This window comes from Janthinobacterium sp. GW823-FHT06H09 (genome assembly GCF_058794735.1).
Genome location: NZ_JBXAHC010000004.1, coordinates 226,226 through 279,617, shown reverse-complemented (window position 1 = coordinate 279,617; position 53,392 = coordinate 226,226). Strand labels below are relative to the sequence as shown.

At 64.2% G+C, this 53,392-nt stretch carries 59 protein-coding genes (2 of these 59 cut by a window edge); 31 read left to right on the top strand and 28 right to left on the bottom strand.

Features of this window, described 5'->3' with window-relative positions; translation table 11 throughout:
- Positions 1-464, top strand: partial view of an acyltransferase family protein gene (locus AC1Q6X_RS08385; RefSeq protein WP_492496364.1) — the 3' portion only. It extends 658 nt beyond the left edge of the window; 464 of the gene's 1,122 nt are visible here — the last part of the coding sequence; its start codon lies beyond the left edge, outside the window; its stop codon occupies positions 462-464.
- On the opposite strand, the gene AC1Q6X_RS08380 is transcribed toward AC1Q6X_RS08385, so the two are convergent.
- The 11 genes from AC1Q6X_RS08380 to AC1Q6X_RS08330 form a co-directional block, all read right to left on the bottom strand.
- Positions 461-1,654 carry a DUF5009 domain-containing protein gene (locus tag AC1Q6X_RS08380; RefSeq protein ID WP_492496362.1) on the bottom strand — a complete coding sequence of 398 codons (1,194 nt, stop codon included), beginning with the start codon at positions 1,652-1,654 and terminating at the stop codon, positions 461-463. The genes AC1Q6X_RS08385 and AC1Q6X_RS08380 overlap by 4 nt on opposite strands.
- A gap of 83 nt (positions 1,655-1,737) precedes the next feature.
- Positions 1,738-3,042 (bottom strand): tetratricopeptide repeat protein, encoded by a 1,305-nt coding sequence (locus AC1Q6X_RS08375; RefSeq protein ID WP_070221842.1) that lies wholly within the window; start codon positions 3,040-3,042, stop codon positions 1,738-1,740.
- Between the two features lie 159 nt (positions 3,043-3,201).
- A complete protein-coding gene (locus AC1Q6X_RS08370; protein WP_492496359.1) occupies positions 3,202-4,335 on the bottom strand; it encodes an ABC transporter ATP-binding protein in 1,134 nt (377 codons plus the stop codon).
- Between the two features lie 14 nt (positions 4,336-4,349).
- Positions 4,350-5,672: an MFS transporter gene (locus AC1Q6X_RS08365; RefSeq protein ID WP_492405159.1), complete on the bottom strand. Its 1,323-nt coding sequence runs from the start codon at positions 5,670-5,672 to the stop codon at positions 4,350-4,352.
- 26 nt (positions 5,673-5,698) lie between these two features.
- The gene (locus AC1Q6X_RS08360; RefSeq protein WP_492496357.1) at positions 5,699-6,535 is read right to left on the bottom strand and encodes a carbohydrate ABC transporter permease; all 837 of its coding nucleotides are present in this window, start codon (positions 6,533-6,535) and stop codon (positions 5,699-5,701) included.
- 13 nt (positions 6,536-6,548) lie between these two features.
- On the bottom strand, positions 6,549-7,418 hold the full coding sequence (locus AC1Q6X_RS08355; RefSeq protein WP_492496355.1) for a carbohydrate ABC transporter permease: 870 nt from the start codon (positions 7,416-7,418) through the stop codon (positions 6,549-6,551).
- A 7-nt stretch (positions 7,419-7,425) separates the two neighbouring features.
- Positions 7,426-8,682: an ABC transporter substrate-binding protein gene (locus AC1Q6X_RS08350; RefSeq protein ID WP_070292154.1), complete on the bottom strand. Its 1,257-nt coding sequence runs from the start codon at positions 8,680-8,682 to the stop codon at positions 7,426-7,428.
- A gap of 88 nt (positions 8,683-8,770) precedes the next feature.
- Positions 8,771-9,784 (bottom strand): SIS domain-containing protein, encoded by a 1,014-nt coding sequence (locus AC1Q6X_RS08345; RefSeq protein ID WP_070221837.1) that lies wholly within the window; start codon positions 9,782-9,784, stop codon positions 8,771-8,773.
- On the bottom strand, positions 9,774-10,886 hold the full coding sequence (nagA, locus tag AC1Q6X_RS08340) for an N-acetylglucosamine-6-phosphate deacetylase (RefSeq protein ID WP_070221836.1): 1,113 nt from the start codon (positions 10,884-10,886) through the stop codon (positions 9,774-9,776). The genes AC1Q6X_RS08345 and nagA overlap by 11 nt, the downstream gene beginning before the upstream one ends.
- A complete protein-coding gene (locus AC1Q6X_RS08335) occupies positions 10,883-11,617 on the bottom strand; it encodes a GntR family transcriptional regulator (protein ID WP_070221876.1) in 735 nt (244 codons plus the stop codon). Before AC1Q6X_RS08335 ends, nagA begins: the two co-directional genes overlap by 4 nt.
- A gap of 2 nt (positions 11,618-11,619) precedes the next feature.
- Positions 11,620-12,492, bottom strand: coding sequence for a glucosamine kinase nucleotide-binding domain-containing protein (locus AC1Q6X_RS08330; protein ID WP_492496352.1), 873 nt, complete (start codon positions 12,490-12,492; stop codon positions 11,620-11,622).
- Positions 12,493-12,840: 348 nt separating this feature from the next.
- On the opposite strand from AC1Q6X_RS08330, the gene AC1Q6X_RS08325 reads away from it, so the two are divergent.
- Positions 12,841-13,128: a hypothetical protein gene (locus tag AC1Q6X_RS08325; RefSeq protein WP_034759823.1), complete on the top strand. Its 288-nt coding sequence runs from the start codon at positions 12,841-12,843 to the stop codon at positions 13,126-13,128.
- Positions 13,129-13,179: 51 nt separating this feature from the next.
- On the opposite strand, the gene AC1Q6X_RS08320 is transcribed toward AC1Q6X_RS08325, so the two are convergent.
- Positions 13,180-13,458 carry a hypothetical protein gene (locus AC1Q6X_RS08320; protein ID WP_139143662.1) on the bottom strand — a complete coding sequence of 93 codons (279 nt, stop codon included), beginning with the start codon at positions 13,456-13,458 and terminating at the stop codon, positions 13,180-13,182.
- Positions 13,459-13,875: 417 nt separating this feature from the next.
- Between AC1Q6X_RS08320 and AC1Q6X_RS08315 the strand changes: the two genes are divergently transcribed.
- From AC1Q6X_RS08315 to bufB, 8 genes are all read left to right on the top strand, one after another.
- Positions 13,876-14,400: a hypothetical protein gene (locus tag AC1Q6X_RS08315; protein WP_070313696.1), complete on the top strand. Its 525-nt coding sequence runs from the start codon at positions 13,876-13,878 to the stop codon at positions 14,398-14,400.
- Positions 14,401-14,451: 51 nt separating this feature from the next.
- Positions 14,452-16,083 (top strand): ExeA family protein, encoded by a 1,632-nt coding sequence (locus AC1Q6X_RS08310; RefSeq protein WP_070221832.1) that lies wholly within the window; start codon positions 14,452-14,454, stop codon positions 16,081-16,083.
- Position 16,084: 1 nt separating this feature from the next.
- Positions 16,085-16,783: a general secretion pathway protein GspB gene (locus tag AC1Q6X_RS08305; protein WP_492496348.1), complete on the top strand. Its 699-nt coding sequence runs from the start codon at positions 16,085-16,087 to the stop codon at positions 16,781-16,783.
- 100 nt (positions 16,784-16,883) lie between these two features.
- The gene (locus tag AC1Q6X_RS08300; protein WP_492496346.1) at positions 16,884-18,392 is read left to right on the top strand and encodes an alkaline phosphatase family protein; all 1,509 of its coding nucleotides are present in this window, start codon (positions 16,884-16,886) and stop codon (positions 18,390-18,392) included.
- A 94-nt stretch (positions 18,393-18,486) separates the two neighbouring features.
- Positions 18,487-19,011 (top strand): molybdopterin-guanine dinucleotide biosynthesis protein B, encoded by a 525-nt coding sequence (mobB, locus tag AC1Q6X_RS08295; protein WP_070292141.1) that lies wholly within the window; start codon positions 18,487-18,489, stop codon positions 19,009-19,011.
- A 57-nt stretch (positions 19,012-19,068) separates the two neighbouring features.
- Positions 19,069-19,269: a YjfB family protein gene (locus AC1Q6X_RS08290; protein ID WP_034781856.1), complete on the top strand. Its 201-nt coding sequence runs from the start codon at positions 19,069-19,071 to the stop codon at positions 19,267-19,269.
- 233 nt (positions 19,270-19,502) lie between these two features.
- Entirely contained in the window at positions 19,503-19,805 is a 303-nt protein-coding gene (locus AC1Q6X_RS08285) for a BufA1 family periplasmic bufferin-type metallophore (RefSeq protein ID WP_492419020.1), read from the top strand.
- A gap of 17 nt (positions 19,806-19,822) precedes the next feature.
- Complete coding sequence (gene bufB, locus AC1Q6X_RS08280; protein WP_492496343.1) at positions 19,823-21,448, top strand: MNIO family bufferin maturase; 1,626 nt, start codon at positions 19,823-19,825, stop codon at positions 21,446-21,448.
- Positions 21,449-21,452: 4 nt separating this feature from the next.
- On the opposite strand, the gene AC1Q6X_RS08275 is transcribed toward bufB, so the two are convergent.
- From AC1Q6X_RS08275 to fumC, 3 genes are all read right to left on the bottom strand, one after another.
- Complete coding sequence (locus AC1Q6X_RS08275) at positions 21,453-21,737, bottom strand: hypothetical protein (RefSeq protein ID WP_070221826.1); 285 nt, start codon at positions 21,735-21,737, stop codon at positions 21,453-21,455.
- Between the two features lie 125 nt (positions 21,738-21,862).
- Entirely contained in the window at positions 21,863-22,084 is a 222-nt protein-coding gene (locus AC1Q6X_RS08270) for an RNA-binding S4 domain-containing protein (protein WP_035825476.1), read from the bottom strand.
- A 95-nt stretch (positions 22,085-22,179) separates the two neighbouring features.
- Positions 22,180-23,574, bottom strand: coding sequence for a class II fumarate hydratase (gene fumC / locus AC1Q6X_RS08265; protein WP_492496340.1), 1,395 nt, complete (start codon positions 23,572-23,574; stop codon positions 22,180-22,182).
- 172 nt (positions 23,575-23,746) lie between these two features.
- Between fumC and AC1Q6X_RS08260 the strand changes: the two genes are divergently transcribed.
- A complete protein-coding gene (locus AC1Q6X_RS08260) occupies positions 23,747-24,865 on the top strand; it encodes a type IV pilus assembly protein FimV (RefSeq protein ID WP_492496338.1) in 1,119 nt (372 codons plus the stop codon).
- Positions 24,866-25,282: 417 nt separating this feature from the next.
- Here AC1Q6X_RS08260 and AC1Q6X_RS08255 read toward each other — a convergent pair whose 3' ends face one another.
- On the bottom strand, positions 25,283-25,579 hold the full coding sequence (locus AC1Q6X_RS08255) for a flagellar protein FliT (protein WP_070221823.1): 297 nt from the start codon (positions 25,577-25,579) through the stop codon (positions 25,283-25,285).
- A 177-nt stretch (positions 25,580-25,756) separates the two neighbouring features.
- Positions 25,757-26,584, bottom strand: a complete 828-nt coding sequence (locus tag AC1Q6X_RS08250) for an HDOD domain-containing protein (RefSeq protein ID WP_070292133.1) — start codon at positions 26,582-26,584, stop codon at positions 25,757-25,759.
- Between the two features lie 155 nt (positions 26,585-26,739).
- Between AC1Q6X_RS08250 and AC1Q6X_RS08245 the strand changes: the two genes are divergently transcribed.
- From AC1Q6X_RS08245 to AC1Q6X_RS08235, 3 genes are all read left to right on the top strand, one after another.
- A complete protein-coding gene (locus tag AC1Q6X_RS08245; protein WP_492496336.1) occupies positions 26,740-28,809 on the top strand; it encodes a M13 family metallopeptidase in 2,070 nt (689 codons plus the stop codon).
- Between the two features lie 66 nt (positions 28,810-28,875).
- On the top strand, positions 28,876-29,511 hold the full coding sequence (locus AC1Q6X_RS08240) for a class I SAM-dependent methyltransferase (protein ID WP_121668664.1): 636 nt from the start codon (positions 28,876-28,878) through the stop codon (positions 29,509-29,511).
- A 174-nt stretch (positions 29,512-29,685) separates the two neighbouring features.
- The gene (locus AC1Q6X_RS08235) at positions 29,686-29,871 is read left to right on the top strand and encodes a CsbD family protein (protein ID WP_034759763.1); all 186 of its coding nucleotides are present in this window, start codon (positions 29,686-29,688) and stop codon (positions 29,869-29,871) included.
- Positions 29,872-30,090: 219 nt separating this feature from the next.
- On the opposite strand, the gene AC1Q6X_RS08230 is transcribed toward AC1Q6X_RS08235, so the two are convergent.
- From AC1Q6X_RS08230 to AC1Q6X_RS08220, 3 genes are all read right to left on the bottom strand, one after another.
- Positions 30,091-32,301, bottom strand: a complete 2,211-nt coding sequence (locus tag AC1Q6X_RS08230; RefSeq protein ID WP_492496334.1) for a S9 family peptidase — start codon at positions 32,299-32,301, stop codon at positions 30,091-30,093.
- Between the two features lie 190 nt (positions 32,302-32,491).
- On the bottom strand, positions 32,492-33,331 hold the full coding sequence (locus AC1Q6X_RS08225) for a PhzF family phenazine biosynthesis protein (RefSeq protein WP_492496332.1): 840 nt from the start codon (positions 33,329-33,331) through the stop codon (positions 32,492-32,494).
- 15 nt (positions 33,332-33,346) lie between these two features.
- The gene (locus AC1Q6X_RS08220; RefSeq protein WP_492496330.1) at positions 33,347-34,738 is read right to left on the bottom strand and encodes an MATE family efflux transporter; all 1,392 of its coding nucleotides are present in this window, start codon (positions 34,736-34,738) and stop codon (positions 33,347-33,349) included.
- A 192-nt stretch (positions 34,739-34,930) separates the two neighbouring features.
- On the opposite strand from AC1Q6X_RS08220, the gene AC1Q6X_RS08215 reads away from it, so the two are divergent.
- The 6 genes from AC1Q6X_RS08215 to AC1Q6X_RS08190 all read left to right on the top strand — a co-directional run bounded on the left by AC1Q6X_RS08215 (position 34,931) and on the right by AC1Q6X_RS08190 (position 39,912).
- On the top strand, positions 34,931-35,608 hold the full coding sequence (locus AC1Q6X_RS08215) for a beta/gamma-crystallin (RefSeq protein ID WP_083293754.1): 678 nt from the start codon (positions 34,931-34,933) through the stop codon (positions 35,606-35,608).
- Between the two features lie 178 nt (positions 35,609-35,786).
- Entirely contained in the window at positions 35,787-36,659 is an 873-nt protein-coding gene (locus AC1Q6X_RS08210; protein WP_121668667.1) for a beta/gamma crystallin family protein, read from the top strand.
- A 102-nt stretch (positions 36,660-36,761) separates the two neighbouring features.
- Positions 36,762-37,754, top strand: coding sequence for a beta/gamma crystallin family protein (locus AC1Q6X_RS08205; RefSeq protein ID WP_070221817.1), 993 nt, complete (start codon positions 36,762-36,764; stop codon positions 37,752-37,754).
- Positions 37,755-37,914: 160 nt separating this feature from the next.
- Positions 37,915-38,580: a beta/gamma crystallin-related protein gene (locus AC1Q6X_RS08200; protein ID WP_492496327.1), complete on the top strand. Its 666-nt coding sequence runs from the start codon at positions 37,915-37,917 to the stop codon at positions 38,578-38,580.
- Positions 38,581-38,676: 96 nt separating this feature from the next.
- The gene (locus tag AC1Q6X_RS08195; RefSeq protein ID WP_492496325.1) at positions 38,677-39,597 is read left to right on the top strand and encodes a DnaJ C-terminal domain-containing protein; all 921 of its coding nucleotides are present in this window, start codon (positions 38,677-38,679) and stop codon (positions 39,595-39,597) included.
- A 3-nt stretch (positions 39,598-39,600) separates the two neighbouring features.
- Complete coding sequence (locus AC1Q6X_RS08190) at positions 39,601-39,912, top strand: chaperone modulator CbpM (RefSeq protein WP_070292118.1); 312 nt, start codon at positions 39,601-39,603, stop codon at positions 39,910-39,912.
- 7 nt (positions 39,913-39,919) lie between these two features.
- Here AC1Q6X_RS08190 and AC1Q6X_RS08185 read toward each other — a convergent pair whose 3' ends face one another.
- On the bottom strand, positions 39,920-40,147 hold the full coding sequence (locus tag AC1Q6X_RS08185; protein ID WP_070221813.1) for a hypothetical protein: 228 nt from the start codon (positions 40,145-40,147) through the stop codon (positions 39,920-39,922).
- 143 nt (positions 40,148-40,290) lie between these two features.
- The gene (locus AC1Q6X_RS08180) at positions 40,291-41,205 is read right to left on the bottom strand and encodes a LysR family transcriptional regulator (RefSeq protein ID WP_230503724.1); all 915 of its coding nucleotides are present in this window, start codon (positions 41,203-41,205) and stop codon (positions 40,291-40,293) included.
- A gap of 134 nt (positions 41,206-41,339) precedes the next feature.
- Between AC1Q6X_RS08180 and AC1Q6X_RS08175 the strand changes: the two genes are divergently transcribed.
- Positions 41,340-41,945 carry an FMN-dependent NADH-azoreductase gene (locus AC1Q6X_RS08175; protein ID WP_230503726.1) on the top strand — a complete coding sequence of 202 codons (606 nt, stop codon included), beginning with the start codon at positions 41,340-41,342 and terminating at the stop codon, positions 41,943-41,945.
- 114 nt (positions 41,946-42,059) lie between these two features.
- Positions 42,060-42,614, top strand: a complete 555-nt coding sequence (locus AC1Q6X_RS08170) for a nuclear transport factor 2 family protein (protein ID WP_492403738.1) — start codon at positions 42,060-42,062, stop codon at positions 42,612-42,614.
- 17 nt (positions 42,615-42,631) lie between these two features.
- On the opposite strand, the gene AC1Q6X_RS08165 is transcribed toward AC1Q6X_RS08170, so the two are convergent.
- Positions 42,632-42,931, bottom strand: a complete 300-nt coding sequence (locus AC1Q6X_RS08165) for a hypothetical protein (RefSeq protein WP_492496321.1) — start codon at positions 42,929-42,931, stop codon at positions 42,632-42,634.
- A gap of 167 nt (positions 42,932-43,098) precedes the next feature.
- Here AC1Q6X_RS08165 and AC1Q6X_RS08160 point away from each other — a divergent pair, with 167 nt between their 5' ends.
- On the top strand, positions 43,099-43,323 hold the full coding sequence (locus AC1Q6X_RS08160) for a hypothetical protein (RefSeq protein WP_257218104.1): 225 nt from the start codon (positions 43,099-43,101) through the stop codon (positions 43,321-43,323).
- Here the strand turns inward: AC1Q6X_RS08160 and AC1Q6X_RS08155 are convergent.
- Positions 43,305-43,544, bottom strand: coding sequence for a TIGR02450 family Trp-rich protein (locus tag AC1Q6X_RS08155; protein WP_070221807.1), 240 nt, complete (start codon positions 43,542-43,544; stop codon positions 43,305-43,307). The genes AC1Q6X_RS08160 and AC1Q6X_RS08155 overlap by 19 nt on opposite strands.
- Before the next feature lie 72 nt (positions 43,545-43,616).
- Between AC1Q6X_RS08155 and AC1Q6X_RS08150 the strand changes: the two genes are divergently transcribed.
- Both AC1Q6X_RS08150 and pncB read left to right on the top strand, forming a co-directional pair.
- Complete coding sequence (locus AC1Q6X_RS08150; protein ID WP_070221806.1) at positions 43,617-44,480, top strand: cysteine hydrolase family protein; 864 nt, start codon at positions 43,617-43,619, stop codon at positions 44,478-44,480.
- A 78-nt stretch (positions 44,481-44,558) separates the two neighbouring features.
- Positions 44,559-45,749, top strand: a complete 1,191-nt coding sequence (pncB, locus tag AC1Q6X_RS08145) for a nicotinate phosphoribosyltransferase (protein ID WP_070221805.1) — start codon at positions 44,559-44,561, stop codon at positions 45,747-45,749.
- A 181-nt stretch (positions 45,750-45,930) separates the two neighbouring features.
- Here pncB and AC1Q6X_RS08140 read toward each other — a convergent pair whose 3' ends face one another.
- Positions 45,931-46,230 carry an antibiotic biosynthesis monooxygenase family protein gene (locus tag AC1Q6X_RS08140; RefSeq protein WP_070221804.1) on the bottom strand — a complete coding sequence of 100 codons (300 nt, stop codon included), beginning with the start codon at positions 46,228-46,230 and terminating at the stop codon, positions 45,931-45,933.
- A gap of 66 nt (positions 46,231-46,296) precedes the next feature.
- The gene (locus AC1Q6X_RS08135) at positions 46,297-46,731 is read right to left on the bottom strand and encodes a hypothetical protein (protein WP_070221803.1); all 435 of its coding nucleotides are present in this window, start codon (positions 46,729-46,731) and stop codon (positions 46,297-46,299) included.
- A 171-nt stretch (positions 46,732-46,902) separates the two neighbouring features.
- Here AC1Q6X_RS08135 and AC1Q6X_RS08130 point away from each other — a divergent pair, with 171 nt between their 5' ends.
- From AC1Q6X_RS08130 to AC1Q6X_RS08115, 4 genes are all read left to right on the top strand, one after another.
- Positions 46,903-47,484, top strand: coding sequence for a DJ-1/PfpI family protein (locus AC1Q6X_RS08130; protein ID WP_070292103.1), 582 nt, complete (start codon positions 46,903-46,905; stop codon positions 47,482-47,484).
- A gap of 64 nt (positions 47,485-47,548) precedes the next feature.
- The gene (locus AC1Q6X_RS08125; RefSeq protein ID WP_070221801.1) at positions 47,549-48,781 is read left to right on the top strand and encodes a GAF domain-containing sensor histidine kinase; all 1,233 of its coding nucleotides are present in this window, start codon (positions 47,549-47,551) and stop codon (positions 48,779-48,781) included.
- A gap of 3 nt (positions 48,782-48,784) precedes the next feature.
- Complete coding sequence (locus AC1Q6X_RS08120; protein WP_436542611.1) at positions 48,785-49,462, top strand: response regulator; 678 nt, start codon at positions 48,785-48,787, stop codon at positions 49,460-49,462.
- Positions 49,463-49,628: 166 nt separating this feature from the next.
- Positions 49,629-50,327, top strand: a complete 699-nt coding sequence (locus AC1Q6X_RS08115) for a Crp/Fnr family transcriptional regulator (protein WP_070313712.1) — start codon at positions 49,629-49,631, stop codon at positions 50,325-50,327.
- On the opposite strand, the gene AC1Q6X_RS08110 is transcribed toward AC1Q6X_RS08115, so the two are convergent.
- The gene (locus AC1Q6X_RS08110; RefSeq protein WP_492496316.1) at positions 50,324-51,514 is read right to left on the bottom strand and encodes an MFS transporter; all 1,191 of its coding nucleotides are present in this window, start codon (positions 51,512-51,514) and stop codon (positions 50,324-50,326) included. The two genes, AC1Q6X_RS08115 and AC1Q6X_RS08110, sit on opposite strands and share 4 nt — an antisense overlap.
- 91 nt (positions 51,515-51,605) lie before the next feature.
- Here AC1Q6X_RS08110 and AC1Q6X_RS08105 point away from each other — a divergent pair, with 91 nt between their 5' ends.
- A complete protein-coding gene (locus AC1Q6X_RS08105) occupies positions 51,606-52,058 on the top strand; it encodes a winged helix-turn-helix transcriptional regulator (RefSeq protein WP_492496314.1) in 453 nt (150 codons plus the stop codon).
- Complete coding sequence (locus AC1Q6X_RS08100) at positions 52,055-53,278, top strand: D-amino acid dehydrogenase (RefSeq protein WP_492496312.1); 1,224 nt, start codon at positions 52,055-52,057, stop codon at positions 53,276-53,278. The genes AC1Q6X_RS08105 and AC1Q6X_RS08100 overlap by 4 nt, the downstream gene beginning before the upstream one ends.
- Here AC1Q6X_RS08100 and AC1Q6X_RS08095 read toward each other — a convergent pair.
- On the bottom strand, positions 53,253-53,392 hold the 3' end of the coding sequence (locus AC1Q6X_RS08095; RefSeq protein ID WP_070221796.1) for a hypothetical protein. It continues 940 nt past the right edge of the window; 140 of the gene's 1,080 nt are visible here — the last part of the coding sequence; its start codon lies off the right edge, out of view; its stop codon occupies positions 53,253-53,255. The two genes, AC1Q6X_RS08100 and AC1Q6X_RS08095, sit on opposite strands and share 26 nt — an antisense overlap.

The window sequence follows — 53,392 nt, the reverse complement described above, 5'->3', positions numbered from 1 at the left end:
TCGTGCGCCAGGCGGCGCCGGCGCAATGGCGTTCCAGCCTGGTTCGGCTGGCCGTGACCGGCGTCATCTGCGTGGCCGTGGCCCTGTGCTGGAACGAAGTTTTTCCGATCAATAAGAAGCTGTGGACCAGCTCTTATGTGATGCTCGGTATCGGTCTGGACTTGCTGCTGCTGGCGCTGCTGATGTTCGTCATCGACGTGCGCAAGAGCACGGGCTGGACGTATTTTTTTGAAGTCTTCGGCAAGAACACCCTGTTCATCTACCTGGTGTCGGAAGTGCTGGTGATCATCGCGTTTACCGTGCGCATCGGCGGCGGCAACCTGTACCAGTGGCTGTACCAGCACTGGTTTACGGGCTGGGCGCCGGCGCGCGTGGGCTCGCTGCTGTTTGCCGTCAGCTTCATGCTGCTGTGCTGGCTGATCGCCTATGCGATGGACAAGCGCAAGATCTACATCAAGGTCTAAAATTTCAATTTCAGCCCGTAACGCGTGGCCAGGGCAGTGAAGAACAGCATCAGGGCGGTGACGGCGGCGGCATTCCACAGGCCGGCTGCGCCGCCCGTTTCCCAATACGGCCACCAGAAGCGCGGCAGGTGCAGCACGGCCGCCAGCTGCTGCCACAGGTCGGGCACGATGTAGGCGAACAGGGCATTGGTGCCGGCCGGCACGAGCACCACGGCCCAGGCGCGCCAGCGCCACACGTCGATGACGATGTAAAACACGAGGAACAAGGCCAGGATGAGGGCGCTGCACACGAGCGTGTAGGACTCCGTCGCCGCGATCTTGTTGATGTGGTGATACGGCCGCAGCAGCATGCCGGCCGCGAACATGCCCAGCGCGAACCACGCCATGAAGCGGATGCGCTGCCCATGGCGCAGGGCGGCGCCGCGCAGGAACAGCTGGCCCACCAGGGTGCCGGCCAGTACATTGGCGGCCGTCGAGCCGAGCACCTGCGGCACGTTGACGAAGGCGTTGACGCCTGCCGGCAGGAAATCGAGGCTGCCCGCCATGCCGCCCATGTACAGCACGAGCAGCAGGGCAAACATGCCCATCAGGGCCGTGCCGCTGCCCCGGCACGCCAGGTACAGCAGGCTGCACAGCAGGTAGGACCAGCCTATCATGCCGAGGATACCCCACCACGACGGCTGCAGCCAGGTGCTGGAAAATTCGCTGTTCAGCTCTCCGCGGAACGTCGCCAGCAGGAACAGCATCAGCGCGCCGCCCACGGCCAGCGCCAGCTTGCCCGCGCCCTGGCGCCACAGCAGCATCATGGCCACATAAAACAGCAGGAAGTAGACGGCGTGCGGCAGCGGCGCCGCCTGCGCATCGTAGCGGTAGGCATTGGCCAGCACCACGCCGGCCAGCATCAGGCTGCCGGAGCGCCACAGCAGGCGCCCCAGCAGGGCGGGCGTGACGTGGCCGCAATGGCGCTGCAAGGCCAGCGGTATGGCCATGCCGACCATGAACAGGAAGCCGGGAAAGACCAGGTCGGGCAAGGTGATGCCGTCGGCGCGAGGACCCGCATGCTCGAGCCACCAGGCGATGCCGGGCATGCCGGCCAGATAGTTGACCCAGATCATGACGACGATCACGCAGCCGCGGAACGCGTCCAGGCTGGTCAATCGTTCAGGTGCGGGAGCGGTGGCTGGCGGCATGGGTGTGAATGAAAAAAGGTCGAAAAAAAAGCAGCCCCGGCGTGAGCCGGGAACTGCCTTGCGCATGCTGGCGGGAACAGGAATTACTGTGCCGCTGCTGCCGGTGCCGCCGCTGCCGTGGCAGGACGGTTCAGCCACAGGATCCAGTAGCGGGCCAGATCGCCCACGCCGTCGCCGCCCTTGACCGTTTCCAGGACCTTGATGGCGTCATCTTTCTTGCCAGCCATGGCGTAGGAATAACCGAGGCGCAGCTTGGCGTCTTCAGGACGCTTCAGGCCGCCCTTGGCGATGCCTTTCTGGATCAGGTCGATACCTTTGTCGAACTGGTCCATCGTCACGAAGGCGTAGCCGAGGTTGATCAAGCCCGTGCCATCCTTGCTCTTCATGGCCGACGCTTCGCCGCTGGCGATGTTCTTCGCATCGTCGGCGGCAGCCTTGTTGGCCTGGTCGCGCAGTTTCTTGTGCTTGGCGGCATTTGCTCCCGTGCCCAGTACGCCTTTGGCAAAGCCGGCGTCCAGCACTTTTTTCGCTTCCGTCGGGAAGGCGTTCTGCAGAGCGATTTCAGCCATGTCGCTGTAATCTTGCGGCGGCATGGTGCCCACGGCCTTGAATTGCAGGCGCAGCACGTCGAGCGCGAAGCGGTCGGAATAGCCGGCCTTGCCTTGCGTGCGGCTCAGCAGATCGCTCCAGTAGTCATCCGACGGGTAGTAGCGCACCAGGTTTTCCATGGCGACCAGGTAGGTGGCCGGGTCCTTGCTTTTCGAACCCGTGTTGGCCAGCAATTGCAATTCTTCGATGGTCGGCGTCTTGCCCGCTTGCTGCTTGGCTGTCAGGTCGGCCATCAGTTCCTGTTTCGCGCGCGCGAAATCATTGCTGAAGTAGTAGGCGCGGATGATGTACGGGCGCATGGTGGTCACGTCGCCTGTTTCCGTTTGGTAACGGGTGAACCACTTGATGGCGTTCGGATAATCCTTGGCGTTGTAGTGGTAGTTGGCCAGCGCCTGGATGAAGTCGCCCTGGGCTTTCTTGTCCAGCTTGCCTGATTCGATGACCGCTTCCAGCGCCGTCATGGCCATCGGTGCATTGTTGGTGGTCGACGCCAGCGCCACGCGCAGGCGGTTCAGCACGAACGTTTCATACGGCGTCAGGGCGGGAATGGCGGCAGCCTGGTCGATGCGGCTTTGTACGTCGGCGTAGTTTTTCGCATCCATCGATGCCTTCACGGCAACCGGATCGAGCAGCTTGAACACTTCGGGACGTACCGAATCGGCTGGCGCGGCAGCGGCGGCGGCTGGCTTGGCATCCTGCGCGTGCGACAGGGCTGGCAGGACATTGAGGCCGATTGCGGCCAGGAGCAAGCTAAGACGGGCAAGACGGAATTGGGACATGGGTTATCCTTCAATCAATAACAAAAATACGCTCCGGTACTGGTTGCCGCAACAGGGTGCGGCGGCATTTGCCGGGGGCAGGGAATCTAAAAAAACACGTATTCTGCCATCCTGACCGCACAAGTCAAAGGGCGGCAGCATGGTAAACAACGGCTATTGTCACATAAACGGCTGGGCTGGAGCGCCAAACGTGCGCGCCAGGGCTTGCCCTTTGGCATCGAACAGCAGGCAGCGCTGCGGCGGCAGATGCAGGCGCATGGCGTCGCCCGCCTGGCGCAAGCCTTCCTCGGCCGGCAGCTTGACGGCCAGCATCTCGGTCACGCCCCGCATGCTGGCGTAAACGATGGCCACGTCGCCCAGGTATTCGACATGGCTGACGGTGGCGTCGACGACGTTGTTGTTCGCCATTGCCCCATCCTGCAGGCTGACATGCTCGGCCCGCACGCCCAGGGTCAGCTGGTCGCCCGGCGCCACGCTCTCGCCGTGCGCTTCGACGTCGATCACGGCGCCGCCAGGCAGGCGCACGGCCACCGAGCCGGGGCCGCAGGCGACGGCCTCGCAGGCGATGAAGTTCATCTTCGGCGCGCCGAGGAAGCCGGCGACGAACAGGTTGCCGGGATTGTTATACAACTCGTGCGGACTGCCCACCTGTTCGATGCGCCCGCCGTTGAAGACGACGATGCGCTCGCCCAGGGTCATGGCTTCGACCTGGTCGTGCGTGACGTAGATCATGGTCGTCTTCAATTCCTGGTGCAGGCGCGAAATTTCCACGCGCATCTGCACGCGCAGCGAGGCATCGAGGTTCGACAGCGGTTCGTCGAACAGGAATACCTTGGGCTTGCGCACGATGGCGCGGCCGATGGCCACGCGCTGGCGCTGGCCGCCCGACAGGTCCTTCGGCTTGCGTTTCAACAGTGGCGTGATCTGCAGGATGTCGGCCGCGCGCTCGACGGCGGCGCGCACCTCGGCCTTTTTATGTCCGGCCAGGGAGAGGGCGAAGGCCATATTCTCGTACACCGTCATGTGCGGATACAGGGCGTAGCTCTGGAACACCATGGCCAGGCCCCGCTCGGCCGGCGCGATATCGTTGGCCAGCTGGCCGCCGATATGCAGCTCGCCGTCCGTGATGTCTTCCAGCCCGGCGATCATGCGCAGCAGGGTCGATTTGCCGCAGCCGGACGGCCCCACGAAGACGACGAATTCGCCGTCGCGGATATCGAGGTCGATGCCGTGGATGACGGGGTGCTTGTCGTCGTACAGCTTGACGATATTCTTTAAAGCGATGTGTGCCATGGGTTGTGCGATTCCTAGCTGGCGCTGGCCGGCGCGGAAGTGGCGCCGGCGTCAGACGGGTCGGAGGTATCCTTCGGGCCGATGCGCATGAAGCGCGACAGGATCAATACGGGCACGGCCGACACCAGCACCCACAGGAAAAAGGTCTTGTAGCCAAGCGCCGTCTGGATGTCGCCGCTGATCATCTTGAACAGCACGAAGCCCAGCTGCATCACGCCGGTGGCGAACGCATAGTGGGCCGTCTGGTACTTGCCGACAGAAACCACCTGCATCATGAACAGGATCAGGCCGACGAAGCCGAAGCCATAGCCGAACATTTCCACGCTGAGCGCGGCCGTGATCAGGGTCAGGTCGGTCGGCATGCTGTGGCTCAGGTAGTAGAACACCAGGTTCGGCAAGTTCATGGCCAGGATCAGGAAAAACATGGCGCGCTTGAGGCCCAGCCACGACGTGAAGTAGCCGCCGCCTATGCTGCCCAGCAAAAAGGCCACGGTGCCGGCCGTGCCGTACACGGCGCCCACTTCCGTCGTCGACAGGCCCAGGCCGCCCAGCTCGCGCGCTTCACGCAGGAACAGCGGGCCGATGGTCTGCACTTGCGCCTCGCCCGCGCGGAACAGGATGATGAAGGCGATCATGCCCCAGATGCCGGGCTTTTTCAGGAAGTCCACCAGCACGTCCCACAAGGTGCGGCTGATGCCGGCCACGCTCTTGTCGGCCACGGCCGCGTTGCGCACCTGCGGCAGCGCCCACAGGTGATAGGCTGCCAGCGACAGCATCATGGCGCCGATGATCAGGAAGATGACCGACCATGCCGGCTGGATGCCGATTTTTTTCTCCAGGTAGCCGGCCAGGATCACCAGGCCGCCCAGCGAGATGAATTTGCCCGCGTTGAAGAAGGCGCCTTGCCAGCCCGCGTAGGCCGCCTGCTGCTTGTCCGACAGGCTGGCGATATACAGGCCGTCGCAGACGATGTCGTGCGTGGACGAGGCCAGCGCTGCGACGAACAGCACGGCGATGCAGGCGGCAAACCACATCGGCGTCTGCAGCGCCAGCGCGATCAGGCCCAGGCTCAGGCCGCCGAGGAACTGGAACAGCACCACCATGGTCTTCTTGCTCGACGCCAGTTCCAGGAAGGGGCTCCACAGCGACTTGAAGACCCAGGCAAAGCCGATCAGGCCAGTCCAGCGGGCGATCTGGTCGTTCGGCACGCCCATGCTCTTGAACATCAGGCCGGCCACCAGGGCCACGGCGTAGAACGGCAAGCCCTGGGCGAAGTACAAGGTCGGCACCCAGGAAATCGGGCTGCGTTTGCCAATGTTGGTGCGCTTGTCGTGCATGGAGGCTTCCTTATCGAGAGATGTTTTCATTTGACTGCGCCGTCCATGCCGCGCATGAAGAAGCGTTGGGTAAACAGGAAGGCGAGCAGGGTCGGCACGATGGTGATCAAGGTGCCGGCCGCGATCACGCGCGTGCTGCTGCCGAAGGTGCCGCGCAAGTACAGCACGCCCACCGACAGGGGGAATTCATCGGGCTTGCTCATGACGATCGAGGGCCAGATGTACTCATTCCACGATTCGACGGCCGTCAGGATGCCGACGGTGGCCAGCCATGGCGTAATCAGCGGCAGCATGATGCGGCTGAAGATGACCCATTCGGACGCGCCATCGACCCTGGCCGCGTCGATCAGGTCCTGCGGCACTTCCTCGAATGCCTGCTTGAGCAGCAAGATGGCCACGGCCGTCACCACGTTGGGCAGGATCACGCCCGTGTAGGTGTCGACCAGGCTCATTTGCGTGATGGTGATGAAGTTGACGAGAAAGTTCACCTCCGACGGCAGCACCAGGGTGGCGAGGATCAGGCCGAACACCAGCTTGCGGCCACGGAATTTCAGGCGCGCCAGCGGATACGCGGCCAGGGAACACAGCAGCAGTTTCCAGAACACGGTCAACACGGCGATCAGCACGGAGTTCTTGAAGAACGACCAGATGGGAATCGCGTTGAACACTTCGATGAAGTTCTCGAAGGACGGCGCCTTCGGCCAGAAGGTGGGCGGGAAGGCGAAGATATTGCCTTGCGTGGAAATGGCCGTCACGAGGGTCCACCAGAACGGGAAGACGCAGACGAGGGCGATCGCGCACAGCACGGCATAGTGGCCCAGTATGTGCAGGCGCTTTTTCAGGGGGCGGGAACGGGTTGTCATGGTCATTGCCCTGTCAGCGGTGCTTCGGTTTCAGATAGCGCAGGCACAGCAGGGCGATGGCGATGCAAAACAGCGAGACGACGAAGCTGGCCGCCAGCGCGCGCGGCAGCTTCAAGTGCTTCAAGCCCTGGTCATACGCGTAATACAGCGCCGTGAAGGTGGAGTTCATCGGGCCGCCCTGGGTCAGCACGTCGACTTCCTGGTACGCCTTCAGGGCCGCCAGCACGGACAGGATGGAGCACAGCATGATGGTCGGGCGCAGCATCGGCACCGTGATCTTCCAGAAGCGCTGCCAGCGGCTGGCGCCGTCGAGCATGGCCGCTTCCTGCATGTCCGACGGTATCGATTGCAGGGCCGCCAGGTACATCACCATGTACCAGCCCAGGCCGCGCCACAGGGTGACGAACATCACGGCGAACAGGGCCAGACTGTCGTTCGACAGCCAGCCCACGGGCGCGTTCACCAGCTTCAAGGTCATCATCACGTAATTGAGCGCGCCCTGTTCGTGGAACATGAAGCCCCACATGATGCCGACCACGGACACGGTGGTCACCACGGGCACGTAGAAGGCGGCGCGGAACAAACGGATGCCGGGCAGGCGGTTGTTCACCAGCACGGCGAGAGTGATGGCGCCCACCTGCACGAAGGGCACCATCAGCAAAAACATCAGCGAGTTTTTCAGGCCCGAGACGAACATCTCGTTGTTGAAAATGTAGCGGAAGTTATCGAGGCCGACGAAGCGCGTCTCGCGTATCAGGCTGTAGTCGGTGAAGGCCAGCACGGAGCCGTAGCCGACGGGCCAGAAGGAAAAGGCGGCCAGCAGCAGCAGGGCCGGGGCGAGGAACAACCAGGCTTGCACGGTATGGCGGTGGGCGAGTTTCATGGTGTCCTTAGTGGCGCGGCAGGGTGGCCAGCTTGCGGTTCCAGATGGCGACGGCCTGGTCCAGCGCCTGCTTCACGTCCTGCTTGCCCGTCACGCCCGCCTCGACGGCCTTCACCAGCGAGCGGCGCAGTTCGTCGTAGTCGTCGATGCCGGCCACGTACAGCGTGCGCGAGTGGCCCATCGACAGGGCGCCGGCAGCCACGGCCTTTTCGGCCGCGCCCGCATTTTTCGGCGTGGACAGAAAAAACGGGTCGGCCGCCGCCTTGACGGTGGTGGGGAAGACGCTGGCCTGGCGCGCGAAGGCCAGCTGGTTTTCGTCGTTCGTCAGGAAGCGCGCGAACTTGCCCACCGAGGGCAGCTGGCGCGCCGGCACGCCTTTCGGGATGGCGAAGTGCACGAGCCAGCCGCCATCGGCGATGCCGGTGGGGCCCAGCGGCGCAGGCGCCACGTCGGTGATGGCGTAGATATCTTTCGCGTCGCCGCGGATGCGCTGCATGGCCGTGGGCGGCGCCAGCAGCATGCCCAGGCGGCCGCCCTTGTAGGCGTCGATCACGGCCGGGAAATTGTCTTCGGCGAACAGGCTTTCCTTCAGCAGGCCGCCGACCTTGTAGGTGTCGGCCAGTTTCTGCACCAGCGTCACGTGCTGCGGCGAATTGAAGACGGCGCGGTTGTCCGTGATGACGGCCAGGCCCTGCTGCATGAACAGGCCGTCGATCTTCGAGAGGGCGGGGGCGATGCCGGCCTTGCCCGTGCGCTGCGCGATCTGGCGCGCGAACGCCAGTTGTTCATCGAGGCTGGCGGGGCCGCGCGTGAGCCCGGCCTGTTTGAAGATGGCGGTATTGAAGGCGATCACCGCGACATTGCTGTACATGGGAAAACCGTAGGTGCGGCCCTTGAAGCGCAAGTCGTCCAGGGCGCTGGGAATGTAGCTGGCGCGCGCAGGCGCGATCAGGCCATCAACTTGTGTGAGCAAGCCGTCGCGCGCAAATTCGTCGGCCCAGGGCACGTTCAGGCTGACCAGGGCGGGCGGCGTGCCGGCCACGATGCGCGTGACCAGCTTGGTCTGGATGACGTCCCACGGGAAGTCGATCCATTCGATTTTGACACCGGGATTCTGCGCCTCATAGCGCGCCACCACCGCATTGAAATACGGCGTGAACTTGGGCTTCATGCTGAAGGTCCAGAATTCGATTTTCTCGGCAGCCCATGCCTGCGGCGCGAGCAGGCCCGCGCAGGCAAACACTGCCAACAGTCTCTTGATCATTATTATTATCCCTGCCAGTGGCTCCGCAAGTGCCGGGGTCGGACCCTCAGGGTCCGACCCCAGTCTTCGCTTTCGGGTTGGGTATTGCTTAGTTTGTTTTTGTTACTTTGCTCAAGTGGCGCGGCGCATCCGGATCCATGCCGCGCGCGGCCGACAGTTTTGCCGCCATCACGTAGAAGGACTGGATGGCGACGATCGGATCGAGGTCCGGCGTGGCCGCCACGGGCAGGGTCAGGTCGCGCTCGGCCACGTCGGCGGGCGCCGCCAGCAAGACCTTGGCGCCGCGCCCGCGCATCTCTGTTGCCAGTTGCAGCAGGCCGGCCTGGGTCGGGCCACGGGTGGCGAAAATCAGCAGCGGGTAGCCGTCTTCGATCAGGGCCATCGGGCCGTGCTTGATTTCGGCGCCGCTGAAGGCTTCCGCCTGCAGGGCCGAGGTTTCCTTGAATTTCAGGGCCGACTCCAGCGCCACGGGGAAGCTGATGCCGCGTCCGACGACCATGATGTTGCGGGCCGGGGCCAGCACGTCGATCGCCGGCGACCAGTCGACGCGGGTCGCTTCGAGCAGCGCTTCGGGCAGCGCTTCCAGCCCTCCCAGCAGCTCGGGATCGTTCTGCCACTGGGCCACCATGCGCGCACCGGCGACCAGGCTGGTGATGAAGCTCTTGGTGGCGGCGACGCTTTGTTCCTTGCCTGCGCGCAGGGGCATGGCCCATTCGGCGGCGTGCGCCAGCGGCGAATCGATGTCGTTGACGAGGGCCACGGTGGTGGCGCCGCCATCGCGGAAGTAGCGGATCGGTTCGACCACGTCCGGGCTCTGGCCCGATTGCGAGATCGAGATGGCCAGGGTATCGCGCGTCACCAGCGGCGATTTGTTCAGGGTCACGAGCGACATCGGCAGGGATGCCACGACGCGGCCCAGGCGCGCCATGATCAGGTAGGCGACGTAGTTGCAGGCGTGGTCGGAGCTGCCGCGCGCGATGGTCAGCGCGGTCGAGAACGAGGTGCTCCTCAATTTGCGGCCCAGTTCCGCGTAGCGTTCCGTGTCGCTGGCCAGTTGCAGGGCGACGCATTCGGCGGCGGAAACGGCTTCTTTAAGCATCATTGAGGTCACAGATTTCTCCTTCTATATACACAGCTTTGAGTTTGAGATCGCGATCGAGTACCACCAGATCGGCGTAAGTGCCGGGGGCCAGCCGGCCGCGTTCTTCCAGGCCCAGGTAATCGGCGGCATTGGTCGACACGCGCTTGGACGCGTCGGCCAGGTCCAGTCCCAGTCCCACCAGGTTGCGCAGCGCCTGGTCCAGGGTCAGGGTGCTGCCCGCCAGCGTGCCGTCGGGCAGGCGCACGCCGCCCATGCATTTCTGCACGGCGTGGCGGCCCAGCATGTATTCGCCGTCCGGCATGCCGGTGGCGGCGGTCGAATCGGTGACGCAGTACAGGCGCGGGATGGCGCGCAGAGCCACCTTGATGGCGCCCGGATGCACGTGCAGCAGGTCGGGGATCAGTTCCGCGTATTCGGCGTGCGCCAAGGCGGCGCCGACCATGCCCGGCTCGCGGTGATGCAAGCCGCTCATGGCGTTGAACAGGTGCGTAAAACCCATGGCGCCGTGTTCCAGCGCGGCCACGCCGTCTTCATAGGAGCCCAGCGTGTGGCCGATCTGCACGCGCACGCCGGCGTCGGCCAGGGCGCGCACCAGCTCCAGGTGGCCGGCGATTTCCGGCGCCACGGTGATGACGCGCAGCTTGGCCAGGGTTTGCAGGCGCTCGATTTCCGCCAGCGTGGCGGCGCGCGCGTAGTTCGGCTGCGCCCCGAGCTTGCCGGAATTGATGTACGGGCCTTCCAGGTGGGCGCCCAGCACGCGCGCCGTGTTCGGGCGGCGGTGCCTGGCGGCGATGCCGATGGCCGTCAAGGCCATGTCGATGTCTTCCGGCGGCGCCGTCATGGTGGTGGCCAGCAGGCTGGTGGTGCCGTGGCGCGCATGGATGGCCGCGATGGTGTAGACGGCTTCGCCGCCTTCCATGATGTCCTTGCCGGCGCCGCCGTGCACGTGCAGGTCGATGAAGCCGGGCAGAATATAGTCGTCGCTGTTGCCCGACGGGTGGACGGAATCGCCGGTGATGCTGTCGACTTTTTCGCCGAAGGCGATGGCGCCGTGGATCCAGCCGCCGGGGGTAAGGATATTGCCTTTGATAGTGCTGCTCATCTGCGCGACTCCGCTACGAATTCATAATAATCACTGCGGCAATACGAGTGGGTCAGTTCCACCGCTGCGCCGTTGTCGAGATAACTGACACGGGTGATGTGCAGCATGGCTTCACCCGTCTTGATATTGGCCAGCTTGGCCTGTTCCGCCGTGGCGTTGACGGCGCGGATATGCTGCAGCGCGCGCATCGGGATGGTGCCGCGCGACTCCAGGTAGCCGTACAGCGAATCGGTCACCTGCTGCGGGTCCGGCATGTACAGCGCGGGGATGGTGGTCGTCTCGATCGCCATCACCACTTCGTCGGCCGTGCGCAGGCGGCGCAGGCGCGCCACCGGCATGTGCGGCGACAGTCCCAGCGACAGCAGTTCCAGCGGCGCGGCCGAGCCGATGTCGCGCTGCAGCCAGCGCGAGCCGGCCGTGAAGCCCCGCTGGCGCAATTCTTCCGAAAAGCTCGTCAGGCGCGACAGCGGCTGTTCCAGCTTGGGCGTGATGTAGGTGCCCGAGCCGCGCTTGCGCGTCAGCATGCCCCGGTCGCACAGCATGTCGATGGCCTTGCGCGCCGTGACGCGCGAAATTTCGAGGAGCTCCGACAGCACGCGCTCGGAAGGCAAGGCCTGGTTGGCGCGCCAGTCGCCGCTGGCGATGCCGTCCGACAGCATGTTCGCCAATTGCATGTAGAGCGGCGTGTCGCTGGCGGGATTCGGTTTGAAGGCGGACAGTTTGGCCAGCATGGTCATTGCTCCTGCAAGTGCTTGCGTATCAGGCGCAGACCGCCTGCGGCCGAGTCGCCCTGTGCCGGCACGACCAGTTGCAACAGTTCCGTCGGCAGGTAGCTCGACAAGGGCGCCGCCAGGCCGCCGCACAGTGCCACGGGCAAGGCGCCGGCCGGATCGAGCGCCCTGGCGATGAGGGCGATCTGCTGGCCCGCGTCGGTCAGGATGCTGCGCGCCACGGCATTGCTGGCCGCGTGTTCGAGCACCAGCCGCGCCAGTTGCGCGAAATTGGTCTGGCTGGCGGCGGCCAGCCACACTTGCATGGCGTCGCGCTGGCCGCCGCAGGCGTCGATGACGGCCGTGGCGAAGGCGCTGCCGGGCACGCGGCCGTCGACCACTTGCTGCGCATGGTTGATGGCGCGCATGCCGATCCAGGCGCCGCCCGCCTCGTCGCCGGAAGGAAAGCCCCAGCCGCCCACTTCATGGCGGCTGCCGTCCGCGTGCAGCACTTCGCCCACGCTGCCGGTGCCGATGGCAACGATGGCGCCCGGCTGGCCCGCATGCGCGCCCAGCAGTGTGGTCAGGGCATCCGATTCGAGTGCGACTGCGGCATAGCCGGGATTGTGTTCGACGAAGCTGGCGGCCCACTGCTTGTTGTGCACGCCGGCCAGGCCCAGGCCGATGGCCATGCGCTGCAAGGAGGGTTGTTCCAGGCCGGCCGTGCGGAAGGCCAGGGTGACGGCATGCGCCACGGAGGTCCACGCCCGTTCGATGCCCAGTCCCAGGCCGGATGGGCCGCTTTGACCCTGTGCCAGTTCCTGGCCGTCGAGGCGCGCCAGGCGTACGCGGGTACCGCTTCCCCCGCCGTCGACGCCGATTATGTATTCGATCATGTTGTGCAGTCCCGCATTTGGTTGAGTGCGCCTGTCTCGGTTCTTTTATTTGTCGGGCGGCGAAAAAGCTGAAGGCACTATATTGTCGCCCCGATGGCTTGTCAACAGGTATTTAAGTGGTATTAACAAATGCGTTGCGCGATGACGCGCCATGCCCGAGGGTGTGATTGCAAGCGATTGTTAATAAAGGAGTTTTTGTGTTTCGTGAATGGTATTGAAATTGGCCTTGTTTAATGCCAATTTTTTCCAACTGGTCTGTTGTTGGCGATGCGGTATTGCTTGCATGCATGCTTGGCAAGGGGCGCCATGAAGAGTAAAGTCCGGCTTTTACACCTGAGTTGGAAGAGCATGATGAACGACAAGGCAGCAAAGAGCGAGTACTGGGACGACTGGCAGCAAGAGGCGCTGGCCGCCGGTGTGTCGGCGCCGCTGGCCGCGCTGGGCATGGAAATGATGCGCACGCACCGCAAGAACCGCTGGCCGAAGGATTTCTTGGGCCGCGAAAGCGATGGCCCGGTCATGATCGAAATGTGCCTGGAAGATGAGGCGGAAACGGAATTGTTCTTTATCGAGAACCTGTATCCCTACGATGCGGCGCTGATCGAAAAGACGCGCCGCCGTCTGTGCCTGCACTGATCGTACGCTGACGTGTGACGGGAACGGCCGCCTTGCGCGGCCGTTTTCACGTCAGTTACTGAATTTTTCGCTGCTGGTGGTGGCTCTGGCGCGCATGCGCAGGCTCAGCAGCACGATGGTGACCAGCAGCAGCGAATGTGTGCCCGGCTCATGCGAAGCGGGGGCGTGCAGGCTGGCGTCTTGCGACTGGAAACTGGCCAGGCGCGTGGCCAGGGTGGCGGGTGCCGCCTGATAGCTGGCCTTCTGAACCGGCGCCGTGCCCGCCGCATGCGTGCTTCCAGCGGTCCAGAGCGACAGGGCCGCGCCCAGCAAGATCATTGTTCTCATCATATTCTTTATTTCCGCCGAGGGCTGTCAATCGATTACACATGGTCCCGCCGTATGCCGGCCCATGTCCTGTCCCCAGTTTGTATGCTTTCCGGCGTTGCTTATAGTGTACCGGAATGATATCTATTTATAAATTTCGTGTATTAAAACATAATAAAACAAAAATGCAAACGTCTTTTTGCAAATAAGTGCATGCGCTGCCTGTGCTTGCCAGGTGCGGTCTGTCTATTGCATGGGGGAAATGACGTGGCATTTTCATGGGGGAGTGTCATAATGGCCCAGGCATTTCCGCCCAGGCATGGAGTAGATGATGAGCAAGGCACAGGACAGCAAGAAAGAAGCCAAGAAAGAACCGGCCAAGACCATGAAGGAAAAGAAGGAAGCCAAGAAGGTCAAGAAAGAAGAGCGCAAGCGCTGATCATGCGCGTGCGCCGTTCATTGACGCGCCCGTGGCGTGCGCCGGCCCTGCTGGCGGCGTTCGCCCTGCTGGCCGTTGGCCTGCCCGTGTCCGGCGTGCTGGCGCAGCAAAAGCCGGCGCCGTCCACGTTCGGGCAGGTGGTGGGCAATGCCGTGCTGTGCATCGACCAGATCGACAACAAAGCTTTTTATGCGTATTTGCTGACGGCCTTCGGCCCCGCCTACAAGCATGAAGGGGGCGCCTACTGGTTCCGCACGGACGCCACCTTGTGGGGCGCGCCGATTACCGACGTGATCGTCAGCGACGACACCAGTCCCCTCGTCTTCATGGGCGTGGTGGCGGACGCGACGCCGGAAAAGCTGGAGCCGGCCATCCGCGGCGCCTCGGGCCTGCGCTTCAATAAACTCGACAATTCCGCCTTTCCTGTCCGTGGTTCAATGCCTGGCAGTAAAATCGTCTACTTCCGTAGCAAGGCGAAAGTCTATTGCGCCAAATACAAGCCGTTGCCGCCCGCCCGCACCCGCTGAGGGTCTCGGCTTGCCGCCGCGCATTTTGATTGTTTCATCCGCAGGGTCTCCATGTACACGCATTATTTCCAGCTCAAGCAATCGCCGTTTTCGATCGCGCCCGATCCGCGCTACCTGTTCATGAGCGAACGCCACCGCGAAGCGCTGGCGCATTTGCTGTATGGCGTGGGCAGCGGCGGCGGCTTCGTGCTGCTGACGGGCGAAATCGGCGCCGGCAAGACCACCGTGTGCCGCTGCTTCATGGAGCAGATTCCGGAAAACTGCCAGCTCGCGTATATCTTCAATCCGAAACTGTCCGTCGAGGAATTGCTGCTGTCGATCTGCGAGGAATTCCGCATCGCCGTGGCGCCCGGCGTGGCCAGCGTGAAAGGCTATGTCGACGCCATCAATGCGCACCTGCTGGCCAGCCATGCGCAGGGCAAGAACAATGTGCTGATCATCGATGAAGCGCAAAACCTGTCCGCCGCCGTGCTCGAACAATTACGTTTGCTGACCAATCTGGAGACGAGCGAGCGCAAGCTGCTGCAGATCATCCTGATCGGCCAGCCGGAATTGCGCGCCATGCTGGCCCGGCCCGAGCTGGAGCAGCTGGCGCAGCGCGTGATCGCCCGTTATCACCTCGGTTCGCTGACGGAGGACGAGACGGCCAGCTATGTCCGCCACCGCCTGGCCGTGGCGGGCAGTACGGCGCAGACGCCGTTCGCGCCCCGTTTGATGGCGACCATCCATTCCTTGAGCAAGGGAGTGCCGCGCCGCATCAACCTGCTGTGCGACCGCGCGCTGCTGGGCGCTTACGTGGAAAACCAGCCGCAGGTGACGCGCCAGATATTGCGCCGTGCCGCCGAGGAAGTGTTTGCGGAAGAGGGCAAGCCGGCTGCCGGACGGGGCTTGCGCTGGCCGCACGTGGCCGCTGGCGTGCTGGCTGGTGCGCTGGTCACGGCCGCGCTGGCCTGGCATTTCATGCCACGCACGCCTGCCACAGTGGCCGTGGCGAAAGTGCCCGTCGTGGTGGCGTCGGCGGCGCCCGCTGCGACACCTGTCCCCGCGTCCGCGCCCGTCAGCGTGCCTGACCGCAACGCCGTGCTGCGCCAGCTGGCCAGCCTGTGGGGCGAGCAGTTGCCGGCCGGCGACGCTTGCCAGGCGGGCGCCCGCGCCGGCCTGCGCTGCCTGCACAGCCGGGGCGGCATCGCCGAGCTGCGCGTGCTGGACCGTCCCGCCATGCTGGCCTTGCGCGATGCGGGTGGCACTGAACAGCTGGCGCTGTTGACGCGTCTGCAGGATGATACCGCCACCTTGATGCTTGATGGCAAACAGCAAAGCCTGCCGCTGGCTCAGCTGGCGCAGCGCAGCGATGGCAGCTTCACGACCTTCTGGCGCGCTCCGCGCAGCTGGCGCGACGAAGTGCCGCTGGGCGCGCGCGGCGCCGACGTGGATTGGTTGGCGCAGCGGCTGGCGCAACAGCGGGGCTTGCCGGCGCCGGCCGCCAATCTGCCGCTCGATGCCGAGATGCAAAGCCAGCTGCGCGCTTTCCAGCAAAGCCAGAGCCTGCGGGCCGATGGCCTGGCGGGCCCGAAAACATATATACGCCTGATGCAGCTGGGTGACAATGCGGAGCCGCGCCTGAGCAGCGCGGCTCCTGCCGTGGCGGCGCCCGCTGCGACGGCGATGGTGGCGGGGAAATAAGATGTCCTACATACTTGAAGCACTGAAAAAATCGCAGGCCGAGCGCCAACTGGGCGAATTGCCCTCGATCCACGCACCGCAAGTGCGGCTGCACGATGCGGCCGCGTCCGGCGCTGGGCGGCGCGCGCCCGTCTGGCTGGCGCTGGGCGGCGTGACGGTGGCCGTGGCCGCCGCCCTGTTGTTCTGGCAGCCCTGGCAGGCAGGCACGGCTGCACCTGCGGCCGCTCCTGCCGTGCTGGCCCAGGCTGTGCCCGCGCCGCTGCCGGCAATCGTCCCGCCGGCAGTCCCTGTCCGTGTACCGGTATCCGCGCCGGCCCCCGTTACGCAAGTCACGCCCGTGCCGCCAGCGGCCACGGCCGCACCCGTGCACCATGCCAGGCCTGTGGCGGAACCGAAGCAGGAAACGCCAGGCCAGGCGCTTCCCGTCGTCCCGGCTCCGGCTCCGGCCGTGCCCCCGCCCGCAGCCGAAGATGCCGTGCCCGGCATGCGCGACCTGCCCGAGCCGATACAGCGGCAAATCCCCCCGGTCGCCATCGGCGGCTATATCTATTCGAAGAATCCGGCGGACCGCCTGTTGCTGATCGACAAGGTTCTGCGCCATGAAGGCGAGGAGCTGGCGCCCGGCCTGGTGCTGGAAAAATTGCAGCCGAAAGCGGCCATCTTCAGTTTCAAGGGCTACCGCTATCGCGTGCCGTATTGAGTTGTTGTGCATCAAGGCCGGGCCCCCATAGCTGAACCATACTGGCCTGGCCTGGTCGAACCAGGGTCGCTGCGACCGTGTGCGCGGCCGGGGAGTTCCGATGATTGCTGCCGCAGCTGGTGAGGGTGCTTTTGATGCGCATGGCCTGGGTAACCTGGCGCGCATCGACCATATCGTCGTGCTGATGATGGAAAACCGTTCCTTTGATCACATGCTCGGCTACCTGAGCCTCGAAGGCGGGCGCGCCGATATCGATGGCTTGCAGGCCAGCCATGCCAACGTGCATGCGGGTGTCAGTTATCCCGTGCACCATTTGCGGCGCACGGCCTTGGGCCCGCAGCAAGACCCGTCGCATACGGGCACGTCGGTGGCGCAGCAATTGCAAAACAATAATGGCGGCTTTGTCGACGACTATGCGCAAACGCATCCGGGCGACCCCGACATCGACCTGGTAATGGGCTATTACAATGGGGCCGACTTGCCCATGTACGATTTTCTGGCGCAGCAGTTCTGCGTTTGCGACCGCTGCTACAGCTCCGTTCCTGGCGCCACCTGGCCCAACCGCCTGTATGCGGTCAGCGGCAAGGCGGCCGGCAGCCGTGACAGCAAGCGCGTGCCCCTGTACACGAACAAGTCCTTCGTGCGCCACCTGGACCGCGCCCAGGTCAGCTGGAAATTTTATTCCGCCTGGAAGCCCTGGAGCCTGGCGCTGACGGACGACCATTACCGTTCGTCCGAGCTGTACGAACCGTTCGGCTCCAGCGCGCGCCGCTATGGCTTCATCGGCGATGCGCTGGCGGGCGCCTTGCCCTCGGTCAGCTGGATCGATCCGCATTTCTTTGAAAACGACGACCACCCGCCGGCCGACATCCGCGCCGGCCAGGCGCTGGTGGCGCAGGTCTACCAGGCCCTGTCGCGCGGCCCCGCCTGGGCGCGCACCTTGCTGATCCTCAGTTATGACGAGCACGGCGGCTTTTTCGACCATGTGCCGCCTGGCCCCGCCGTCGACGACGACCCTGCGTTTCGTCAGTACGGCGTACGCGTGCCCATGCTGCTGGTGTCGCCGCTGATCGCGCCGGGCAGCGTCAGCCACGAGGTATACGATCACACGTCAATCATCAAAACCATCCTGCAGCGTTTTTGCCGCGCCGCCGATGGCAGCTTGCCCCCCATGGGCGCGCGCGTGGCGGCCGCCAGCGGCCTGGGCGCCGTGCTGACCCTGGCGCAAGGCCGCGTGGCGCCCGCCGTGCCCGCCGCCGTCGTGGCGCAGCGCGCCGCCTGGGAGGCCGATGTGCGGGCGCAGGATTTCGCCACGCCGCCGCCCGCTTGCCAGTCTGATGGCGAGCTGGCCTCCGCTGCCGCCGTCCCCTTCCAGTCCGATGCCGAGGCGGGCGCGATCGCCGCCCACCGGCAATTGGCGCGCACGGCCAGGAATGCACATGCGCTAAATGGCAAAGCAGCGGGCAAAGCAGCGGGCAAAACAGCGGGTAAAGCTGCGGGTAAAACGGCGGGCGTGGCAGCGCCGAAGTCGTCGGGCCGGCGCCGTCGGCAGGGCGGCAAGCCGGCGCCTCTTGCCGCCGGAAATGGCGAAAAACCTGGAGTCGCGTGACTTGGGTGAAGAGCTGGACGATGCGCCGGGTCTGCGCCGGCGGTCGCGCCCGTGGGGCTGCGTATAATCATTCCTTCTCAATCAAGGAGTGACCATGCACGATGCGATGCCCCCACACCCGGTACTCGGTGTGATCGGCCGTTCCGGCAGCGGCAAGACGACCCTGCTGGAATTTGTGGTGAAGGAACTGGCGGCGCGCGGCTTGCGCGTCAACCTGGTCAAGCACAGCCACCATGATCTGGCGCTGGAACCGCCGCAAAAAGACAGCGCCCGCCTGCGCATGGCGGGGGCGGCGGAGGTGCTGGTGGCGTCGCCGTATCGGTTTGCCATCGTGCATGAGCTGCGCGGGGCTCCCGAGCCGAGCCTGGCGCAGCAATTGGCCCGCATGGGGCCGGCAGACCTGACCCTGGTCGAGGGTTTCAAGACGGACCCCATTCCCAAGCTGGAAGTGTTCCGTCCGGAAGTAGGGCAGGCGCCCCTGTATCCGCATGACCCGCATGTGATCGCCGTCGCCTCCGACAGTCCGGCGCCGGCCGACTTGCGCGAGGGCGTGCAATGGCTGGACTTGAATGCCCGCGAGCACGTGCTGGCCTGGTTGCTGCACAGGCTGGAAAAATAAGCTAAAGGTTTGCCGACGGCATCCGTTAACAAGAGTAGAACCTCATTGGAGAAACGTATGGACGTCGGAAGCATTGCTCAACTGTCAACCACGATGGCGGAGACAGGCACGCGGCAAGCCGTCGGCTTGACTGTCCTGAAAAAAGCCCAGGATATCCAAAGCTCGACCGCCACCGCCTTGCTGGCAGCGTTGCCGCCGGTACAATCGGCGCCAAGTCTGCCGGCTCATCTCGGTAACCGCATCAACACGACAGCCTGAGCGCGGTCCCGCGGCGCCAGTCCGGCGCTCGCCATAGATACGCCCACACCACCGTCATCGACGGTGGCGCGTGGGCGTTTTTGTCTGTCGTTTCGCCATCCTTTTCGCCTTCCTCCCGTCTCCGTTCGCCATGACCCGGCCGATTCAGTAGAATGACGTCCATCACCTCGCGTTGTCCATCGTGCAGCCCGGGGCGTGCCCACTTTACTTTGACCCATGCAAGAGGAATCCCCATGAACAAACGTCAAGCTCTCATCGCCGCCGCCCTCGCGGGCCTCTGTGCCGGTACTTCCGTCAATGCGGCCGCCCACGATGGTCCCGCCCCGGGCGACAAGGAAAAATGCTATGGCGTGGCCAAGGCCGGGCAGAACGATTGCGCTTCGTCCGATGGCGCGCATTCCTGCGCGGGCCAGGCGGAGGCGGACAACCTGCCCACGGAATGGACATATGTCGCCAAGGGGACGTGCGAACAGGCGGGCGGTTCCGTCAAGCCCATCAAGGCCGGCAAGACGGCAAAGCCGGCCACGCAGCCGTAAGCGTCCGCCGCCTGCCCATGCCGCCGCCCATTCAGGCGAATGCCGGCGTCGGCCTGCGCGCCGCGCACTACCGCGACTTTCTGGCGCGCCGGCCCAAGGTCGGCTGGCTGGAAGTGCACACTGAAAATTATCTGCAGCCGTCGGGCTGGGATAACCATGTGCTGCAGACTCTGCGTCAGGATTACCCCATCAGCCTGCATGGGGTGGGCCTCGGCCTGGGTTCCGCGCAGGGCTTTTCCGAGACCCATTTGCAGCGCGTGCGCACCGTGGTCGAGCGCATCGAGCCAGCCCTCGTGTCGGAGCACTTGTGCTGGGGCGCCGTGGCACAGCAGCAACTCAACGATCTGTTGCCGCTGGCCTTGAATGGCGCGGCCCTCGATTTACTGTGTGCAAGAGTGGGGAGGGTGCAGGATGTGCTGAAAAGGCCGATCTTGCTGGAGAATGTCTCCACTTGCCTGCGTTTTGCCGACGATGCCATGAGCGAGGCGCAATTCCTGGCGGAACTGGCGCGCCGCAGCGGTTGCGGGCTGCTGCTCGATATCAATAACCTGTATGTGAACCAGTGCAACCACGGCGAGGACGCCATGCTTGCGATGCAAGCCATCGCGCCGGGCAGCGTGGGCGAACTGCACCTGGGCGGCCATCTGCTGACGCCGCACGCCGTGATCGACCACCATGGCGCCGCCGTGGCCGATCCCGTCTGGGAGCTATATGCGGCCGCCTTGCAACGCTTTGGCGCCATTCCCACCCTCGTCGAATGGGACACGGATTTGCCGCCGCTCGATATCCTGCTGGGCGAAGCGGACAAGGCGCAAGCCATGCTGGCGCGCCATGCGCCGCAAACGCCATCATGGCAGGCAGCGTCGCCGCCGTCCCCGCCGCTACCCGCGTCGCTTGACGCGCTGGCCGCTGGCCAGCAGGCATTTGCCATAGCCTTGCTCGATACCGGGGCAACATTGCCATCGTTCGCCGGAGGGGCGGTGCCGCAGCGTTTCGCGCTGTACCGCGGCAACTTGAGCGCCACCTGGCGCCGTACCCTGGGCCACGCCTATCCCGTCGTGCTGGCGCTGGTGGGCGAGGATTTCTTTGGCGGCCTGGCGCGCGCGTATGGCCGGCAGATGCCATCCGATAGCGCCGATTTGAACCAGTTTGGCACCCGTTTCGCCGATTTTCTGGCGGCTTTCCCGCCCGTGGCCGCATTGCCCTACCTGCCGGACATGGCACGCCTGGAATGGGCCTTGCACCTGGCCCATTACGCGGCCGATGCGCAAGCGCTGGCGCCCGAGTCGCTGGCCGCCCTGCATCCCGATCAGCTGGAAATGCGGCGTTTTACCTTGCATCCCGCTTGCACCTTGCTCGTGTCCGACTGGCAGGTGGCGGCCTTGTGGCAGGCGCATCAGGAGGAAGACGGTTCGGGGATGTTTCCGCAAGATCTGCAGGTGGCGAGCTGGGCGCTGGTCTGCCGGCCGCGCTGGAAAGCGCAGTTGCTGGTGCTCGATGCGGCTGCGCATGCCGCCTTGCAAGCCCTGCAGCAGGGGCAAACGTTCGGCGCCGCGCTCGATGCGGCGTTCGAGCTGGACCCGGCCTTCGACCTGACCGCGCACCTGCGCCAGTGGCTGGCGCATGCGGTCCTGGCAGCGTGACGGTTTATTCGAAGGCGCGCAGCAGTCGCGCTTCGCCCGTCTGATCGCGGTACAGGGCATTCGCGGCCAGGGTGGCATCCATCATGCGCGTGACTTGCTCTTCTTCAAAGCGGGCCAGTTCGGCCGTGGCCGCGACGAGGGCCAGTTGCAGCCTGGCGCGCGCGCTCTGGTACAGGCTGCTGGTGTATTTGTCTGTGTTACGCAGTAATTCTTCCGCGTTTTCTATTACCTGGCGCAAGTCGCCGATCAGGCGTTCCTGGCTGCGCGTACCTTGTTCGGGATGGTCCATGGCGCTTCCCTTCTGCAATCGATATTTATCTGACAATAACGACGTGTCGCAGCTTGACTTGGGCAGCCGGGCTGGCAGGAGTGCTGGCTGTACGCATGGGGCCGCTTTCGCGCCCCATGCCGGGGTCAGACAGGAGCGACGACCGTGATACGGATATCGCCCACACTGACGACCTGGCCGGCGCGGATCTTGGCGGTCTTGCGCAATTCCTTCTTGCCATCGACCTTTACCACGCCGCTATCGACCATGACCTTGCCTGCGCCACCGCTGTCGCACAAGCCGACCAGCTTGAGCAGCTGGTTCAGCTCGACGAACTCGGATGTTAAATCAAAGCTTACTTTTTGCATTGTATCCCTTATTGCAATGATGTGTTTTCAACACTTGATGACGACCTCAACTAATCCATAGTTTACCTGAAGCCGCCAGCAATGCAGGGTGTAAGTCAGCTTTTGTTGGGCCGCGTCATCTCCAGCGGCACGATCCATGCGCCGAATTGCTCTTCCGTCACAAAGCCCAGGGCCAGCGCCGCTTCCTTCAAGGTCGTGCCTTCGTGCTGGGCCTGCTTGGCGATTTGCGCCGCCTTGTCATAGCCGATGTGCGGCGCCAGCGCCGTGACCAGCATCAAGGAGCGTTCCATCAGTTCGGCGATGCGTGCGAGGTTCGGCGCGATGCCGTGGGCGCAATGCTCGTCGAAGCTGCGCATGCCGTCGCCGAGCAGGCGCGCGCTTTGCAGGAAGTTGTGTGCAATCAAGGGCTTGAAGACGTTCAACTCGAAATTGCCCGAGGCGCCGCCCACCGTGATGGCCACATCGTTGCCGAAGACCTGGCAGCACAGCATGGTCAGCGCTTCGCACTGGGTGGGATTGACCTTGCCCGGCATGATGGAGCTGCCCGGCTCGTTTTCGGGGATCGTGATTTCGCCGAGGCCGGAGCGGGGGCCGGACGCCATCCAGCGCACGTCGTTGGCGATTTTCATCAAGGCCGTGGCCAGGGTTTTGAAAGCGCCATGGGCGGCGACCAAGGCATCGTGGGCGGCCAGGGCGGCAAACTTGTTGCTGGCCGTTTCGAACGGCTGGCCCGTCAGGCGCGCCAGTTCGGCGGCGATGCGGCCGGCAAATTCCACGTGGGCATTCAATCCCGTGCCCACGGCCGTGCCGCCGGCGGCCAGCTGCAGCAGCGGCGGCAACGCTGCCGTAATGATGTGCTCGGCAAAGTCCAGCTGCGCCACGTAGCCGGAAAATTCCTGGCCCAGGGTCAGCGGCGTCGCGTCCTGCAAATGCGTGCGGCCGATCTTGACGATGTCGGCAAACTCCGTGGCTTTCGCGTCCAGGGTGGCGCGCAGCTGGCGCAGCGGCGGCAAGACCGTGTTGGCGACGGCCAGCGCGGCCGCCACATGGATGGCGGTGGGGAAAATGTCGTTCGAGGACTGGCCCAGGTTGACGTCGTCGTTCGGGTGCAGCAGGCGCTCGGCGCCCCGCAAGCCGCCGATCAGCTCGGAACCGCGGTTGGCCAGCACTTCGTTCATGTTCATATTGCTTTGCGTGCCGGACCCCGTTTGCCAGACGGCCAGCGGGAATTCTGCGTCATGCTTGCCAGCCAGCACTTCGTCGGCCGCCTGCGTGATGGCGATGGCTTTCTTGCCATCCAATAATCCCAGGTCCAGGTTGACGTGGGCGGCCGCGCGTTTGACGGTGGCCAGGGCGGCGATCAGTTCGGGCGGCATCTTTTCCGTGGAGATATGGAAATGCTCGAGCGAGCGCTGCGTTTGCGCTCCCCACAGCCGGTCGGCGGGTACGTCGATCGGGCCGAAACTGTCGCGTTCGATTCTGCTACTCATGGCATCCCTTTCATCGATGGAGGTGGATCGAGTGTACTCCAGACGTCAAAAAGGCACAGGATGATGCTGTATTGCATCATTTTTGCCCTGGCCCATCTATATTTTTGCGATTTCCTGCCGTTAAAGACAGGCGAGCCCCCATTATTTATCCTGTTATCAAAGCGATCAGTCCATGCAGAGCAGCATCCTTCCCCGTTGGTCTTTGATCGCGTGCGCCGCCGCCAGCCTGGCCTTGCCGCCCGTCATGGCGGCCGAACTGGGCGACATGGCCGTCCTGTCGCACGTGGGCCAGCCTTTGCTGGCCGAGCTCGAACTGACGGCCCTGGCGCCCGAGGAGGCCAATGGCGTGACCGTGCGCCTGGCTTCGCCCGATGTGTACCGCGGTGGCGGCATCGGCATGGATCCTGCCCTGCAAACCTTGACGATCAGTCCGTTTGAGCGCGGTGGACGCCATTATGTGCGCGTGGCCACGCGGCAAGCGATCCAGGCGGGGCATGTGCACCTGTATTTATTGCTGGGCAATGGCAGTGGCGCCGTCGTGCGCCTGGGCACCTTGTGGCTGACGCCGGCGCCGCCCGCCGCCGTACCCGCCAGTGCGCCAGTCCGGCCAGCTATTCCGTTGCCCGCGCCGGTCTCCACGCCTGTGCCGTTGCCACGCGCCGTATCCGTCACGCCGTCGCCCGACGCCGCCGCGCTGGCGGCCCGCGCGCGGGCCGAGGGCCTCGTGCGTCCGGCGCGCGTGTTCGTGCCGCCGCCCGCCGCACCCAAACTGGCCGCCCCCGCGCTGCCGCGCCGTGCCACGGCGCCCGTGGCCGCCTGCGCGTCGCAGGCGGAGACGGGGCAGGCGGCAGCGTGCGTGGGGCTGGACGAGAAAAATACGGCCCTGACTGAAAAGCTGGGCGAACTGGAAGGCAAGATCGGCGTCTTGCAAAAGGCGCTGGCCCTGCCTGCAGCCGCCGTGCCGCCCGCCGCCGCGCCGGCCGTGGTGGAAGCGCCCCATGCGAAACCGAAACCCCTGCACGCGGCGCCGGCTGCCGACAAGGAAAAGAAATCGGGCGGCATGCTGTGGCTCGGTATCGGCACCCTGGTCTTCCTGCTGCTGACGGCGCTCATCGTGTACATCGTGCGCAAGCGCAGGCAAGCGGCGGGTCCGGGCGCACCGTCGAAATACTGGGTCTTGCTGCGCAAGCCGTTCGGCCGCAGGAAGAAGGATGTGCCCGTCTTGACGGAAGCGGTGGAAGAAGGGGCGGCGGCCGAACCGGAAGCGGAACCGGAGCCGTTCTCGCGTTAATGCGGCCGCAAGGCCGCCCACAATTTGATATAAAAAAAGATATTGAAAAAATACATGGAAACGCTTGCCAAGCACGTTGCCTGTTTCTTAAAGATGGTGCTATGATGAATTCAGTGGACTTGCTCTACGACAAAACAGCCCCAGCCTGGCGCAGTCACCAACGATAGTGTGGCGCGGCAAACCAGGTGTAGCGTTGCATAAACGCCTGGGTCTGGAAGCGGTTCGCGATGCCGACGATGTGCTCGCGAACGCCGGATGCAACCGGCAGCGAGGCGACGCCAGGAGATACCTGGGGCTCGCCTTCCAAATTCCCCCGCCTTGCCTTTTTGAGCGCCGCAGATGGCGCTCCCTCGCATGGCGGCAGACGTAAAAAAAGCACCCGCGGGTGCTTTTGTCGTTTCTGGCGCGGCAAGCTTCTTACATGCGGGCGCGCGAGCCAGGCATGGCGTTCGACAGCTGGGTCATCCACGGTTCCGTGATGGCGCGGATTTCGCGGTCATTGGCCAGGATTTGCTTGAGCAAGTCGATCTTGCGCAGGCGCGAGGCGCCGGCCAGGGCAGGCGCCTTGCCCGTCATGGTCGCGCTGGCGGCGCTGGCGCACTGGTTTTCCAGGGTATCCAAGCCATCCCAGTCGCTCGAACGTGCGGCCACGACCATTTGATTGGTCATTCCTGCAATATTTTCATACATCGAGAGAACGTCGTTGGAGGTCATGAGCACACCCGTAACTAGTGAATGGATTACCGCTTGTCTAGATTAACGGCGGGTCCAACGGGAACTTGAGGGTGTTTTTGAAAAAAAAGTGAAAATAATTTGGATGTTTTTTGCGGGCAGCCGGCATGCCCGCAAACCCGCATGCCTGCTCGGTTGGCGATGCGGGCAACGGCCAGCTTACTTGACGAGTTCTTCCAGGCCCGCGCTCAGTTCGGCAAGCGGCGGCATCCTGTCGACCAGCACGGAGGGCGGCAAACCGAGCGCTTCGGCCACCGCGTTGGGATAGCAGGCGATGATTTCTTCATTGCTCAGCTGGTTTTCATCGATGCGCGCGCGCCAGGCGGCCAGGTGGATGATGGCGGCCAGGCGGTTCAACGGCGCCTTGGCCAGCGGAGCGGGAAAGGCGGCGATGGCCTCGGCAAAGGCGGGAGGAAACTTCCAGCGGCGCGCCAGTTCGGCGCCCACCTGCGCATAATCGTAGCCCAGCGACACCCGCTCCGCGTCGAGCCGGCGCGCGTCGAGCGGCGGGGCGATCTTGTCGAGCTGCATTGCTTGCTCGGGCATGGCGGCATGGATCACCAGTTGTCCGATCGCATGCATCATGCCGATGGTGAAAGCCAGATCCTGGTTGTCGCCCGTCTGCTTCGCGATCCAGCGGGCAGATACGGCGCTGTGCAGGCTGTAGCGCCAGAACTGCGGCAAATTCAGGCCCGGCACGGCTTTGAAACCGCTGACGAGGCCCGAGCTGATGACGAGGGTGCGCACGGTCACAAAACCGAGCATCAGCACGGCATCTTCCACCGTGCCGATGCTGCGCGACACATGGTAATAGGCCGAGTTGGCCAGCCGCAGCAGCTTGGCGCTCAAGGCCGGGTCCGCTCCCAGCTTGCGCGCGATGTCTTCGGTGGCGATGGCGGGGTTGTCGAAACTGCGCACCAGTTCATCGACGATCTTCGGGGCGGCAGGCAGGGCGTGGGGATGCTGGAACAGCGCTTCCAGTTGCATGGCAATCTCCTTGGCGTTCGTGCGGTACGGGATGCGGTCGTGCCACTATATGCCGATTTTTTGTCCGCATGCAAAAAAGTTAGGGGACGCTTTTTCGCCCCAAAAAGGCAGGATTTTCAGGTTATGATTTTAGCTATTACATCGAAAGGATCGCCATGCACGGTTTGCGTTTTTCCTGGTCCCGGACGCCAGTCCAGGCCGCCATCATCCTCGCCCTGGCCGGCGTTTCGCTGACCAGCTTGCCTGCCCGGGCGCATGGCCAGCAAGGGGCCGCCAGCGCCGCCGCCCCCGCTGCCGCGAAGGCCTTGCCCGGCGACGATTTCTACGATTACGTGAATGGGGACTGGCTGCGGAGCACGGAAATTCCCGCCGACCGCAGCAGCTGGGGCTCGTTCGCCATCCTCGCCAACGCCACCAACGAGCGCATCATCGGCCTCGTCGAAGGTCTGGCGGCGGCGCCGCAGGCGGATGCATCGGCGCGCCAGGTCAGCGATTTTTACCGCTCCTGGATGGATGAAGCGGCTATCGAAGCGAAAGGCTGGGCGCCGATCAAGCCGCTGCTCAAGAAGATCGACGGCATACGCGACCAGGCAGGGCTGGCCCGCGCGCTGGGCGAGAGCCTGCGCGCCGACGTCGACCCGCTCAACGCCACCAATTTTTATACGGAAAACCTGTTCGGCCTGTGGGTCGCGCAAGACTTGAACGACACCACGCGCAATGTGGCCTACCTGCTGCAGGGCGGGCTGGGCTTGCCCGACCGCGCGTTCTACCAGAGCGACAGCGCGCGCATGCAGGGCTTGCGCGCGGGCTACCAGGCGCATATTGCCGCCATGCTCAAGCAGGCCGGCTACCGCGATGCGCCGGCCCGCGCCGCGCGCGTGTTTGCGCTGGAACAGCAAATTGCCGCAAGTCACGCCAGCCGCGAGGATTCGGCCGATGTCGCCAAGGGCAATAATGCCTGGCGCGCCGCCGACTTCGCCAGCAAGGCGCCTGGCCTGGACTGGAAAGCCTTCTTCGAAGCGGCAGGGCTGGGCCGGCAGAACGATTTCATCGTCTGGCATCCGACGGCCATGACGGGCAGCGCCGCGCTGGTGGCGAGCGTGCCGCTGGCCACGTGGAAAGATTTCCTCGCCTTCCACGCGATCAATCACTTCAGCACGGTCTTGCCGAAGGCGGCGGCCGAACAGCGCTTCGCCTTCTATGGCAGCGCCCTGAGCGGCACGCCGCAGCAGTCGCTGCGCAGCAAGCGGGCGCTGGCCGCGACGAATGCGGCCCTGAGCGACGCCGTCGGCAAGCTGTACGTGGAACGCTATTTCCCGCCGGAATCGAAAGCCCGCGTGCAAGATATGGTGACGAATATCGTCGCCGCCTTCTCGCGCCGCATCGACAAGCTGGACTGGATGGCGCCGGCCACCAAGGCGCAGGCGCAAGAAAAACTCAAGACTCTGTACGTGGGCGTGGGCTACCCCGAACAGTGGGAAAGCTATGCGGGCTTGCGCGTGGTGCGCGGCGATGCGCTGGGCAATGTGCAGCGGGCGGAGCAGTTCCATTACCGGCAGGAGCTGGCCAAGCTGGGCCAGTCGCCCGACCGCAAGGCCTGGGCCATGCCGGCGCAGCTGGTCAATGCCGTCAACTTGCCGCTGCAAAATGCGCTGAACTTTCCGGCCGCCATCCTGCAGCCGCCATTCTTCGACCCGCAAGCATCCGATGCGGTCAACTATGGCGGCATCGGCGCGACCATCGGCCACGAAATCAGCCACAGCTTCGACGATCAGGGCGCGCAGTTCGACGCCCAGGGCAAGCTGCGCGACTGGTGGACGCCAGCGGACCTGGCGCATTTCCAGGCGGCATCCAAGCAATTGGTGGAACAATTCGCCGCCTACAAACCGTTCCCCGACCTGGCCGTGAATGGCCAGCTGACCCTGAGCGAAAACCTGGCCGACCTGGCCGGCGTGGCAGCGGCCTATGACGCGTTCACCCTGTCGCAGCAGGGCAAGCCGGCGCAGCCGGGGGCGGACCGCGAGTTCTTCGTCGGCTATGGCGTCAGCTGGCGCAGCAAGGCGCGCGAAGCGGCGGCGCGCCAGCAAATCCTCACGGATGGCCATGCGCCGGCGCAATACCGCGCCGCCACCGTGCGCAACCTCGACGCCTGGTATCCGGCCTTCGACGTCAAGCCGGGGCAGCAGCTGTACCTGGCGCCGGAACAGCGCGTGCGCGTCTGGTAGGCATAAGCGGTGCCGGCGCGCAGCGCGCCGGCACCGTAAAATGGCGTGATTACTGATTGGAGCGCCATGAAGCCGACCCCACCGCAAGATCCCATCCACGCCATCACGGGCCGCACTCTGGCCCATTACGACGCCAGCGCCGAGCAGTTTTTCGAAGGCACGCGCGATCACGACGTCAGCCAGAACATCGCCGCGCTGCTGAACGCCATCGGCAAGCCCGCGCCGCTGGCCATCCTCGACCTCGGTTGCGGCCCCGGCCGCGACCTGAAGGCGTTCACGGCCCTGGGGCACCACGCGACGGGCGTCGACGGCTGCTCCCGTTTCGTCGGGATGGCGCGCGCCTACAGCGGCTGCACCGTGTGGCAGCAGGATTTCGTCGACCTCGACCTGCCCGCCGCACACTTCGACGGCGTGTTCGCCAATGCCGTGCTGTTCCACGTGCCCAGCGCCGCCTTGCCCGGCGTGCTGCGCGCTTTGTACGCGTGCCTGAAACCGGGCGGCGTGCTGTTCAGCTCGAACCCGCGCGGGCAGAACGAGGAAGGCTGGAACGGCGCGCGCTATGGCAGCTACCACGACGAAGCGACATGGGCCGCCTACGTGCAGGCGGCCGGTTTTACCCTGGTCGAGCAATACTACCGTCCGCCCGGCTTGCCGCGCGAACAGCAGCCGTGGCTGGCCACCGTGTGGCGTAAGCCAGCCTGATGGACGCATTTTGTATGAATTTGGGCATGTGTTAGGAACCGTACATAGTTTTTGCGGCCTCGGGCGTACTATGGATACATCGACACGCAGCAAGCAGTTTGCAACGGCGTGTGAGCCGCAGTACCGGCCCTTTGGGCTGGACAACAGATGTACCAACTACAGTGAGGATTTATCATGAACAAAGATCAAGTCGAAGGTAAACTGAAGGAAGTCGGCGGTAAAATCCAGGAAGCCGCTGGCAAAGTCGTCGGCAGCGAAGAACAGCAAGCCAAGGGCCTGGCAAACCAGGTCGAAGGCAAAGTGCAGAAGAAAGTTGGCGACGTCAAGGATGCAGTCGAAACCGTCACCCGCAAACCGTAATGGCAGACATCTGACAAGACCTACTGCGCGTCGCGAGTTGCGGCCTGCGATGCTCACTGTGCTAGAGCACAGTTCCGCTTCTCGGCCACAATTGGCTTCCGCTCGCTACGGTCCTGTCAGATGTCGTTACTGTGCTTGATCGTATTCAGTACAGTACAAAATAAAAACCGCCGCCTGTCGCAAGACAGGCGGCGGTTTTTTATTTGATGCAGCGCAAGCTTACTGTGCTGGCTGCATCAGGTTCTGCTTGAAGAACAGTTCGATTTTCTTGTACACGTGGCGCTGGCCCGCGCGCGACGAGATGCCGTGCTTGGCACCTGGATACGTCATCAGGTCGAATTGCACGCCGCGGTTGACCAGCGCGTCGATCAGTCGCGTGCTGTTGCTGAACAAGACGTTGTCGTCGGCCATGCCGTGCACCAGCAGCAGCGGCGACTTCAGGCCGTCGAGGTGGGCGAACACGGTGCTGGCCTTGTAGCCGTCCACGTTTTCCTTCGGCATGCCGAGGAATTGTTCCGTGTAGTGGGTGTCGTACAGCGACCAGTCGGTCACGGGCGCCACCGACACGCCCATGGCGATCTTGTCGGACGCGGCCGACAGCAAACGCAGGGTCATGAAGCCGCCGTAGCTCCAGCCGAACACGCCGATGCGTTTAGGATCGACGAAGCTTTGCTTGCCCAGCCAGTCGATGCCCACCAGCTGGTCCGCCACTTCGGCCGCGCCCAGCTTGTGATAGATGGCGTCCGTGAACGCGCGCTCGCGGCGCGACGAGCCCCGGTTATCGAGGCGGAAGACGACAAAGCCCTGCTGCGCCATGTACTGGTCGAAGTTGTTGCCCCAGCGGCGCGCCACGTGCTGCGAGTGCGGGCCGCCGTACGTCGACAGGTAGACGGGATAGCGTTTGCCCGCATCGAAGTTCGATGGCTTGACGATCGAATAGTGCAGGGTCTGGCCATCGTTGGCCTTCAGGGTGCCGTATTCCGTCGGCAGGTGGTCGGCCTTGTACTTGAAGTAGGGGTGGCTGGCGTTGAGCGCGTTTTCTTCCAGCCAGCCCACCATGGCGCCGTCCGGGCGGCGGATGCTGACCTGCGGCGGCGTGGCCGGGTCGGAATACGTGTCGACGAAGACTTCGCCATTGCGCGAGAACGTCGTGTCGTGCCAGCCGTCCGCTTTCGTCACGCGCTGCGGCTTGTCGGCCGTGCTGCCGTCGAGGGCCAGGGCGTAGGTCTGCTTGTCGATGACGGCGTCGCGGTTCGACGACACGAACACTTTACCGGTCTTCTGGTTCACGGCCAGCACGCTGTCGATGCCCCACTCGCCGGAAGTGACGGGGTGCAGCAGCTTGCCGCTCATATCGTACAGGTACAGATGGTTGCGGCCCGTGCGCTCGGACGACCACAGGAAGGTGCCGTTCGACAGGAAGCGCAGGTCGTCATGGATGCTGACCCAGGTCTTGGACGTTTCCGTCAGCAGGGTGCGCTGCGCCAGGGTAGCCGCGTCGACGGCGACCAGGTCCAGCGTCTTCTGGTCGCGCGACTGGCGCTGGTAGACGAGCGATTTGCCTTCCGCGCTCCAGTCGGCGCGCACCAGGTAGATGTCCGGGTTCGTGCCCAGGTCCACCTGGCGCTGCACGCCCGTTTCCGGCGAGACGATCAGCAGTTGCACCAGCACGTTCGGGTCGCCGGCGGCCGGGTAGCGCTGTTCCACGACGTCCGTGCGGTCGGCGAAGATTTCAAAGCGGCGCACGACGGGCACGGGCGCTTCGTCATAGCGTTTATAGGCGATGGCGGAATCGTCGGGTGCCCAGTAGTAGCCGGTGCGCTGGCCCATTTCTTCCTGCGCCACGAATTCGGCTTCGCCGTTGCGGATCGTGCCCTTGCCGTCGGTCGTCAGCTGGCGTTCCTTGTCCGTCTTGAGGTCGATCACATGGATGTTCTGGTCGCGCACGAACGATACGTAGCGGCCTTTCGGCGAGATTTTCGGATCGAGCACATTGCCCTTGGCGACCAGGCGCGCCTTGTCCGGGTGGGCCGCGTCGACCAGGTACAGATTGCCGGCCAGCGGCACCAGCAGCTGTTTGCCATCGGGCGACCAGCTGTAGCTGAGAATGCCGTTCAGGCTGGCCGTGCGCTCGCGTTCGCGGCGCGCCTGCTCTTCGGGCGAAATCGTTTCATTCGGCACCAGCGCCTTCGAGTCGACCAGGCGGTGCGTGCTCTTGTCCTTGAGCTTGAATTCCCACAGGTCGAGCTGGAACTGGTTGTCGGCGCGGCCGCGCAGGAACGTGACGCGCTCGCCGTCGGGCGAGACCTTCAGGTTGCGCACGCCGGGGCCGGCCAGCGCCGGATCGGCGTGGATGCGTTCCAGGGTCAGCTTTTCAGCCGATGCGGGAACGCTGGCCATCGCGGCCAGGAAACAAAGAATAAAACGCATGGATGTCTCGGTAGTTGGAAGAAGAAGGGCACTGCATGTACAGGCGAGCTTGAGCGTTGCCTAAGCGTAAGACGATACCAGAGCGTACCTGTTTATGCGATAGCGCCAGCCACGGAATAAACCGTTCATGGCCGTATTTCCTTCGTCAAAAATGTCCAGCAGCCGCCCATTCCATGGCGCTTTGCCCCGTTCAGGCCAATATCGTGCCTTCGATTACCGTCAGGCATGCGCCGCCTATCCAGGCGTGGCCATCGCGGAAAGTCACGGACACGCGGCCGTCGCGCTGCAGGCACGTGCCCTGGCGGACCGTGTAGTCGGCGCCCGCCAGCAGGTGCGCGATGCAGGCGTTGGCGCTGCCCGTGACGGGGTCTTCGACCAGCGCGCCATGCTCGCTGAGCAGCGCGCGCACTTCGTAGTCGGCCGGCCCGCCGGCGTCGTGCGGGCCATACAGCGCCAGGCCGTCGGCGCCGGCGGCGGCCAGCAATGGCGTCAGCGCGGCGATGTCGGCGCGCACGGCCAGGCAGGCCGCGGCGCTGGCCAGCGGCACGCACAGCCAGCGGATGCCCATGTCGGCGACGGTGCCGCCGGCGGCCGGTTCTCCGCCCAGCGCCGTTTGCAGCAGCGGCAGCAGCGCGGGATCGAGCGCGCGCGTGGCGCAGGGCGGCGCCTGGAACGCCAGCACGCCGCCTGCGCCCCGTTCTATCTGCACCAGGCCGACGCCGCATTCCTGCACGATGCGCGCGCCTTTCGGCTGCAGGCCCGCGTCGAGCAGGGCGTGCGCCGTGCCCAGCGTCGGGTGGCCGGCGAACGGGAATTCCATCTCGGGCGAAAAAATCCGCACGCGGTAATCGGCGGCCGGGTCGCGCGGCGCCAGCACGAAGGTGGTTTCCGACAGGCCCGTCCAGCGCGCGATGGCCTGCATCTGCGCGGCGTCGAGGCCATTCGCGTCCAGTACCACGGCCAGCGGATTGCCGAGGAATGGCACGCTGCTGAAGACATCGACTTGCTTGAAGGGGCGTTGCTGCGGCATGGGGTGCTCCTTGTCTCAGGCTGCGCGCAGGCGCTGCAGCGACAGGCGGTTCAGATACCAGGTCAGCAGCACGGCGGCCACCGTCAAGCCCGTGACGAGACCGATCCAGAAGCCGGCGGCGGCCATCGGTTCGGCCGGCGACCAGATGAAGCCTTGCGGCGCCAGGCCCAGCACATAGCCGATCGGCAGCGAGAAGCCCCAGAAGGCCAGCAGCTGGATCAGCATCGGCTGGCGCGTTACCTTGTAGCCGCGGATGGCGCAGGAAGTGGCCACCTGCGTCGCGTCGGACAGCTGGAACAGGGCGGCGAACAGCAGCAGCTGCGCGCACAGTTCCTGCACTTGCGGGTCGGACGTATAGGCTTGCGCGATCTGGTGGCGGAAGACGGTGATCAGGGTGGCCGAGACGATGGCCGCCGTCAGCGACATGGCCACGCCCACCCACGAAATGAAGCGCGCGCGGCGCAGATTGGCTTCGCCCACGGCATGGCCCACGCGCGTGACCAGCGCGATGCCGAAGGTGAGCGGCACCATGAAGACGACGGACGAGAAATTGAGGGCGATCTGGTGCGCCGACACCTGGATCACGCCGAAGCGCGCCACCAGCAGGCTGATGACGCCAAAGGCGCTCACTTCGGCAAAATACGTGACGCCGATGGGCAGGCCCAGGCGCAGCATGGGGCCGATCGACGACAGTTGCGGCCATTCCCAGTGCGTGAACGGATACGTGGCGTGATAGGCGGGGGCGATCCGGATCCACGCCAGCATGGCCAGCAGCATCATCCACACGCAGCAGGTGGTGGCCACGGCGCAGCCCACGCCGCCCAGTTTCGGCATGCCCCAGTGGCCGTAGATCAGCAGGTAGTTGACGAAAATATTCAGCGCCAGCGCGGCCAGCGCGATGACCATCACGGGCTTGGTCTGGTTGATGCTGGTGCTGTAGCCGTACAGCGCGCGGTAGGCGGCGAACGGCGGCAGCGCGCAGCTGATGATGTGCACGAACAGCTTGGCCTTGGACGCCACGGCCGGTTCCAGCATCAGGTGGTCGAACACCAGCGCCGCCATGTTCGTCAGCAGGCATGCGACCAGGCCGACGAGCAGCGCCTTCCACAGCGATTGGCGCACGATGTGCGGCACGCGGTCGTGGCGCGCGGCGCCGATTTCATGCGCCACGAGGGTATTGATCGCCATCATGATGCCGCTCACCGTCACCAGTACGATGGACCAGATGGCCGCGCCCAGCGACACGGCCGCCAGTTCCTCGGGATTCGTATGTCCCGTCATCGCCACGTCGGCCGCGCCCATGCCGACGGTGGCCAGCTGGCCGATCAGGATGGGCCAGGCCAGCTTCCACAGCGACGAGACTTCATTGCGGATGGCGGGCAGGGTGAACGAGGTAGTGTGTGGCATGGGCGGCAAGCTTGACTAAACACAAGATTCTACCGGCATTCGCCGTGCTTGTCCGCCGGGGCGCCCCGGCGGCCGGACCGGCACGGTAATCATTTGTTACAGCTAAGTGGGCCAGTCGCGGATAGACTGCGCGCTCTATTTGGCAAAATGACCAAATAGTCAACCGCAGTACCCTGACTATGGAGCAAGACCATGCTGAGACATACCCTGAACTGCGCCCTGTTGCTGGGCGCCGCCATGACGGCCGAACTGGCCGGCGCCGGCGAACTGACCCTGTATTCGCGCGACGATTATCATGGCCGCTCACAGACCGTGCGCGACGCCGTCGCCGACCTTGAAGATCTGCGTTTCAACGACACGACGCAAAGCATCCGCGTGCGCTCGGGCCGCTGGGAAGCGTGCGAGGACGCCGATTTCCGCGGCGCCTGCTTCCTGCTCGAGACGGGCGAGTATCCGTCGCTGGACGGCCAGGCCAACAAGATCACGTCGCTGCGCGAAGTGCGCGGCGGCTGGGACGGCCATCGGGGCCGCGACCGTGACGGTGAGCGCGACCGGGGACGCGACTGGGACGGCCGCCGTGACCGTGACCGCGAGCGCGGCCATTTGCCCGGGCGCTCGCTGGGCGGCGAGCTGACCTTTTATACGCGCGACGATTTCGCCGGCCGCAGCTTGAGCGTGAGCAACGCTTCGGCCGATTTGCGCGAGCGCGATTTCAATGACACAGTGCAAAGCGTGCGCGTGCGCTCCGGCTATTGGGAAGTGTGCGAAGACGTTGGCTTCCGTGGCCGCTGCCGTACCTTGGCGCCGGGCGAGTACGCGAGCCTGGAACGCATGAGCAACCGCATCTCGTCGGTGCGCGAAGTGCGCTGACGCGGGGCAGGCAGTACGCGAAGTGGCAATAACAGGCCCGCAGGGGCCTGTTATTGCTTTTGGTAACAATTTATTGTGCTTTTCGCATACTTTGTTACACCGTTTTTTCTGTGGATGGCTACACTGACATCAGTTGTCATGTCGATCACTTACCTTTGCCGCCACCGGAGACCGCCCCATGAATCGCCCGTTCGCCTTTGCTCTGCTGTGTGCCAGTTCGCTGTTTGTCCACCTCGCGGCGCAGGCCGGCGAGATCCGCCTGTACACCGATGACAATTTCAAGGGGCGCGTAGTCGTCTTGCGCGATACGACGGACGACTTGTCGCGCGTTAATTTCAATGACACCGTCTCGAGCATCCAGGTCGATTCGGGCAGCTGGGAAGTGTGCACGCATGCCGATTTCAAGGGCGATTGCAAGACGCTGGAACGGGGCGACTACCGCTCGATGCCGGGCATGAACGATAAAATCTCGTCTGTGCGGGAAACCGGCGCCGGGCAGGGCAGCGGCAGCGGCGGTGGACGCCGTGCGGCGCTGGAATTGTTCGCCGACGGCGGCCAGCGCGGCGCGTCGGCCGGCGTGAACTCGGACCGCGACGATCTGGTCGACATCAGCTTCAACGACCGCGCCAGCAGCGCGCGTGTCGAATATGGCTACTGGCAGTTGTGCAGCGATTCCAACTACCGTGGCAGCTGCCGCGTGTTCGGGCCTGGCAGCCACGATGACCTGGGCAGCCTGAATGGACGCGTGTCGTCTGCGCGCCTGGTTGATCCGCGCGAAGAGAATCGTCCGCAAAATGACGAGGGCCTGGTGGTGCTGTATGGCCGCGCGTTCCTGAAGGGGCCTGGGCTGCAGGTGAACCGCGACGTCAGCGACCTGGTGCGCCTGAACTTCAACGACCAGGCCGCATCCCTCGCCATCAACGAGGGTACTTGGGAAGTCTGCACGGACTCGCAGTTCAACGGCAGCTGCGAGCGCATGGGGCCGGGCAAGTATGAAGTGCTGAACACGACGCTCGACAAGCGTATTTCCTCGCTGCGCCGGCTGTACTGAACGCATGACCGGGCCTTCCGCATGGCCTTGTATTTGTTACACTAGCATCCTGGCGCAACCGCCAGGCAAATCATCACCAAAGAATGAAGAATGGAGTTAATCATGACGGGCCCTTTCAAACACACGCTGGCATGCGCGGCGACCTTGCTGCTCTCGCTGGGGGCCCATGCGGCCGCCCATGCAGGCGATATCACCTTGTTCGAAGACGTTGATCTGCGTGGCCGCGCAGTGAACCTGCGCGAGACGACGGACGATTTGTCGCGCTTTGGGTTCAACGACAAGGTGTCGAGCATCCTGGTGCGTTCGGGCACGTGGGATGTGTGTACCGATGCCGGTTTTCGCGGCAATTGCCGTACCCTGGGACCGGGCGAATACCGTTCGATGCCGGGCATGAACGACGCCATCAGTTCGGTACGCGAGTCGGGGCGCGGCGATGGCAACAATCCAGGACGCCCGGGACGCGATCCCGACCGGGGCCATGGCGGCTATGGCCGTGGCGGCACCCTGGAAGTGTATTCGGGCGCGGGCCAGAATGGCGGCTCGGCGCGCCTGAACCGCGACACGGACGATTTCGTCAATATCGGTTTCAACGACCGCACCACCAGCATCGTCGTCTATAACGGTTACTGGCAGCTGTGCAGCGATTCGAACTACAACGGCGTGTGCCGCATCTTCGGCCCTGGCCGCCATGACGACCTGGGACGCGGCCTCGATGGACGCGTCTCGTCGGCGCGCATGGTTGACGAGCGCGAGGCGCGCCGCCAGCAGCAGTACGATAATCAGTACCAGCGGCCGCAGTACGACCAGCCCCAGTATCCGCAATACCAGCAGCCGCAGTACCAGCAGCGCGGCGCCGTCCTGCTGTTCCCCGAAGCGGGCATGCGCGGCGAACCGCTGGCGCTGGACCGCAATGCGGAAGACCTGGTGCGCTACAACTTCAACGACCGCGCCTCGTCCATCGTCGTCAACGAGGGCCAGTGGGAAGTGTGCAGCGATTCGAACTTCCATGGCCGCTGCGAAGTGATCGGGCCGGGCGAATATGGCCGCCTGAACAGCATGGAAAACCAGATTTCCTCGCTGCGCCGCGTGCGCTGATCCCGTCCTGACGTCGTGCTGACAGACCGCCTGCCGGGTTGATCCCGCCAGGCGGTTTTTACATTCGCTGCCGTGCGCTGACATTTGCTTGCCCTTTGTTACACTCGCCGCCTGCCGCCTGGTCTACACTGGCGAAAATGTCATCAGTATTGGAGTTGTCATGGTTCGATCTTTCCGGCCAGCGCTGTTGTGCGCCGCCACCTTCCTCGCCCCCCTTGCCGCATCCGCGGGCGAAATCACCCTGTTCGAAGACGCCGGTTTCCGCGGCCGCCCCGTGACCCTGCGTTCCGACACGGGCGACCTGTCGCGCATGGGCTTTAACGACAAGACCTCGAGCATCATCGTGCGCTCGGGCACCTGGGAAGTGTGCAAGGACGCCAATTACCGTGGCAATTGCCGTACCTTCGGACCTGGCCGCTACGGCAGCATGCCGGGCATGAACGACGCCGTTTCCTCCGTGCGCGAAGTGGACCGTCCTGGCCATGGCGGCGGCGACCACCGGCCTTACCCGCCGCGTCCGGAGCGTCCTCACCCCGGCTATCCCGGCCACGGCGGCGGCCACCGTCCCGACATGAATGGCGCCGTGCTGCTGTTCCCCGACGCGGGCATGCGCGGGCGGCCCGTGCGCCTGGACCGCGAAGTGCGCGATTTGAGCCGCTATGGCTTCAATGACCGCGCCGAATCGGTCGTCGTCAACTACGGCCGCTGGGAATTCTGCGTCGATGCCAACTTCCGCGGCCGCTGCGTGGTGATGGGACCGGGCAGCTATGGCCGCCTGCACGGTGGCCTCGACCGCCGCATTTCCTCGGTGCGCCGCGTGCGCTGATCCCGCTGCCGGGCGGCGTTGTATCGTGCACACGCTGCCCAGCGACTAATTCGTGTACTCTTCCATCAGGCAGTTCAACCATGGGGAGCAGGCACGGTGGAATACAAGGACTACTACAAGGAACTGGGCGTCGAAAAGACGGCGTCCGAGGCCGAGATCAAGAAGGCGTACCGCAAGCTGGTACGCAAATACCATCCCGACGTGAGCAAGGAACCGGACGCCGACAAGCGCACCAAGGCCCTCAACGAGGCCTACGGCGTGCTGGGCGACGCGGAAAAGCGCGCCGCCTACGATGAACTGGGCCGTAACCAGGGCGCGCAGGGCCAGCCCTTCCGGCCGCCGCCGGACTGGGGTTCGGGCTACGAATCATCGGGCGCCGACGACAGCGACTTCTTTGCCGACCTGTTCGCCCACGTGGGCGGGCGCCGCCGCGCCGGCGGCAGTTTCCAGATGCAGGGCGAAGACAGCCACGCCGCCATCACCATCGACTTGCAGGACAGCTACCAGGGCGCCAAGCGCCACATCGTCATGCGCGTGCCCGAAGCGGATGCGCAGGGCCACGTGGTGACGCGCGAGCGCACCCTGGAAGTGACGATACCGAAAGGCGTCACGGAAGGACAGCAGCTGCGCATGAAGGGGCAGGGCAATCCCGGCAGCGGCGGCGCGCCCGCCGGCGACTTGTACCTGGAAATCCGCTTCCGGCCCGACGCGCGCTACAAGGTGGAAGGGCGCGACGTGTTCGAGACGGTGCCCGTTACGCCGTGGGAAGCGGCGCTGGGCGGCGAGATCGACGTGCCCACGCCATCGGGCACCGTGACCGTCACCGTGCCGCCCAATTCGCAGACGGGGCGCAAGCTGCGTCTGAAGGGGCGCGGCATTCCCGCCGCCCAGCCGGGCGACCTGTATCTGCTGCTGGAAGTGGTGCTGCCGCCGGCGAACGATGACAAGGCGCGCGAACTGTATGCAACCATGGCGCGCGAGATGGCTTTCAATCCGCGCCAGAAGCTGGGAGGATAAATCATGACAAACAAGGTAATTGGCGAATTGCTCGAAGATCGTGCCCTGAGCCTGGAAGAACTGGCGCGCGCCTGCGCGGTGGAACCGGATTGGGTGGTACAGCATGTGCAGACCGGCGTGCTGCTGCAGGACGGCCCGCCGGCTGGCCAGCTGACGGCCTGGCGCTTCACCAGCCTGGACCTGGTGCGCGCGCGCCGCCTGCACGAAATCGAATCCGTGTTCGACGCGAACGCGGACCTGGCCGCGCTGGTGGTCGATTTATCGGAAGAAGTGGCGCGCCTGCGCCGCCGCCTGCACGTGCTGGGCGTCGAGTAGCTTTTATTTACTCAGGCTCGCCGTGCCGCTGCACGGTGATCCTGCCGATATAAAACTGCCCATCGACGACGACCCGGTGCGGGATGCCGGCCACGTCGAAGCCGGGACCGCCGTCTTCCATCCACTCCTGGGCCAGCGAGTCGAACTGCTGCGGCGTCATGCGCAGCATCTGCGCCGTGATGACGAAGCGCGCGCCTGGTTTTTGCTTGTTGACGAAGTCGTCGATGCCGGCCATGTGAATCTCTTCAAGGTTGTGTCTGAAATCGGGGTCAGACCCCCGGACACGTTGGCACTGAGCTTTGCGTTGGCGGTGTTGAGGGTCTGACCCCAGTAGTTGTTTAGGGCTTGCCCCCGCATGATACCCGTCCGCGCGTTCTTCTAGAAGCCCTGCACCAGCAGCGGCAACTGCTCCGCAAACCGCTCCGTCAGCCACTTGCCCGCCTGGCCCGGCGGCGTGTCGGCGCGCTGGATCAGGTAAATCGGGTAATTCTCGCCATTGTCGACGGCCAGCGGCAGGTGCACCAGCCGTCCTTCCGTCAAATCCTCGCGCACCATCGCTTCGGGCATGTTGCCCCAGCCCAGGCCCGCGCGCAGCAGCGCGTGTTTTGACCCCAGGTCGCCCAGGCGCCAGTTGCGCAATCCCAGCACGCCGAAATCCTGGCCCTCCGTCAGCACGCTGCGGTCGCTGAGCACCAGCTGCACGTGTTCGCGCGCCACGCCGGAAGGAATCGGGCCGGCCAGCTGCGCCAGCGCGTGGCTGGGCGCAGCCACGGGAATCAGGCGCACGTGGCCGACGGCCAGGCGCTCGAAGACGCTGGCCGTGGCCGTCATCCAGCCGCCGAGGCCGATGTGGCAGCTGCCATCCATCACCAGCTGCGCCACGGCGCCCATGGCTTCGATGCGCAGGCGCAGGGCGACGGTAGGGAACTGTGCCTGGAACGCCTCGAGCACGCGCACCAGCACGCAGGTGGGGAACATCACGTCGACCACCACCGACACTTCCGCCTCCAGCCCGCCGGCCAGCGCCTTGGCGCGCGCGCGCATGCCGTCGACCTTCAGGGCCACGGCGCGCGCGTCGGCCAGCAGGGCGCGGCCCGCGTCCGTCAGCGTGGGCTTGCGCTTGCCGCGGTCGAGCAGCACCACATTCAGTTGTTCTTCCAGGTTGGCGATGGTGTAGCTGATCACCGACTGCGTGCGGTGCAGCTGGCGCGCCGCGTGGGCGAAACCGCCCGCGTCGATGACGGCGACGAACACGCGCAACTGGTCGAGCGAAGGCTGGCCTGGTTCTCTCATGATGATTTCCTATCTAAAAATTCGATGCTAACCATTTATATTTACATGGTTTTCTCGATGGTAGACCCGAACTATGCTGTATGCAAGGGCTGCGATGCGGCCCGTCCCGTCACCCGTTTTCCCAGGAGCACTTCATGAGCAAGGTTTTATACATCAATAGCAGCGTGCGCAACAGCGGTTCCCTGTCGCGTCAATTGTCCGGCGAATTCGTCGCGAAATTGGCCGCGCAAGGCGCCAGCGTGGTCGAGCGCGACCTGTCCGCGCAACCGGTGCCGCACCTGACGGAAGAGGTGATGGGCGCCTTCTTCACGCCGGCCGACCAGCGCAGCGCCCAGGCGGCAGCGGCCGTGCAATTGTCCGATACCCTCGTCGACGAATTGCTGGCCGCCGACGTGCTGGTGCTGGCCGCGCCCATGTACAACTTTTCCGTGCCATCGACCCTGAAGGCGTGGATCGATCACGTGGCGCGCGCGGGCCGCACTTTCCAGTACACGGCAACGGGCCCCGTCGGCCTGGCCACGGGCAAGAAAGCATATATTTTTACGGCCAGCGGCGGCGTCTACAGCGAAGGCCCGGGCGCCGCGTATGACTACCTGAGCACCTATCTGCGCACGGCGCTGGGCTTCATCGGCATCACCGACATCGAGTTCGTGCAAGCGGAAGGCGTGGCCATGGGCGAGGATGCCGTCGCCAGCGCGATCGCCAAGGGCCGCGCCTCGATCGAGGCCCTGGCGGCCTGAGTCTGGCTCTTCTCTAGTTCCAACGGGGGATTGCCAATCTGCCATGGTTGACATAAGCTTGCCGGCGGCACGCCCCGTGCCAGGCCGGCGAGTCGTTCGCCATGAAAGTCCCTCATGCACAAGTTGGCAAGCGCAATACTGTTCGGCTGTTCCCTGTTTTTGGCAGGCATGGCGCTGGCGCAGACCGCGCCCGCTGCATCGCCTGCGCCGCCCCACGTGGGCCGCCACGCCTCCACGCCCGAGGATCTCCGCACCATCGAGCAAGTCGTCGCCGACTTCCAGGCGGCCCTGATCGCCAAGGATGTCAAGCTGCTGTCGTCGCTGATGCTGCACACGAATATCCTGTTCGCCTCGCCGGCCGACGATGCATTCATCAAGAACATGCGCGACACGACGGACGTCCACTTCGACGGCGTCGGGGCGGGTGGCTACGCCGCTTTCGCCAACTTCATCAAGCGCGAACCGCAGCGCACGGAAGAAAAATTCTACAACGTCAAGATCACCCAGGACCGCCATGTGGCGTGGGTCAACTTCGACTACGAATTCCTCGTCGGCGGCAAATTGTCGAACTATGGCGCGGAAGCGTGGCAGATGGTCAAGCGCGACGGCGACTGGAAAATCCTCAGCGTCGTCTGGTCCATGCATCCCGCCGCCGAGGCAGGAAAATAGCCGCCCGCCATGCCGCGTCAGTCGCGCGGCAGCGCGCGGATTTCCACCGTGCCCCCTGCGTTCAGTACGGGGTTTCCGATCAACAATTTTTTTGCATCGTCTATACTTTCAGCTTGCACACGTAGATAGCCTGACAAGTGTGGCGTGACCGCTCTGGCCTGGCCTGAGCGGTGCACGCAGATGCCGGGCCCGATGGAGCTGCCACCGCAGAAGCGGCCACTGGCCCTGAGCATGGCGAAGTAGTCTTCCCAGGCGGACGTGGCGACGTCTATCGGTGTTTCCGTGTCGTCATGCATGAAGATGATGTAGTCATTCATCCTTTTTCTCCTGTGCCGCGTGATAAAAAGAGAGCTGAATTGAGTATCCTGAGCAATCGCGAGCGCATGGTTTTACCCTCACCGCGTCAGTCCGTAGAGACAAGCTGTCCGGCCATGTCATTTTTGGAGCGCACATCGTGCCGATAAAGTATGTTGATTTTTATGAGGTGAATTACACGGCAGAGCGCTTGCGGGGCTGCAAGTTATGGGGCGCGTACGTCGCCATCTATGCCCCTTCGCCCAACCCCATGCACCGGGTGAACCTGGTGAAAAAGCGCCGGGTGTCGGCCGACCATCAGTTTACAACGGAAGCCGATGCCATGGCGGAAGCGGGCGAGGCGGCCGTCAAACTGGTCGAGCGGCGCCAGCGCCGCTATGTCTTCCACCCCTGATGCCACTGCGCGGTATCCTGCAGCGCGCGCCAGGGCAGGATGTGCACGCGGCCCGAATGCACGGCTTCCAGTTCCACGTGCGTGGCCGGTTCATCCGGCGTGGCCGGGGCGCACAGCTTGATGACGAGAAAATGTTTTTCCTTGTTGACGGGCGTGACGGCGGTCCATTTGCTGTTGAGTAACTTGTTCGGACGCAAGTTATTGCGATTGACAAGGTGCATGGCGGTCTCCGGATTGGCGTGATGGCGATGTTGCCATTATCATGCAACTTCCTGCCACGCACGAGGACCGCCATGAAACGCCAGCTGCACTTGCTCGTCATTGACCCGCAAAACGATTTTTGCGACTTGCCTGCCACCTGGCTGCCGCCCGATGCGGCGCCTGCACTGGCCGTGCCCGGCGCCCACGCCGACATGCTGCGCGTGGCGCAGCTGATCCGCGAAGGGGGGAGCGGCTTGACGCAGATCAGCGTAACGCTTGACGCCCACCACCGCTACGACATCGCCCACCCCGCCTTCTGGCGCACGGGCGATGGCGGCGCCGTGCCGCCGTTTACGCAGATCAGCGCCCAGCAAGTGCGCGACCGCCTGTTCTTGCCCGCCGCCAGCGGCGCCTTGCCGCGCGCGCTGGCTTACCTCGATGCCTTGCAGCAGGCGGGACGCTACCAGCTGATGGTGTGGCCCGTGCACTGCGAGATCGGCAGCTGGGGCCAGAATATCCACGCGGCCGTGCGCGCCGCCTACAACGCCTGGGAAGTGGCCAACTTGCAAGTGGTGGCCAAGCTGAGCAAGGGTTCCAATCCGTGGACCGAGCATTACTCGGCCGTCATGGCGGAAGTGCCCGATGCGCAGGATGCAGCCACCCAGCTCAACCGTGCATTCCTCGACACCTTGCTGCCGGCGCAGCAACTCTACATCTGCGGCGAAGCGGGCAGCCATTGTGTCAAAGCCAGCACCGAGCACATCGCCGATTACCTGGAAGCGCAGCAAGGCAAGGCGGCCCTGTCGCGCCTGGTCTTGCTGACGGACTGCATGAGCCCCGTCACGGGCTTTGCCGCGCAGCAGCGCGACTTCCTTGCAGCCATGCATGAGCGCGGCGCGCGGCTGGCCACATCCACCGAGGTCGTGCCTGAATTGCTGGCCAACGCAGGCGATTGATGCTTCCTGCAAGCGAACCCTCCTGAAATGCTTGCGGTGGCGTACTATTCTGGCTTCAGGAAGTTGGAGAAAACACACATGACCCCGATAGTGCGCAGTTTGCTGGAAACCGATCTGTATAAATTTACAATGTGGCAAGCCTTGCTGCACGGTCATCCGAATACCCATACCGAATACGAATTTGTCTGCCGCAACGCCACTGCCTTTCCCCTGGCCGAACTGAAGGGCGAGCTGGAAGAACAGCTCGACCACTTGTGTTCGATGTCGTTTGCCGACGACGAGCTGGCCTATTTGCGCACCTTGCGTTTCATGAAGAGCGATTTCGTCGATTTTTTGACGGTGTTCCGCTTCCAGAGAAAATTCATCGACGTCAGCACGGACGGCGACACCCTGATCGTGCATGCGGCCGGGCCGCAAGTGCACGTGATGGGTTTCGAGATTTTCGTGCTGTACATTATCAACGAACTGTATTTCCGCCGCTTCGACCTCGATGCGGCCATGCGCGAAGGGCGCCACCGCCTGGGCTTGAAAGTGGCGGCCGTCAAGGAATTCGGCAAGCTGCCGAGGCGCAAGCATCCATTCGAATTTTCCGATTTCGGCGTGCGCCGGCGTTTTTCCGGTGCCTGGCATGACGAGGTGGTGCAACGGCTGGCGCGCGAAGTGCCCGAATACTTCAAGGGCACGTCGAATGTCTACCTGGCGAAAAAGCTGGGCATCGTGCCGATCGGCACCATGGCGCATGAATACATGCAGTCGTTCCAGTCCTTCGGCGTGCGCCTGCGCGACTTTCAAAAGGCGGCACTGGAAGACTGGGTGCAGGAATACCGCGGCGACCTGGGCATCGCCCTGACGGACGTGGTCGGCATGGATGCCTTTCTGGCCGACTTCGACCTGTATTTCGCCAAGCTGTTCGACGGCTTGCGCCACGATTCGGGCGACCCCGTCGAGTGGGGCGAGAAGGCGCTGGCCCACTATGCGGCCCTGCGCATCGACGCCAACACCAAGCGCCTCGTGTTTTCCGACGGCCTGGACCTGGACAAGGCGTTTGCCCTGTACCAGCACTTCGCCGACCGCATCATGACGGGCTTTGGCATCGGCACCAATCTCACCAACGACGTCGGTTTGACGCCGCTCAATATCGTCATGAAACTGGTGCGCTGCAATGGCCAATCCGTGGCGAAATTGTCGGATTCCCCGGGCAAGACCCTGTGCAAGGATGAAACCTTCCTCGCGTATCTGCGGCAGGTGTTCCATCATCCTGCCGTCTAAGCTGCGCCCAGGCGCCTATGCGTGGCGTAGGTCGGATTAGCGGGGCCGCCGAGGCGCGGCAAAGCCGCGCGTAATCGAACAACTGCGCGGACAACTGCGCGGACAACTTCGCGGCCAAGTCCGCCGACAAACTCGCCGACAAGCTGGGCGGGCAGACGGCGTGCCGTGTGCAACCCCCGGCTTAAAACCCCGTCACCACCGTGTTCATGTGCTCGACCTGGGGCGGGGCGGCAAAGAATTCGCCCACCAGGCCGCGCCAGGCCTGGAAGTCGTCGCTGCCGCGGAAATGCACGGTATGGTCTTCCAGGGTCGTCCAGCCGACCACCAGGCGGTAGGCGTCGCCGTTTTCGATCGAGCGCTCCAGGCGCATCGATTCGCAGCCGCGCGCGCGCTGGAACAGGGGGACGGCTTTCGCTACAGCCGCTTCGAAGGCTTCATGCGTGGCCGATTTGATCTGGATGTGGGCAATTTCAAAAATCATGGCAATTTCCGCTGTGGAATGAAGGAACGGTGATCTTGCCATAATTTCGCCGTGCAGGGGAGGGCGTCAGCCCGCCAGCGCCGGTGTGCCTGCATCGGCGCGCCGGCTGCCCGCGTGGCTGGCCGTGCGCTGTTCGATGTCGCAGCCATTGCATGCCTGCACGATGGCGTGCGCCCGTTCCTGCTCCTGCGGATCGCGGACGGCGACAATGAGGCGCACCATGCCGCGAAACGCCGTCTTGCCGTAGTTACGCCGGTACATATGGTTGTCGCCGCCGAACAGGGCGTTGATCGCGCGTTCCAGCCGGCTGGTCATGGTGTCGCGGTTACCGACCGTAAAATTGCCCTGCACGGGGCCGGCCTCGTCGTCGCCCGCGTCCAGTTGCACGGCGTGAGGAGGAAAGCCTTCGGCCAGCAAGCGGATGCGGGCGCGCTCCGCATCGGGGAAATGGTCGAAGATACGTATCAGCGTGCTGCCGCCGCTGTTTGTGCTGCTGTCCATGGCCCGGCCTTTCAAGGAGGTGTACCTGATTTGACCGGCGAGCCTGTAAAAAATTCTGCCTCAGCCTGTAAAATCCTCGATCAAGGCGCAAAAGTTTGATAAATATCCAGTATGGCTACCAAGTCGCGCTAAGATACGTCTTGCGGAATCAATCTTTCATAGGAGAACTAAATGGCAGCGAAGAAAATTCTGTTTTTGACCGGCGATTTTGCAGAAGATTATGAAACGATGGTGCCGTTCCAGGCCCTGCTGATGCTCGGCCATGCCGTGCACGCCGTCTGTCCCGGCAAGAAGAGCGGCGAGACGATCAAGACGGCCATCCACGATTTCGAGGGCGACCAGACCTACACGGAAAAACCGGGCCACCTGTTCACCTTGAACGCCAGCTTCGACGAGATCGACCCGGCCGACTATGACGCCGTGATGATCGCCGGCGGCCGCGCGCCCGAATACCTGCGCCTGAACGACAAAGTCATCGCCGCCGTGCGCCATTTCGCCGAGGCGGGCAAGCCCGTCGCCGCCGTCTGCCACGGCGCGCAATTGCTGGCCGCCGCCGACGTCATCCGCGGCAAGCGCATTTCCGCCTATCCCGCCTGCGCGCCGGAAGTGACACTGGCGGGCGGCACGTATGCCGACATCGCCGTCACGGACGCCGTCACCGATGGCCAGTTCGTCACCGCGCCCGCCTGGCCCGCCCATCCGGCCTGGCTGGCGCAGTTCGTCAAGCTGCTCGGTACCGAGATCCGTTTGTAACCTTTACCTGCCCGGCAGGCCGCAGCGTTCGCCGGGCGCACCACTTTTCAGATTCGAGTTCTTCATGCATGCGCCGCGCAGTCAACCTTCCCGCAAACAACTTCCAGCGTCGCGCTGGCGCCAGCGCCGCCTGGCGCAAGCCGCATCGGGCCTGAGCGCCGCGCAGGAGCGCCAGCTGGCCACCCTGCATGACATTTCCACCTTGCTGGCGGGACAGCACGCCATCGATGCGCTGTGCCGCGGCTTCCTGCGCCACGTGATGCAGTTCGCGCAAGCCGAAGGCGGTACCGTGCGCATCCTCGATCCGCAGCACGATACCGTGCATATCATCGTGCACGAAGGCATTTCCGACGCGATGGTGGAAGAGGAACATTGCATCCGCAACAACGATTGCCTGTGTGGCGCGGCCGTGGCGCAGGGCGTGATCCAGATCCGCGATTTCCGCCAGGTCGAAGCGCTGCAGCGCTACCGTTGCCAGGACGAAGGCTTTATCGCCATCGCCGTCTTTCCCATCCTCGCGCGCGACCAGGTGGTGGGCAGCTTTTCGCTGCACTTTGCGCAGCCGCAAGCCGTGCAGGCGCAGCAGCAGGGCTGGCTGGAGACGCTGGGCCAGAGCCTGGGCATCGCCATCGAGAACCAGCGCCTGATCGCGCGCGAAAAGGAATTTGCCGTGGCGCGCGAACGCAGCCTGCTGGCCGAGGGCTTGCATGACAGTATCGCGCAAAGCCTGAACTTCATCAGCCTGCAAGTGCAGATGCTCGACGATTCCGTGCGCCGGGGCCAGCTCGACGAGGCGGCCGAAGTGTTGCCGCTGATGCGCATGGGCGTCGAACAAAGCTACCAGGACGTGCGTGAATTGCTCGTCAATTTCCGCACGCGCTGGCATGGCAGCGACCTCGAAAGCAAACTCAGCGAAGTGCTGGCCAAGTTCGAGCTGCAGACGGGTGTCGCCGGCACCCTGGAGATGAGCGGCAACGGCGCGCCGCTGGCGCCCGAGCAGCAGTTGCAGATCCTGTTCATCGTGCAGGAAGCGCTGTCGAATATCCGCAAGCATGCGCAAGCGAGCAACGTGGCGCTGCGCGTGGAAAACGGGCGCGATTTTGCGCTGCAGGTGCGCGACGATGGCGAAGGCTTTGCCGCCAACCTGCGCGACAAGAAAACGGAATTGCAGATCGGCTTGCGTATCATGCAGGAAAGAGCCGAGCGGCTCGGTGCGCAATTTGCCATCGACAGCACGCCCGGCGGCGGCACGACGATCTCGCTGGCCTTGCCTGCGGCCCGGCGCCAGGCCGCGTAACAGATGAATCATCCTTATCAGGCAACAAACATAGTGAACGCACCAATCAAAATCCTGCTGGTCGACGACCACACCTTGCTGCGCAGCGGCGTCAAGCTGCTGCTGCAGCGCAATCCTCAATTCCAGGTGGTGGGCGAGGCATCGAACGGGCTCGACGGCGTGCGCCTGACGGCCGAACTGCAGCCCGACGTGGTGCTGATGGACTTGAACATGCCCGGCGTGACGGGCGTCGAGGCGCTGCAGCTGATCTTGCAGGACATGCCGCAGATGGTCGTGCTGATGCTGACCGTGTCGGAAAACGCGGCCGACCTGGGCGCGGCCCTGCGCGCGGGTGCACGTGGCTATTTGCTGAAAAATATAGAAGCCGAGCAGCTGGGGCAGGCCATCTGCCGCGCCGCCGCCGGCGAATCCGTGATTGCCGACGCCATGACGGCCAAGCTCGTGTCACAGTTCCGCGCGGGGCAGAACGCGCCCCAGGCCGACTACGACAAATTGACGCCGCGCGAACGCGAAGCCATGGCCTGCCTGGCGCAAGGGCTGAGCAACAAGGAAATCGCGCGCCAGCTGGACGTGGCCGAAAGCACGGTGAAAATCCACGTGCAAAACATCCTCAAAAAGCTTAAGCTCAGCAGCCGCGTGCAGATCGCCGTGTATGCGGTCGAGCGCGAACTCGGTAAATAAAGATCAAGCAAAGCGCAAATACCGTGCCAAAAAGCCACAAGGAATGCGCGATTGTTTGATCTGCATGGCGTTCCGGCCTAGACAACCCTAGTTCCTTTGACGTATGGCCTTGACCGTGCCTGCGCATTACACTCTTAGTCATTCGCTAATCTAATAAGAGAGTGTCATGCATAAGGTCAACGTCGATGGCTTGCTGTCGAGCCAGGCTCTGTTCCGCCATATTTCCCCTTCGCAATTAGAGCAATTGCGCCAGGATGTCGTGCGTGTCGAAGTGGAAAAAGGCAAAGTGTTGTTCCGCAAGGGCGAAGTGGCGGAAGGCGCCTACGTGGTGGTCTTCGGCCTCGTCAAGCTCAGCGTGTTTTCCATGGAAGGGACGGACAAGGTCCTGGAATTGATCCGCCCGGGCCAGAGCTTCGGCGAAGCCATGATTTTCCTCGATGAACCATACCCGTTCTGCGCCGAAGCGCTCGAACATTGTTTGCTGCTGCGCATCCCGCCGCATGCACTGCTGCGCCTGCTGGACCAGTCGCCCCGCATCGCGCGCCAGATGATGAACAGCCTGTCGCATCACCTGATGGGCTTCATTCGCAACGTGGAACGCTGCTCCGTGCAGAACGCCACCCAGCGCGTGGTCGAGTATCTGTTGCAGGCATCGGACCAGCAGCGTTCGAACGAAGTCAAGCTGGACCTGAAGAAAAGCTTATTGGCATCGTTTTTGAACCTGGCGCCCGCCACCCTGTCGCGCGTGCTGCACCAGCTGACGGACTTGCACCTGATTAAAGTCAGCGGTTCGCTGATCCAGATCCAGCCCGATGCGCTGAAGACGTACCGCCATGGTTCCGCCGCCACGGCCATGCTGAACTAAGCTTTTTCAGCAGGCAAGGTCAGCCGCCAGAACAGCAGGGCGAGCAAGCTGACCGCCGCGCCCAGCGCGCATACCCCATGCCAGCCCGCCAGCGCATACACGCTGGTGGCGGCAATCGCACCGAGTCCGCTTCCCACCGCATAAAACAGCATGTAGCACGCCACCAGGCGGCTGTGCGCGTCGCTGTCCTGCTTGAAAATCAGGCTCTGGTTCGTCACGTGGATGGCCTGGCCCGCCAGGTCCAGCGCGATGATGCCGACGATCAAGGGCCACAGGGCCGCGCCGGCAAAACTGAGCGGCAGCCATGCGGCCAGCAGCAACAGCAGGGCCGCGCCCGTCGTCCACTGCGCGCGTCCGCCATCAGCCAGCGCCCCCGCACGCGCCGCGCCCAGCGCACCGATCACGCCCACTAACCCGAAGGCGCCGATGGCCGCATGGCCATAGCCTTGCGCCGTCAAGGGCAATACGAGCGCGCTCCAGAAGATATTGAAGACCGCAAACATCAGCAGGGCCAGCATGCCGCGCACGCGCAGCACCTTGTTGTGCAGCAGCATGTCTGCCATCGAGGTGAGCAGGGCGCCGTAGGCCAGCTTGTGATCGGATGGCTGCACCGGCGGCAGCTTGCGCCACAGCAGCATCAGCAGGGCGCAGGCGATGGCCGCCGACACAAAATACACGGCGCGCCAGTCTGCCAGGTCCGCCACCACGCCGGACAGGGTACGCGCCAGCAGCAAGCCGATCACCACGCCGCCCTGCGCCATGCCGACGACCTTGCCCCGCTCATGGCTGGCCGCCGCGCTGGCCGCATAGGCGATCAAGCCTTGCGTCATGGCCGTGCCCAGCAAGCCCACCAGCAGCATGCCGCCCAGCAAGGCTGCCGTGGAACGGGCGCAGCCCAGCGCCGCCAGCGAGACGGCAAGCAAGCCCAGCTGGAACAGGGTCAGCCGGCGCCGGTTCAGCATGTCGCCCAAGGGAACCAGCAGCAGCAGGGCCAGCGCGCAGCCGAGCTGCGTGGCCGTGATGACCATGCCGCTGGCGGCTTCCGTCATGCCGAACTCGTGCGCCAGGGTGGCGAGTAAAGGCTGGGCGTAATACACATTGGCCACGCTGAGGCCGGCCGCACAGGCAAACAGCCAGACGAGAGGGGAAGGAAGTGCTGCCGTGATGGGGGTGGTCGTGTCGCGCATGGGCTTGCCTATAAGTGGTTGCAAATTAAAACCAGTTGGAGTCTACGGTGATTAGTTTTAAAATGCAACCACTCAATCAAGGAGAGACTCCGTGGCCAAGCGCAAGAGCCTGAAAACCGACCCCTGTCCCGTGGCGCGCGCGCTCGACGCGATCGGCGAACGCTGGTCGCTCTTGATCGTGCGCGACGCCTTCGACGGCATGCGCCGGTTCGGGGAGTTCCAGAAAAGCCTGGGCGTGGCAAAGAACATCCTGGCCGACCGCCTGCATACCCTGGTGGAAGAGGGCATCTTTACGGTCGCGCCCGCCTCGGACGGCACGGCCTACCAGGAATATGTGCTCACACCCAAGGGGCTGGCCCTGTTTCCCGTCGTCGTCGGCTTGCGCCAGTGGAGCGAGGCGCAATTGTTCGACCCTGGCGAGGCCCATTCCACCCTGCTGCAGCGCGGTTCAGGCTTGCCCGTGCGCCGCATCGACGTGCTGGCCGAGGATGGCCGCGTTCTGCACGCGGGCGATACCGTCGTGCAGAAGGTAGGGTCGCCATGAGCCGCACGGTGGCCGTCATCGGCGGCGGCATCACGGGCGTCACCACGGCGTACGCGCTGGCGAAACGGGGCGTCGCTGTCACCTTGATCGAGCGCCACCGCTATGCCGCCATGGAAACGTCGTATGCGAATGGCGGGCAATTGTCGGCCTCGCACGCGGAAGTGTGGAACCACAAGGCGACGATATGGAACGCGCTGAAATGGATGACGCGGCGCGATGCGCCGCTGCTGCTCAATCCGACTCCCGGCTGGCACAAGCTGAGCTGGTTTGCGGAATTTCTAGCCGCCATGCCGGATTACGAGCGCAACACCATCGCCACGGCGCGCATGGCGATTGCCGCGCGCGCACATCTGTTTGCCTGGGCGGAAGAAGAAAAGATAGCTTTCGATCACCGCCGCGCCGGCATCCTGCATGTGTACCGCGACCGGCGCGGCTTCGAGCGGGCGGCCGGCGTGTCGCGCCTGCTGGCGCAGGCAGGCCTGGAGCGGCGCGCCGTGAGCTTGCTGGAAATGCGCGCCATCGAACCTGCCCTGCACGGCGATTTTTACGGCGGCTACTACACGGACAGCGATTCCACGGGCGACATCCACAAATTCACCAGCGGCCTGGCCGATGCCTGCGCCCGCCTGGGAGTGGCCTGCCGCTATGGTGCACAGGTCACCGCGCTGGCGCGCGAGCACGGCAAGGTGCGTGTCTCCATGGGCGAAGACAGCGCCGTGTTCGACGCCGTCGTCATCTGCGCGGGCACGGCCAGCCGCGCCATGGCGGCCATGCTGGGCGACCACGTGAATGTGTATCCGGTGAAAGGCTATTCGATTACCGTGCAGCTCGATGACGCCGCCAGCCGCGCCGCGGCGCCGTGCATCAGCCTGCTCGACGATGCGACCAAGCTGGTCAGCAGCCGCCTGGGCGAGGACCGGCTCAGAGTGGCGGGTACGGCGGAATTCAATGGCGTTAATTACGACATCCGCGCCGACCGCATCCGCCCGCTATTGGAATGGGTCGAGCAGTGCTTTCCCGGTGTGAATACGCGCAAGGTCGTGCCGTGGGCGGGCTTGCGCCCCATGCTGCCGGCCATGCTGCCGAAAGTGGGGCCAGGCAAGGCACCGGGCGTGTATTACAACACGGGCCACGGCCACCTGGGCTGGACCCTGGCGGCCGCGACGGCGGAGATGGTGGCAGAGGCGGTCGCGCCTAGTTCTTCGGCAGCAGATCGCTGAGCGCGGCGCGGCCCTTGACGGTGAGGAAGGGGCCGACCTTGCTGTAGGGCAGTAAAAAATCGTTTTCGCAGCCGCTGCCGTTCGAGTCTTCCCAGAACGATACGCCTTCCGGCT

Excerpts from the sequence above, each read along its gene's own strand:
- AC1Q6X_RS08380 (WP_492496362.1), bottom strand. The coding sequence starts at position 1,654 with ATGCCGCCAGCCACCGCTCCCGCACCTGAACGATTGACCAGCCTGGAC.
- AC1Q6X_RS08375 (WP_070221842.1), bottom strand. The coding sequence starts at position 3,042 with ATGTCCCAATTCCGTCTTGCCCGTCTTAGCTTGCTCCTGGCCGCAATC.
- AC1Q6X_RS08370 (WP_492496359.1), bottom strand. The coding sequence starts at position 4,335 with ATGGCACACATCGCTTTAAAGAATATCGTCAAGCTGTACGACGACAAG.
- AC1Q6X_RS08365 (WP_492405159.1), bottom strand. The coding sequence starts at position 5,672 with ATGCACGACAAGCGCACCAACATTGGCAAACGCAGCCCGATTTCCTGG.
- AC1Q6X_RS08360 (WP_492496357.1), bottom strand. The coding sequence starts at position 6,535 with ATGACAACCCGTTCCCGCCCCCTGAAAAAGCGCCTGCACATACTGGGC.
- AC1Q6X_RS08355 (WP_492496355.1), bottom strand. The coding sequence starts at position 7,418 with ATGAAACTCGCCCACCGCCATACCGTGCAAGCCTGGTTGTTCCTCGCC.
- AC1Q6X_RS08350 (WP_070292154.1), bottom strand. The coding sequence starts at position 8,682 with ATGATCAAGAGACTGTTGGCAGTGTTTGCCTGCGCGGGCCTGCTCGCG.
- AC1Q6X_RS08345 (WP_070221837.1), bottom strand. The coding sequence starts at position 9,784 with ATGATGCTTAAAGAAGCCGTTTCCGCCGCCGAATGCGTCGCCCTGCAA.
- nagA (WP_070221836.1), bottom strand. The coding sequence starts at position 10,886 with ATGAGCAGCACTATCAAAGGCAATATCCTTACCCCCGGCGGCTGGATC.
- AC1Q6X_RS08335 (WP_070221876.1), bottom strand. The coding sequence starts at position 11,617 with ATGCTGGCCAAACTGTCCGCCTTCAAACCGAATCCCGCCAGCGACACG.
- AC1Q6X_RS08330 (WP_492496352.1), bottom strand. The coding sequence starts at position 12,492 with ATGATCGAATACATAATCGGCGTCGACGGCGGGGGAAGCGGTACCCGC.
- AC1Q6X_RS08325 (WP_034759823.1), top strand. The coding sequence starts at position 12,841 with ATGATGAACGACAAGGCAGCAAAGAGCGAGTACTGGGACGACTGGCAG.
- AC1Q6X_RS08320 (WP_139143662.1), bottom strand. The coding sequence starts at position 13,458 with ATGATGAGAACAATGATCTTGCTGGGCGCGGCCCTGTCGCTCTGGACC.
- AC1Q6X_RS08315 (WP_070313696.1), top strand. The coding sequence starts at position 13,876 with ATGCGCGTGCGCCGTTCATTGACGCGCCCGTGGCGTGCGCCGGCCCTG.
- AC1Q6X_RS08310 (WP_070221832.1), top strand. The coding sequence starts at position 14,452 with ATGTACACGCATTATTTCCAGCTCAAGCAATCGCCGTTTTCGATCGCG.
- AC1Q6X_RS08305 (WP_492496348.1), top strand. The coding sequence starts at position 16,085 with ATGTCCTACATACTTGAAGCACTGAAAAAATCGCAGGCCGAGCGCCAA.
- AC1Q6X_RS08300 (WP_492496346.1), top strand. The coding sequence starts at position 16,884 with ATGATTGCTGCCGCAGCTGGTGAGGGTGCTTTTGATGCGCATGGCCTG.
- mobB (WP_070292141.1), top strand. The coding sequence starts at position 18,487 with ATGCACGATGCGATGCCCCCACACCCGGTACTCGGTGTGATCGGCCGT.
- AC1Q6X_RS08290 (WP_034781856.1), top strand. The coding sequence starts at position 19,069 with ATGGACGTCGGAAGCATTGCTCAACTGTCAACCACGATGGCGGAGACA.
- AC1Q6X_RS08285 (WP_492419020.1), top strand. The coding sequence starts at position 19,503 with ATGAACAAACGTCAAGCTCTCATCGCCGCCGCCCTCGCGGGCCTCTGT.
- bufB (WP_492496343.1), top strand. The coding sequence starts at position 19,823 with ATGCCGCCGCCCATTCAGGCGAATGCCGGCGTCGGCCTGCGCGCCGCG.
- AC1Q6X_RS08275 (WP_070221826.1), bottom strand. The coding sequence starts at position 21,737 with ATGGACCATCCCGAACAAGGTACGCGCAGCCAGGAACGCCTGATCGGC.
- AC1Q6X_RS08270 (WP_035825476.1), bottom strand. The coding sequence starts at position 22,084 with ATGCAAAAAGTAAGCTTTGATTTAACATCCGAGTTCGTCGAGCTGAAC.
- fumC (WP_492496340.1), bottom strand. The coding sequence starts at position 23,574 with ATGAGTAGCAGAATCGAACGCGACAGTTTCGGCCCGATCGACGTACCC.
- AC1Q6X_RS08260 (WP_492496338.1), top strand. The coding sequence starts at position 23,747 with ATGCAGAGCAGCATCCTTCCCCGTTGGTCTTTGATCGCGTGCGCCGCC.
- AC1Q6X_RS08255 (WP_070221823.1), bottom strand. The coding sequence starts at position 25,579 with ATGACCTCCAACGACGTTCTCTCGATGTATGAAAATATTGCAGGAATG.
- AC1Q6X_RS08250 (WP_070292133.1), bottom strand. The coding sequence starts at position 26,584 with ATGCAACTGGAAGCGCTGTTCCAGCATCCCCACGCCCTGCCTGCCGCC.
- AC1Q6X_RS08245 (WP_492496336.1), top strand. The coding sequence starts at position 26,740 with ATGCACGGTTTGCGTTTTTCCTGGTCCCGGACGCCAGTCCAGGCCGCC.
- AC1Q6X_RS08240 (WP_121668664.1), top strand. The coding sequence starts at position 28,876 with ATGAAGCCGACCCCACCGCAAGATCCCATCCACGCCATCACGGGCCGC.
- AC1Q6X_RS08235 (WP_034759763.1), top strand. The coding sequence starts at position 29,686 with ATGAACAAAGATCAAGTCGAAGGTAAACTGAAGGAAGTCGGCGGTAAA.
- AC1Q6X_RS08230 (WP_492496334.1), bottom strand. The coding sequence starts at position 32,301 with ATGCGTTTTATTCTTTGTTTCCTGGCCGCGATGGCCAGCGTTCCCGCA.
- AC1Q6X_RS08225 (WP_492496332.1), bottom strand. The coding sequence starts at position 33,331 with ATGCCGCAGCAACGCCCCTTCAAGCAAGTCGATGTCTTCAGCAGCGTG.
- AC1Q6X_RS08220 (WP_492496330.1), bottom strand. The coding sequence starts at position 34,738 with ATGCCACACACTACCTCGTTCACCCTGCCCGCCATCCGCAATGAAGTC.
- AC1Q6X_RS08215 (WP_083293754.1), top strand. The coding sequence starts at position 34,931 with ATGCTGAGACATACCCTGAACTGCGCCCTGTTGCTGGGCGCCGCCATG.
- AC1Q6X_RS08210 (WP_121668667.1), top strand. The coding sequence starts at position 35,787 with ATGAATCGCCCGTTCGCCTTTGCTCTGCTGTGTGCCAGTTCGCTGTTT.
- AC1Q6X_RS08205 (WP_070221817.1), top strand. The coding sequence starts at position 36,762 with ATGACGGGCCCTTTCAAACACACGCTGGCATGCGCGGCGACCTTGCTG.
- AC1Q6X_RS08200 (WP_492496327.1), top strand. The coding sequence starts at position 37,915 with ATGGTTCGATCTTTCCGGCCAGCGCTGTTGTGCGCCGCCACCTTCCTC.
- AC1Q6X_RS08190 (WP_070292118.1), top strand. The coding sequence starts at position 39,601 with ATGACAAACAAGGTAATTGGCGAATTGCTCGAAGATCGTGCCCTGAGC.
- AC1Q6X_RS08185 (WP_070221813.1), bottom strand. The coding sequence starts at position 40,147 with ATGGCCGGCATCGACGACTTCGTCAACAAGCAAAAACCAGGCGCGCGC.
- AC1Q6X_RS08180 (WP_230503724.1), bottom strand. The coding sequence starts at position 41,205 with ATGAGAGAACCAGGCCAGCCTTCGCTCGACCAGTTGCGCGTGTTCGTC.
- AC1Q6X_RS08175 (WP_230503726.1), top strand. The coding sequence starts at position 41,340 with ATGAGCAAGGTTTTATACATCAATAGCAGCGTGCGCAACAGCGGTTCC.
- AC1Q6X_RS08170 (WP_492403738.1), top strand. The coding sequence starts at position 42,060 with ATGCACAAGTTGGCAAGCGCAATACTGTTCGGCTGTTCCCTGTTTTTG.
- AC1Q6X_RS08165 (WP_492496321.1), bottom strand. The coding sequence starts at position 42,931 with ATGAATGACTACATCATCTTCATGCATGACGACACGGAAACACCGATA.
- AC1Q6X_RS08155 (WP_070221807.1), bottom strand. The coding sequence starts at position 43,544 with ATGCACCTTGTCAATCGCAATAACTTGCGTCCGAACAAGTTACTCAAC.
- AC1Q6X_RS08150 (WP_070221806.1), top strand. The coding sequence starts at position 43,617 with ATGAAACGCCAGCTGCACTTGCTCGTCATTGACCCGCAAAACGATTTT.
- pncB (WP_070221805.1), top strand. The coding sequence starts at position 44,559 with ATGACCCCGATAGTGCGCAGTTTGCTGGAAACCGATCTGTATAAATTT.
- AC1Q6X_RS08140 (WP_070221804.1), bottom strand. The coding sequence starts at position 46,230 with ATGATTTTTGAAATTGCCCACATCCAGATCAAATCGGCCACGCATGAA.
- AC1Q6X_RS08135 (WP_070221803.1), bottom strand. The coding sequence starts at position 46,731 with ATGGACAGCAGCACAAACAGCGGCGGCAGCACGCTGATACGTATCTTC.
- AC1Q6X_RS08130 (WP_070292103.1), top strand. The coding sequence starts at position 46,903 with ATGGCAGCGAAGAAAATTCTGTTTTTGACCGGCGATTTTGCAGAAGAT.
- AC1Q6X_RS08125 (WP_070221801.1), top strand. The coding sequence starts at position 47,549 with ATGCATGCGCCGCGCAGTCAACCTTCCCGCAAACAACTTCCAGCGTCG.
- AC1Q6X_RS08120 (WP_436542611.1), top strand. The coding sequence starts at position 48,785 with ATGAATCATCCTTATCAGGCAACAAACATAGTGAACGCACCAATCAAA.
- AC1Q6X_RS08115 (WP_070313712.1), top strand. The coding sequence starts at position 49,629 with ATGCATAAGGTCAACGTCGATGGCTTGCTGTCGAGCCAGGCTCTGTTC.
- AC1Q6X_RS08110 (WP_492496316.1), bottom strand. The coding sequence starts at position 51,514 with ATGCGCGACACGACCACCCCCATCACGGCAGCACTTCCTTCCCCTCTC.
- AC1Q6X_RS08100 (WP_492496312.1), top strand. The coding sequence starts at position 52,055 with ATGAGCCGCACGGTGGCCGTCATCGGCGGCGGCATCACGGGCGTCACC.